Raw genomic sequence first — 57,671 nt, 5'->3', positions numbered from 1 at the left:
TCCAGTGTGGGGTTCCAGCAGTAGGTGTCGCCGTAAAATAGGATAAAGCGGCTGCCTTCTTCCCCAAAAGATTCCTGCAGCAGGTCGCGGGTGCGGTACACCAGGTTTTTCAGCGCGTTCATCGGGTCGGAGCTGCCGGAACTGCGGTCCCAGAGAACCTTCATCAGCTCTTCAACCGAAAGCGGACTGCGGCGGGTGTAAATGAGAATTTCCAGCAGCAGCCAGACCAGGGTCGGCCGGTGCTTTTGGCAGGAAATGGTTTTGCCGTCGACGGTCAACGAAAACTTTCCCAGCATCTTTGCCTCAGTAACAATTTTTTGTGTTTCCATTATTCTTTTCCGGCCTCCAGTAATTTATCTGCCTAAATAAGACTCCGTGTAACGAATCACATAATATAGTTATAACAAACCATAATATATTTGTATTTTACCATGCACTTGGCGCAAATGCAATCCTAAATTCCGCAGCGGCGCTCCTTTGGCCGATACACGGATTTTGCTATAATCGCGGAGAAGAAAGTCCACTTTTTGATGACTTCCATAAAAAGGATTATAAAGAAAGTTTAATCATTTTCATAATTTTATCGGTAAAGGGTATGTACACGGTGCATTTTGATGAAAATTCTTGTATGAAAATGAACGTCCCCTCAGCTGCAAGGTGTTGCCTCAACCGGCCGCCTGACAAAATCCAAGCTCGAAAAAAACGTGCGGCAGCCACCGGTAAAATTGCCGGCGAGCCGTTCATTCAGCCGATGACACTTCGACTGACAGAAAAAGGAGCGTAGTCTAAGAGGATTAACGAATTCTTGAGATGGGTTTTTATGAAAGCAGCGCTTATTGACCAAAATGGTCAACAAACGCTGCTTTCATGCGCATTTTGCAAAACAGATGTGATTCGTATCCACAAAAAATAGACTAATTGTGGGAATAAGTCCTTGAAAAATAGAAAATACGGTGTTATACTTATAAAATAGAATAAATAATACTAATCATATTTTATTTTAGATACTCAATTTTAATATAGTATTTTATAATTCCATTATGAATCCATCACTGTTTAGAAACATATAAAATTACAGTGATTATATAACTAAATGCAATATTTGATATTGCATAACACAGGAAGAGGTGCAAATTCGTTTGGAAAACCCGGATATTCTAAGAAATACATCCCTGCGTGTCTATTTTCAAGGGAAAGAGGAGACCTTTGAACTGCAGACATACGCAAATGACAAAAAAATGCAAGTCTTTATGCGGCAGATGCCGCTTGGCGAGTCGGTCATCTCCTTTATTTACGGCGATTTTGAAGATATTTATGAGGAACTGCGGCGCACGGAAACTATTTTTCTGGAAATCAATGCAGGGTTGCAGGTGCACGCTCACTGGGAGCAGCTGCGGCAGCTTTCGCTGACGCTGATGGAGCGGCATCCGTACTTCGGAATTGCCAGCCAGGTGCTTTCGCAGGCGGCGGGGCAGGCCATCGCCATTGATATGCGGCTGCTTTCGCGGCTGGTGGCGCTTTACAAGCAGATGCGGGACAGCCTGCTGCTGCTGGTCAAGGAGTGCATGAACGTGGACGAGCAAAAGGCGGGTTCGTTTGTGGATCGTTACGCCGATTTGCTGTTAACGCACCGGCTGGGCGACCGTTCCGCGCTGAAGTATTCCACTGTTGTTACGGAGTTTCTGCCCACAGTAGCGTTTCCGCTTTGGAAAACAGAAAACTGCGTGTACCCCGTCATTCCCACGCTGCAGGAGCTGCGTGCGCAAGAGGTGCCGCTGGAGATGGTCGATGCACTGTATCCGCATTCGCTGCAGGATTTGTACCATTTTCTGCTGGCAGGGTATCTGAAGGCCGGCGTCTGCTTTAAAGTGTGCAAAAACTGCGGCAGGTACTTCGCCGTGACCGGCAGTATGAATGCCGAATATTGCGACCGGAAAATCGACGGTTCGCAAAAAACCTGCCGCCAGATGGGTGCGGTGCGCGTGTATCAGCAGAAGCAGATGAAAGACCCGATTCTCCGCCTGTACAACCGCGCCTACAAAACTCACAACGCGCGTATCCGCTACGGCAGGATGACGCGTGAGGAATTTCTGGAGTGGTCCGCGCGTGCACGCGCACTGCGCGATAAGTGCCTGGAGGGCAAAATTTCCGTAAGTGACTTTGAAATCTGGCTGAAAGAGTAAGCGAATTTTTAAAGGCAAAGGCGCGTGCCGTTTCACGACGGTTCGCGCTTTTTTTGTGGTATGTGGGTAAGGGTTTACTTTTTGCGTGTTTTGTCGTAAACTGAATTTCACTGGCTATTTTTGCGGAAAGTTCGTGAAAAGCGGGAATTTGAAGAGGTTCGGAGGAAATATGAAACAGACTTGTTCGGCAAATGCGATGCTGAAGGGTTCCATCGCACAGCAGATGCTTCTCTTCTTTTTGCCGATTTGGTTCGGCACTTTTTTTCAGCAGCTGTACAACACAGCCGATGCGCTGATTGTCGGCAATTTTGTGGGCACCAAAGCTTTGGCTGCGGTTGGGGCGACAGGCTCCTTTGTGCAGCTGCTGGTCGGCTTTTTTGTCGGGCTCTGCAGCGGCGCCAGTGTGGTGATTTCGCAAAGCTACGGCGCTGACCAGCTGGAACTGGTGAGCCGGCAGGTGCACACGGCGCTGGCGCTTGCGCTGCTGGGCGGCGCAGTGCTGACGGTGCTGGGGCTGCTGACTGCCCGTGCGGCTGTGGTGGCGATGGGCACGCCGGCGGATATTCTGGATCAGGCGGTGCTGTATCTGCGCATTTACTTTCTGGGTATGATTCCGCAGATGATTTACAATATGGGCGCCAGTATCCTGCGCGCAGTGGGCGACTCCAAGCGCCCGCTGTATTTTTTAATGCTTGCATCCGTTCTGAACATCGTGCTGGATTTGATACTGGTGCCGATTTTCCATTTGGGCGTGGCTGGCACGGCCATCGCAACAGTGCTCAGCCAAACGGCAAGCGCCCTGCTGACACTGCGCTGTTTGGCGGGTGAAAACGTGCCGTGGACGCTGCGGCGCTCACGGATTACACTGGACAAAGAGATTCTGAAAAGCATCTGCCGGATTGGCTTGCCTGCCGCCTTGCAAAGCTCGCTTTACAGTGTGAGCAATATTTTGATTCAAAGCGGTATTAACGGCTTTGGCACGATTGCGGTGGCGGCGTGGAGTGTGTATGGTAAAATCGACTTTCTATTCTGGATGACCATCAGTTCTCTGGGAATTTCCGTAACCACGTTTGCTGGTCAGAACTTCGGTGCGGGTTTGTACCGGCGGGTAAAAAAAGGCACACTGGTGGCACTGGGGCTGGCCGTGGGGATTACGCTGGCAATCAGCGGGGTACTGTATCCGTCCAGCGCCCTACTGTTCCGGTTGTTTTCCCACGACACCGCTGTGGTGGAGCAGGGGGTGCAGATGATGCATTTTCTGGTTCCAGTTTACATGACGTATATCTGCATTGAAATTTTTTCCGGCACCCTGCGGGGCTGCGGGGACGTTGCCGTGCCGACGGCCATTACCTGCTTTGGCGTGTGCGGCCTGCGGATTGTGTGGCTGGTGGCGGCACTGCCGCTGTGGCATACGGTAGAGGCAGTGGAGTTCAGCTATCCCATCTCCTGGGTACTGTCCTCCTTGTTGTTCGTTTTGTACTATTGGAAAGGCGGCTGGCTCAAACGCCGGATTGCCGCGAGAGAAGCGGCGGCAGCTGCAAAAGAAGAACCGCAGACGTAAGGGATACGGCGGGCTCTGCTCGTTTTTTTGAAAAAGGCGCATGGCGCTTTTCGGATTCACAGTGGTCAGTTTACCTGTGAAAACGGAAGGCTGCCATGTCCCTTTTTGTTTGGCAGTCGTGAAATGTAAGATTATAATCGCTTAAAAATTAAAATAATGTGCAAACGAATTGTGCAATATTCATATTTTGCCTTAAATTATTCAAATATTGCCCAGATTTAGATTACATATTGAAAAAAATATGGATTCCTTTATACTGGGGTTGTTAAAACGCCTAATAAATATTTGATAAATCGTTCATTTTTATATTGAAATGATAGGCATTCCTGAAATTTTGCGTGTTTTCGGGAAATTTGCGAAAAAAATGTACAGCAAAAGCTGTTAAGAAAGCTTTTACGCGCTTTGCGCGTTTTGGGGCAATAATCTTGATGATTCAAGGGGAGCGATGATGTATTCATGAAGTGTAGGAAGAGAATGAAGGCCCTGCTTGCGTCGGTGCTGGCGTGTGCCATGGTTTTGCAGATGAGTCCCAGCCCGGTTTGGGCAGACACGGGCACCCAGACTGCCGCACAGCAAGTCAGCGAATCACAGAGCGGCAAAGATGAAATCGATACGTTTTCCATGCAAAGCAAGTACAAGTACGAAGATTACCTGCAGCAGTACAAAAACGCTGCCTCTCCGGCAGATACTTACGAGGTGGAGGCAAAGGACTACACACAGGTCAGCGGCATGGAGGTTAAGCGCTATGCGGACTATCAGGGTGTTTCGGGCACTTCGGTTCTGACCGGTGAGTCCGGCTGGATTGAGTGGACGGTGAATATCCGGCAGGCGGGGCTGTACAATCTGGCGTTGCAGTATTACCCGGTGGAGGGCAAAAGCGCCGATATTGGCCGCGCGGTGTACATAGACGGCAAGCTGCCCTACGCGGAAGCGGGCATTGTGGAGCTTTCGCGGCAGTGGGGGTTTGCATCCGGTAAGTTTGAGAAAGACAATCAGGGCAATGAACTGAAGCCTGACGAAGTGGAAAAACCGGAGTGGAGCAAGGAATTTCTTTACGACGCCAGCGGGTACTATACCGAGCCGCTGAAGTTCTATTTTTCAGCCGGAAAGCACACTGTCCGCCTGATTTCGCAGGAAGAACCCATGCTGTTGCGAGAGCTGCAGATTTGTCAGCAGCCAGAGGTGCCGACATATCAGCAGGTCAGTGCGCAGTACAAAGAGAAGGGGTACAAAGCTGCATCCGGGCAGAGCATTACGGTGCAGGCGGAAAGCGTTTACAAATCTTCCGACCCGACCTTTGCACCGCTTTCGGATCGTTCCAGTCCTTCTGTGCAGCCGCCCAGCACGGGCAGCATCCGCTTAAACTCCGTCGGCGGTGCCAACTGGTGCCAGGCGGGGCAGTGGATCGAGTGGAAAGTTTCCGTGCCGGAAACCGGGCTTTACAAAATCGGTATGCACGTGAAGCAGAACTGGATGCAGGGGCTGTATGTACCGCGCCAACTGCAGATTGACGGCGAAGTGCCGTTCCGGGAGATGGAAGAGATTGCCTTCCAGTATGACAATGACTGGTACGAAAAAACACTGGGGGATGCTTCCCCGTATCTGTTTTATCTGACCAAAGGGGAGCACATCCTGCGGCTGAAAGTGGTTTTAGGCGCGGCAGCCAGCATCCTGCGCAATGTGCAGACCAGCGTTACGAATTTGAATGACATTTATCAGCAGGTCATTATGCTGACCGGCGAGGATACCGACCAATGGCGCGACTATCAGGTGGCAAAAAACCTGCCGAACCTCTCCAAGCAAATCTGGCAGGAGTACGTTCGGCTGGTGGGCGTCGAAAAGAAAATTGAAAGTCTGACCGGTAAAAACAGCGACAAGGAAGCGTTGATTCAAACGGTGACGCAGCAGCTGAATGATTTTTACCGGGATGTTGAGGAGATTCCGGGCAAAAAGGACAGCTTCAAAACCAATATCGGTTCACTGGGAACCTGGCTGACGCAGGTGGCGAGTATGCCGCTGCAGGTGGATTTTCTCACCATTCAGCCACCGTCCGCAGAGGCGCCGGTGCTGCATAATACCTTTTGGGACCGAATGCTGCATCAGCTAAAGCTGCTTGGCAGTTCGTTTACCACGGACTACAACGCCGTGGGAAATGTGTCAAACGGCAGCAGCGCGAAGTCCATCACGGTTTGGATCGGCACCGGCCGCGACCAGGCAGACACCATCAAGTCGCTGATTGATTCATCCTTTACCAAGCAGTCCGGCATTAACGTCAACCTAATGCTCGTGCCGCAGGGCACGCTGCTGCAGGCTACGTTGGCAGGGCAGGGGCCGGATGTTGCCATGCAGGTCACATGCGATACGCCAATGAATTACGGGATTCGCGGCGCGGCAGCGGATCTGTCACAGTTTTCGGACTTTCAGGAGGTTGAGAAGCGCTTTCGAAGCAGTGCGATGCTGCCGTTTACGTTCCGCGGCAAAACCTATGCGCTGCCGGAAACCCAGACCTTCAATATGCTGTTTTACCGCAAGGATATTCTGAAAAAGCTCAATATGCACGTTCCGAAAACCTGGGACGATGTGAAAGCCGATATTTCTGTACTGAGCAAAAACCACATGGAGTTTGGTATGCTGCCGCTGAACACTGCCCAGCAGGGCGGGGCAGGGTCGTCCGCGGATATCTCTTACGGAATGTTCCTGTACCAGAATGGCGGCCAGTTTTACACAAAGGACGGCAAGTCCTCCGCACTCGACAGCAAAACAGCGGTCAACGCTTTTAAAGAATGGGTGAAGTATTACCAGGCTTACACGCTGACACGCGAATTCGATGTACAGAACCGCTTCCGTACCGGCGAAGCGCCGCTGGTTGTCAGCGATTACACCCTTTATAATACGCTGCAAGTTGCCGCGCCGGAAATCAAGGGGCTGTGGGGCTTTACCGAGGTGCCCGGTACGGTGCAGGCAGACGGCACGGTCAGTCATGCGGCGGCTTCTACCGGTACAGCCACCATCATCATGCAGAATGCCAAAGACAAACAGAGCGCGTGGGAGTTTTTGAAGTGGTGGACTTCCGCGGATGTGCAGACCGCTTACGGCCGTGGAATGGAAGCGCTGCAGGGCGCATCTGCCCGCTACCCGACCGCAAATATCGAAGCGCTGAAGCGCTTGCCGTGGCCTGCGGAGGATTACAACAGCATTGCCAAAGCGTTTGCACACGTGCAGGGGATTCCGCAGGTGCCAGGTTCCTACTACACCGCGCGCGACATTCAAAATGCGTTTTCTACCGTGGTCATTGACCAGACGGAGGATGCGCGCGAGGCGCTGATGGACAATGTGAAAGCCATCAATGACGAAATTGCAAGCAAGCGGGAAGAGTTCCGCTTGGATTCCTAGGAGGCGGAGAAATTGAAGATACATACAAAAGACGCCGGAAACGCCGTTGTTCCCAAAATTCAGCCGCAGCAAAAGCACGGCCTGTGGGAAAACATGAAGTGCAGCCGTGCCTGCTATGTCATGATGGCGCCTTACTTTATTCTGTTTTTTCTGTTTACGGTTCTGCCGGTGGCGGCGTCCATGGTTCTGAGCCTTTGCTATTTCAATGTGCTGCAACCGCCGTCGTTTGTGGGGTTGCGCAACTACACCCAGCTGTTTTTGGAGGATAACATCTTTACCATTGCCGTCAAGAACACGCTGCTGTTTGCCATTATCACCGGGCCGGTCAGCTATTTTGCCTGCTTTTTCTTCGCATGGATCATTAACGACTTCGGGCCGAAGCTGCGTTCATTTCTGACCGTTGTGTTTTATGCGCCCTCCCTGTGCGGCAACGCGTACTTCGTCTGGCTGCTGATTTTCAGCGGCGACCGTTACGGCTATGCCAACTCGCTGTTGCTGCACCTGGGGCTGATTACCAGTGAAATCAATTGGTTCAAGGATTCGCAGTACATCATGCCGCTGCTGATCATCATTCAGCTCTGGCTGAGCCTTGGCACCGGTTTTCTGGTTTTCATCGCCGGCCTGCAAACGGTGGATAAAACCCTGTACGAGGCGGGCGCCATCGACGGCATCCGCAACCGCTGGCAAGAGCTGTGGCACATTACGCTGCCTGCCATGAAGCCGCAGCTGCTGCTGGGCGCGGTACTGCAGATTACACAGTCCTTTGCGGTTTCCGATATTTCTATTAACCTCTGCGGCAACCCCAGTGTCAACTATGCGGGCGCAACCATGGTGACGCATTTGATTGACTACGGTTCCATCCGGTTTGAAATGGGGTACGCGTCTGCGATTGCCACGCTGCTGTTTTTGATTATGGTTCTATCCAACAAATTGGTGAACCGTCTGTTAAGGAGGGTGGCAGACTGAGATGAAAAGCAAACAAATCAACGGAAATCCAAAGCGCAGGCGGATTAAGGTGCACCGTGTCAACCGCTCTGCCGGCGGCAACTTTGCAATGTTCCTTTTTCTGGCGGTCATGGGGCTGTTTATGGCGTTTCCACTCATCATGATTGTCAACAATGCCTTTAAACCGCTGGATGAATACTTCAAAATGCCGCCAGATGTGTTTGTGCGGCATCCAACCATTGAAAACTTCGAAACGCTCGGTACGGAAATGTCTGACTCCTGGGTGCCATTTAGCCGGTACATCATCAACACATTGATAATTGTGGTGTGCGGTGTGGTGGGGCACGTACTGTTTTCTTCCCTGGCGGCTTATCCGCTGGCGAAGCACCGCTTTCCGGGTTCCAATGTGCTGTTTAAGATGGTAGTGCTCTCCCTGATGTTTTCTCCGGTGGTCACCTCCGTACCCAATTACATCATCATCTCCAAGTTGGGCATCAACAATACATATCTGGCGGTGATTCTTCCGGCGCTTTCTTCCGGACTGGGGCTGTTCATTATGAAGCAGTTTATGGAGCAGATTCCCGATTCCATTCTGGAGTCTGCCAGACTGGATGGCGCGTCGGAGTACATGATTTTCTGGAAAGTCGTCATGCCAAATGTCAAGCCGGCGTGGCTGACGCTGGGGCTCTTGCAGTTTCAGGGGCTGTGGGGCGTTTCCGGCGCCGGGTTCCTGCGCAGCGAGGAACTGAAACCTTTGAGCTACGCGCTCAACCAGATTGCCCAGGGCGGCATTGCCCGCCAGGGCACAGCGGGCGCCATTGGCCTGATTATGATTAGTATTCCGATTATCATTTTCCTGATTACGCAGAGCAATGTCATTGAAACGATGTCCACATCGGGAATGAAAGATTAGGGGCTGACAGAATGAAGAAAAAAAGAATTGCCGTTTTGGCGGCCGTCCTGCTGACAGTTTGTTCCTTGACCACAGCCGTGCACGCGGATGTGCCGTATGAAAGTTACAACTATGACTACTGGGGGCGGGTGGTTCCCTCGCCGGTTCCGTACCAGCCGGTCTGCGCTTACACTGGACAGGACTGCGGTACGGCCGCGTTCAGCACGCCCAGTGGGCTGGCGGTCGGGCCGGACGGCTGCCTTTATGTGGCAGACACCGGCAACAACCGCATTGTGGAACTGGACGCGAAAATGCACGAGAAGCGGGTGCTGACCCAGTTTGTCAACAACGGAAAAGCAGACAGTTTCAAAGGGCCCAAGGGCGTTACCATCGGCAAGGATGGGAAAATCCATATTGCAGACACCGGCAACCACCGCATTGTTTCGCTTAATGCGGATGGTACACTGTACCAGACCTTTGGGGTTGGCAAAAGTACGTTGGTGGGCAGCGACTTTGTCTTTTCCCCACTGAAAGTCGGGGTGGACAGCGCCAATCGGTATTATGTGATTGCCGAAAACGTGACGGACGGCATTATGGGCTTTGACCAGTCCGGTGCCTTTTACGGATACTACGGTTCCATGAAGGTGCAGGTGAGCTTCGCCGACAAGTTCTGGCGCACGATTTCCACGAAGGCACAGCGTTCCCAGATGCAGCTGTTCATCCCCACGGAGTTTACCAGTCTGGACATTGACGAGGACGGATTTGTGTATGCCACGGATGCCAACACCACAGAAACGAAGAATATCCGGAAAATTAACCCAAGCGGTGCGGATGTTCTGGTGAATTACAACACAACCAGACCTATTTCCGGCGACCTGACCTACCGCACACAGGGCTCTTACAGCGGGCCAAGCAAGTTTCAGGACATCACCGTGCGCGAAAACGGCGTGTACGCTGCCCTGGACAGTACCCGCGGGCGTATTTTCACCTATGACAGCGAGGGCAACCTGCTTTACATCTTCGGCAGCCTCGGTGACCAGCTTGGTTCCTTTAAAAAGCCTGTTGCTCTGGCAAACTGGAAAGAAAATCTGTATGTGCTGGACCAGACGCGCGGGCAGATTGTATTGTTCCAGCCGACCCAGTATGGGCAGCTGATTGACCGGGCGGTTGCGCTCAGCTACGACGGAGAGGAAACGCAGGCGGTGCAGGTTTGGAACAATGTGCTGAAGCTGGACGCTCACTATGAGCTGGCGTACACCGGCATCGGCAAGTCCCTGCTGGCGCAGAACAAAAACGCGGAGGCCATGACGTACCTAAAAAAGGGCATGGATAAGCGGGACTACTCCATTGCATTTCACCGCTACCGCAACGAATGGCTGCGCTCGCACAATACACAAATTATTCTGGTGCTGTGCCTGCTTGTGGCATTCTTTGTGGGCAGGAGTTTCTATAAAAAGGCAAAGCAGAAAGGAAAGGGGCGGGCATCATGGAAAAGCTGAAGGCGTATTTTGCCCTGCCGAAATACGTGCTGTTTCATCCGGTGGATGGTTTCTACAACATGAAGTACGAGAAGCAGGGGCACACAAGCATCATTTTTGTAAATCTAATTTTGTTCTGGATTTCCTATTCCTTTTTAAAGCAGTACACCGGATTCATTATCAATCCTAACGACCCGCTTTCGTACAACACCTTCGCGGATCTCGGCTATGTGTCGCTGGCGTTTCTGCTGTGGTGCGCGGGCAGCTGGTCTGTGACAAGCCTGATGGATGGCGACGGTACGTTTCGCGACATTGCTATGGCAGCCTCCCTTTCTTTGACGCCGATGATTCTGTTTTTTATTCCCGTGGCACTTTTGAGCAATGTGATGACCGCAGATGAGGCGGCATTTTACCATGTGCTAATCGGCATTGCGATTGTGTGGTTTCTGATGCTGATGTTTTCCAGCGTAATGACCATTCACAACTACTCGGTTGCCAAAACGTTCGGCATGCTGTTCCTGACGTTTCTCAGCATCTGCATCATCCTCTTTCTGACGGTCATGATTGCGTCGCTGATTCAGCAGTTCTGTGTGTTTGTCAAAAGCATTTACACCGAATTGCTGTACCGAATGTAACAGCGCACGGAAAAAGCCTTTGGCTCCGTGAGAATCTATGAAAGAGGTGATTGTATTGTGAAAAAGTGGAAGAAAAAAGCGCTGGTTTCTGCGGTCTGCGTCGTTGTGGCCGGCGCACTGGTCTGGAACCTTTTTTCCTATCAAAAATATGATTATTCTGCGCTGCTGCCGCGCACTGCCGCCGCTGCCGCAAAGGAATTTGAAGCACAAGGCACGGACCCGCGCGTGAAAGACATGGAGATTGCCGCGCAGAACGACACGCTGATGCTTTTCATCAATCCGAAAACAACCGAAGTGGCGGTGCTGGACAAACGCACCGGCAAGGTTTGGTACACCAACCCGCCGGGACTCGGCTCCGGCGGCAATGCACACGACACGCTGGCATCCCAGATTGACTTGGGCTATTTTGACAGCAACCGCAACACCGAGCAGTACTGTACATATACGGACAGCGTGCAGAAAAAGCAGTTTAAAATCCAGTCTGTGGACAACGGCATCAAGGTTACCTACACCATCGGTACGGTTTCCGTGCAGACCGACAGCATTCCGAAAGTTCTGACCAAAGAGCGCCTGGAGCAAATCCTTGCCAAGGTTAGCACAGAAGATTACAAAGAAGCCATGCAGGACAATTACGTGGAGGATGACAAAAAAGCAGGGCAGATGGATTTTCTGGAGTCGGCCAAAGAGTCGGACATCATCGTTGGGAAAATTCTGAAGGGCTTTCAGGAAGCAGGCTATACCAGCAAAGACCTGGCACAGGACAACCGGCGCGCAGGCGTCAAAACCTCCAGCGAAGCAAGTTACTTTGTGATTCCCCTGGTGTATCAGCTGCAGGGCGACCAACTCTCCGTATCTGTCCCGACAAAGGAAATTGTGGAGAAAGGCGCCAACAAGCTTTTGTACATTGAGCCGCTTGCGTATTTTGCTGCCGGCTCTACCAAAGATCAGGGGTACCTGTTTGTGCCCAGCGGCTGCGGCGGCATCATCAACTTTAACAATGGCGCGAACGGCGGCAAAAGCAGCAGCACCTATATGCAGCAGATTTACGGGGACGATCCTGCCGCGGGAAAGGACGTGCGCACGGAAGTTACCGAGGCGGCGCGGATGCCAGTGTTCGGCATCCGGAAGAACGGCGACGCGGTCTTTGCCTACCTGAACCAGGGTGCCGGCACTGCAAGCGTTGTTGCCGACGTGAGCGGGCAGGCGTGTCCGTACAACACGGTGCATCCACGCTTCACCCTGCGTACAACGGATAAAATCCAGACGACACAGGCAGACGGCACCAGCGGCGAGATGAACATTGTCGACAATGCGCTTTACCACGGGGACATTAACATCCGGTACTGCTTCCTCACGCGCAAGGACGCCGATTACTCTGGCATGGCGCGGTACTACCGGAACATCCTGACCCAAAGCGGAGTGCTCAAGCCCCTGAGCAAAACAGAGGACGTTCCGTTTTATTTGGACATTGTCGGCGCAGTGGAGAAAACGAAGTATGTGATGGGTGTTGCGTACCCCGGCATTGTGCCGATGACAACCTATGGAGAGGCGAAAACCATCTTTTCCGAGCTGCAGGAGCAGGGTGTCAAAAACATTCAGATGCGGTACCTCGGCTGGTTTAACCGCGGCATAAACAACGACGTTCCCAGTTCGGTTTCTCTGGTGCGGCAGCTAGGCAGCAAAGGCGCCCTGCAGGATTTGGATCGCACGCTTTCGAGCAAAAGCAGTCGACTTTACCTGGACGCCGCCTTTCAGCAGGTGAACGGAGACACCGGTCATTACCAGAAGGCAAAGCAGTCTGCACGGTACTTAGACCAGCGCTCTGTGGAAACCGCGCTTTACAACCGTGCCACACTTTCTATGCGCAATACGGATACCGAAGGCAGTTTCAACGTGGTTTCCCCGAATGCGCTGCCGGACATTGTGGACCGGTTCCTGCCAAAGTTCCAGAAAGTCGGTGTTTCGGGACTTTCCCTGCGCGACCTCGGCTCGCTGCTGGTGTCGGATAAGAAAAAGTCGTATCCTATCGACCGCAGTGCGGCGCAGGCAATTGATGAAGCGCAGCTGAAAAAGCTGCAGCAGAACCGCCCGCTGGAGATTGCCGATGCCAATACCTACGCCTGGGCGTACACGCAGAACCTGATCGATATTCCCGCGGACGGAAACGGGTTTGACTTGATTGACCAGACGGTTCCGTTTTATGAAATGCTGATTCACGGTTCTATAGATTATGCCGGAGAGGCGTCAAATCTGAATGAAACACAGGACGCGGATGCGCAGGTTCGGCAGATGATGGCATACGGCTTAATGCCGCACTATCTCTTCTCTTACCAAAACGGCTCGGTGCTGTCAGATACAGCGTATCAGACCTATTACTCGACGGATTACCGCACTTGGCTGGATGAAGCAACGGCAAACTACAAGAAAATGAACGCAGTGTACGCGAAACTGCGCACCGCGAAAATCAATGAATTCCGCATTTGCCAGACAGGCGTTACCGAAACGGTGTATGACAACGGCATTTCTGTTTACGTCAATAACACCGCAAGTCCGGTGACCATTGGCTCTGTGACCGTTGACGCCAACGGCTATGCGTTGGGAGGGGACCGCAGTTGAAAAAAAAGAAAAAACGGGGCAGAACCCTGGAGTCGCGCCAAAGGGCAGTCGGTTTGCTGTTCATTGCCCCCTGGGCGGTTGGTTTTATCGCGTTTTTCGCGTATGACCTGGTACAGACCATTCTGTTCAGTTTCAACAAACTGACCATTAAGGACGGCGGCGGTTACACGCTGCAGTATGTCGGTGGCAGTAACTTTAACTATGCCCTGCGCAGCAGCGCGGTTTTCGTGCAGCAGCTGCTTAGCTCCACCGGCACCATTGTGATTGACGTACCGCTGATTATTTTTTTCAGCCTGTTCATTGCTGTGCTGCTGAACCGGCAGTTTAAGGGCAGGGCACTGGTGCGCGCCATCTTTTTCATTCCCGTCATTATGGCGTGCCCTGCCATTACCGAGGCGCTGGCGGTCAATATGCAGAACATGATGGGCGGTGTTTCCACTGCAGCCGTAGCTGCAACCAACAGCCAGCAGACCACCGGTTTTAACATTACGTCCATCACCATGGCGCTGACGGACTTCGGAATGCCCAAGCAGATTATTGAGTATCTAATTGCGGCGGTCGGCAAGCTGTATGAGATTGTACGCAATTCCGGCGTGCAGATTATTGTATTCCTGGCTGCGCTGCAGGCTATTCCAAAGTCCATGTATGAAGTGGCGCAGATTGAGGGTGCCACCGGCTACGAAACCTTCTGGAAAATTACGTTTCCGATGGTCAGTCCGCTAATCCTTACAAACGTGGTGTATACCATTGTGGATTTGTACGCGCAGAGTGACATCATCACACTGGAGCAGACCACTGCGTTTTCCCAGATGAATTTCGGTTTGAGTGCCGCGATGTGCCTCATCAGTTCCGCAGTGATCTGTTCAATCATTGGCATCTGCGGGTTCTTAATTTCCAGAAAGGTTTTTTACCAGAGCTGACGCGCCAAGAACCGCGGGGCTTTACCAAAGTTTTTACAGGGGGGACGAAAAATTGAGTATTCCCGGTTGTATCGCCAAAATCAAAGAAAAACCGGCCGCGAAAGCGCGAGCGGAACAATCGCCGCAGGCGCTGGCAGAGAAAAGGCTGCGCACGAAGCGCGGGTTCCGTGCGGTGGCGCAGGTTCTGCAGAAAATCTTCGTTGCCATTATTTTTATTGGGTTAAGTTATGTTATCCTTAGCCCGCTGATCGGCATGATTTCACATTCGTTTATGAACATCAGCGATTACTACAATCCACTGGTGTACCTGTTCCCAACCAAGCCAACGCTGAATAATTTTACTGAGGTGTGGGAGCAGCTGGGCTGCCCGGGCTCGCTGCTGTACACGCTGCTGTACTCATTCCTGCTGATGCTGATGCAGACGTTCATTTGCGGGTTTGTCGGCTATGGTTTTGCAAGGTTTAAATTTCCCGGACATAACCTGCTGTTTGCGCTGGTGATTTTGACCTTTGTGGTACCAGTGCAGACGTTTATGGTGCCGCTGTACTCCCAGTTCCGTAACTTTGACTTTCTGGGACTGTTTCAGCAGTTTGCGGGCGGGCCGGTCAATCTGTTGGGAACACCGCTGCCAATTTTTTTGATGACGCTGACAGGCTCGGGGCTGCGCTCGGGGTTGTTCATCTACATTTTCCGGCAGTTCTTCAAGGGCCTGCCGCAGGAGATTGAGTGGGCGGCGTTCATTGACGGCGCAGGGCCGTTTTACACATACTTTGTGGTGATGCTGCCAAACGCCAGCGCCGCCATTACCACCGTGCTGCTGTTCTCTTTTGTCTGGCAGTACAACGACATTTTCTATGCTTCTCTGTTTATGGATAACTCCAGCTTGCTGGCAAATCAGATTTCCACACTGTCCGATAAAATCGGCACCCTGCTGAACCTCAAAGACCCGAATGAGGTGACGCTGTATGTGCACGCCGGCATTACACTGGTGATTGTTCCGCTGATTATCATTTATCTGTTTCTGCAGAAACGCTTTATGGAAAGCATTGACCGCAGCGGCATTGTCGGCTGACGGCTGTTTGCACAGTGCTAAAGGCAGAGCTGTTTTTTCGGTTTCTATTTCTGCCGGTGAAAGCCGGCAGTCATCAATATCATTATTTGTGACGAGGAGTGTGTCAGATGAAAAAGGTTAAACGTACCGTATGCCTGCTGCTGGCTGCCAGTATGGTTGGCTGGACGGCAGGGTGCAGCCAGGGTAGCAGCGGGGCAAAAACCGCGAACACCACAGCTTCGGCAGGCAGCAAGGCTTCCACGGCGTCTTCTGTTTCCGGCCCATGGGATAAATACAAACCGGTTGACTTAAAGGGACGCACCATCACCATTGCGTACAACTGGCAGCACGTGCCGGCAACCACAGCGGAAAAACTCGACCCTAAAAAGGCAACTAAGGGAGAAATGAAAGATCTCGAAAACATGAAGCGTATTGAAAAGAAATACAACTGCAAAATTAAGTACATCAATATTCCCTACGATCAGCTTTATAAAAAGCTGACAGCCAGCGTTATGGCAGGTGCGCCGTGTGCGGATCTCATCAACATTTCCGCATCCATGAGCATCAGCGCCGCGAAAGCCAATATGATTCAGCCGCTGGACGACATTGCGCCCAAAAACTGCGATATGTTCAATGAGCAAAAAATCCTGACGCCGGTTAAGTATTTCGGCAAAACCTACGATATGGCGACCTATGATATTGGAACATCCGGCGGGCTGATTGGCTTTAACCGGGACTTGATTCAAAAGCTGGGCATGGAGCAGCCCGATGAGCTGTATAAGGAAGGCAAGTGGGACTGGGACCATTTCCTGCAGATTGCAAAGGCAGCCACAAAGGATACAGACGGCGATGGTAAGACCGACCAGTGGGGTGTTGGCGGTATTCCGTATTCGCTCGGTTCCCTGTTTGTCGCTTCTAATGGTGGTTACCTGCTGGATGAAACCAACAAAAAGACCGGCATCAACGATTCGAAAACCGTGGAAGCCTTTAACTTCATGAACAAACTGTACAACGTTGATAAAGTGGCCTATCTGAAAGACCGTTCCTCTAAGGCGAACTGGTACAGCGACGGAACCGGCGATGACTTCAAAAAAGGAAATCTCGCCATGTTCTATGTGGAACTGTACATGATTCCGACAGACACGAAGCTCAGCTATAAGATTGGCTGTGTTCCCACGCCAAAGGGGCCGTCCAGCACATCGGATGCAAGATGGTTCAAGAGTCCCAGCGGCATGACCATTCCCAAAGGCGTCAAAGACCCCAAGGTCGTCTTCCAAATTTTCGAGGAACTTGCCGCACCGTACGGCTCTGATTATAAAACGCGCGACAAACAGGCAAAAGAATGGCTGGAAAAGGGCTTTCCAACTGAAGCGGATGTGGAAATGTACATGATGAACAGCAAAAAATGCGCTCAGATTGATAACGCCGGTGCCATTGAGGACTATTCCCTGAACAATGTGGTGAGCGGCTTTATTAAGCAGGGCAAAACGCCGGCGCAGGCGGCGCAGCAGTACAAACAGCAGTCACAGGCGCAGATTAAATCCAAACTGGGATGAGCAATTTCCTGTGGTCTGTGTAAGCTTTTTTTAAAGAAGCAGTCTGCCGGGTAACGAATCTGCATCAGTTACCGGACGGACTGCTTCTTTCTATATTTCATCCGAATTTTCAAGAAAGATACGATATCATGGTAATAAAAATCCCGATATTTATAACTTTGATAGAAAAAGAAAATGGGTATTTGAAAAGGAATAGAGAGGAGAAATCTAATGAGAATCGAGGGACTTCATGAAAAAGGGATTTTCGAGGAGCCGTTTCCGTTTCGCGTGATTGTGGATCGGAACCCACACTTTCACTATCCATCGCACTGGCACAATGCGTATGAAATTATCTATGTGGCAGAGCAATCGTTTATTGTGACCGTGAACGCTCAGCGCTATGTGCTTGATAAAGGCGACATTCTGTTTATTCCGGGCGGACATATTCATACCTGCGAGGGAGAAGTGCCGGACGGCGTGCGGGTTTTTATCAACTTTGAGCTGGAGGATTTTCATTGCTACCTGAGCATGGAGGACGCCAAGTCCTGCCTTTCTGCAGAGCAGCTGATTACGCCCGCCAATTTGGAGGTTTACCCGCGGATTGTTTCTGAAATTAAAAAAATTCTGCAGTTTAATGTGCAAAAAGAGTCCGTGGGCATTCTCTACTATATCGCAAGGATATTAGATATTCTGGTGCTGCTGTGCCACAATGCGTCCATGCGGCAAACTATGGCGGCTGCCGGTTTAAACAAGGGGAAAAAGAAGGTCGGTCTGCAGAAAATCAGCAAGTCACTGACGTTTATTCAGGAAAATTATATGCGGGATATTCACCTGCGGGATGTTGCAGGGGCAGCAGGGTTCAGCGAGTATTATTTTGCACGGTTGTTCAAGGAAACAACCGAAAAAAGTTTTCACTGGTATCTCAATGCGTATCGCGTTAAAAAAGCGGAGGCGCTGCTGATGGATTCCACTTACAGCATTGGCGATGTGGCGCAGGCAGTCGGCTTTAACAGTTTGATTACCTTTGACCGTGTGTTTCATCAGTTGAAAGGTTGCTCTCCGGAAGAATTTCGGAAGCTGCAGGTTCGGTTTTAAAGGCAGCAGCGCTTGGTTGACTTGTGCGTTCGGTTGTGCTATAATCACAAACAGGCGCAGCGGAAAGCAGATGATATTTGCGGGATTCTGCAAATTTTTCTGCAAAAAGGATTGAAAATTCTGCCGCTTTGTAGTATAATACTCCTGTTTGTTATCCGGGTGTGGCGCAGTTGGTAGCGCGCTTGACTGGGGGTCAAGAGGCCGTGAGTTCAAGTCTCGCCACTCGGACCAAGTAAAAACCGCATGGTTGAGCCATTCTTTAAGGCTTTCCCATGCGGTTTCTTTTATTCATTTTCGGCTTTGACTACCTTTTGACTACTTTTGCTTTTCTGACTACTGAAATAGGCTGTAATTTTGTCGGCGCTTTTCGCGACATTCTGCTGAGCGATGTGCGTATAAATTTCTGCGGTCATCCGAATGTCAGAGTGCCCCAGCAGATACTGCGCGGTTTTAAGGTCTACGCCGGCACGGTACAAGCTTGTGGCATAGGAGCGCCGCAGCATATGCGGATGGGCGCCTGACACAAGGCGCGTGGCTTGCTGCCAAAGTCGCTTGACAATCATGCCGCCATCTGCTGCCGGGACAACGTACAAACTGCTGCGCACAGCGGCGGCTATTTCCGCCAATTGCGGCGGGACGGGGATTGTGCGGTGAGAAGCCTTGCTTTTGAGCGATTGATCCGGGTCGGCCTGATGATTGCCGGGGAACGAAATTGCGCAGTTTACCGTCAGCTTTTCGCCGGACAAGTCGCCCCACTGCAGCCCCAGTATTTCTTTCCGCCGCAGTCCCGCGTATATGCCAAGTGCGCAAAAGGTCAGCGCCCGGCCGATCAGATGCGTTAGAAGCAAGTTCTGCTCATCTTCCGATTTGCTGCCATCGGAAAGCGTAATTTTACGCTGTTAGCGCCCATCTGTGCGCTTTGTGAGTTTTGCCATTGCGTCCTCCTAAAAAATATGCCCTGCCAAAATGCAGGGCAGTGATCAGCATTTTTGAATTGTCAGCTTGTAACCGATTGGCCTTAAAATTTTTTGCATAGTGGACAGTGTGGGCACGCTGGAGCCGTTTTCAATCCGTGCCACATTGGACTGCTTCAGACCAGCGAGTTCCGCGAGCTGGGTTTGTGACAGTCCGGATTCTTTGCGGATTTTTGCTAATTGCATACTGAGTTCATTCATGTCAGGCATACTGCAACCTCCCTTTGGATTCAGGGATGGTGCGGCCGAGCGCGGCAGCTGTTTCAAGCCATTCATCTATGACACGCTCCACAGCGGCCAGTGCTTCTGCGCGAGTTTTTCCGTCTGCCATGCAGCCAGGGAGTTCAGGGACTTCCGCGATGTAAGCATCGTCCGCTGCACTCCAATACATCACAACTTCATACTTATTCATCTTTACCGCCTCCAAGCTGATATTTTATAACGACTTCACGGATTTGCTTTGTTTTTATTAGGCTGAATGTTAATAATTTCATCCACATTGGCACGCCAATAAATGATGGTCACCTTTTACGCGGAACTGGAAGCCAAGAGAAGAAAGGAGCCGCTGCAGTTCGCTGAAAGTAATATTTGCATCTTGCGTTCCGCGCAAAACCTTAATCATTAGCTTTTCTTCTCTACTCATTGTAACCACGCCTTTCTTTGATATTTATGTTATACCAAAATTGATATTTTTAAAAAATATAATAAAGATTCCGGTCATAGTGACCGGGAAAGCAATGTTAATTAAGGGCAACACCGCACAATGGCATAAAAAATCCACGCCATCTGCCAAAGGCGGCAAACAGCGAGGAACTCTCCCAATTATATCTGCGAAGGCAAACGCAATCAGACTGACAGGCAGGGCCTGTCAGCCAGAATCAGATTCGCCAACGCAAACATCATATTCAGTTTGGCGGTCTGCTTTTGCAGACCTCGGTATCGCGTCTTTCGGTACCGTAACAGACCTTTCACAACGGCAAAAACATGTTCTACTTTGGCACGAACCGATGACTTTTCGTGCTCTCTGCGCTTGAGTTGGGCTTGCGACCTGTTGGAACCCTTTTTGATTTGCGATGGGCGACGATTGAACTTGTAACGGATACGCTTGCCAGCATTGTTCTTTATAATGGCATCCTCGCGCTTTTCCGCTCCCAAATATCCGCTGTCTCCGTATACAACGCTTTCCTCTCCGGTCAGCAGTTTGGAGGTCATGGCGACATCATGGACATTGGCGGCCGTTACCTCAACCGTGTGAACAAGCCCGCTATCCTTATCCACCCCAACATGTGCCTTGTAGCCAAAGTGCCACGCATTGCCCTTCTTCACCTGATGTGCATCCGGGTCTCGCTGCTTCTCCTGATTTTTCGTGGAGGACGGAGCGGCTATGATGGTGGAATCCACAATGGTACCCTTTTTCAGAAGCAGTCCCTTTTGTTGCAGCAAATTTGCCACCTGCGCAAACAACTGCTCCTGCAAACCGTTTTGTATGAGAATATTACGAAATCTTCCCAGCGTATCCCCGTCCGGCACCTGATTGCTTGATTCCACGCCGCAGAAATCCGAAAAGGCACGACTGTCGATCGTTTCAGCCACCGTTGCTTCGTCGGATAGATTATATAGGTTTTGCAGCAGATACAGCCGCAGCATCAGTTCCAAATCATAGGGCTTGTTTCCGTGCTCTCCTTTGTAGTAGCATGGCTTGATCATGGCCACCCATTTCCCCATTCGAGAAATTCTTTTTTCTTCGTACGCACCTGTGCCAGTTCATCGCACAGAGCTGACATACTCATCTGCTTATCCATATACCTATTTTATCATATCTCGCTTCTTACCGCAGCTTTTTTTCTGTGCGGTGTTGCCTAAGATAACGGCTTGCTGATTCTATAATTGAGTCTTTAAGCTTTGAAATGTCATAAACACTTTCAAGTGGATACTTGATTTCTTTTTTCTCCTCATCTGGAATAATAAGCGTTTTATGCGCGGAATTGAATGAAAAACGGCAAATCCATTTTGTAACTTTTCCCTGATATAGCACGGAAAAATAATTGATAGTATCCTTGCATGCAATATCAGTTTCCGGGATAATGTCATGTAGAATCATTCTGACAGCAAAATAAGCGTCCAACTCATCCTGTGTCGTAACGATTTTACTTGATGAGTTACTTTCTGCTTCAACATTTGTATCAGAATCCTGATTGATAAGTGTATCATTAGTAACTGTAACGGATGGTTGTGCATCGTCCGCATTGAGTGCAGACTTGATTTTATCATTCATCAATTCACTTATGTAGCCATTTAGTGATTTTTTAAGGATAGGGCGGAATTTTTCCATAACATTTTGTGTTTTAACGCCGGAGTAAACGGTATTAAGGAAAAACTTTAAAAAATCGTCTGAAGGATTCTGAAGCTCGTCTGAAAACACGGCACGGAATTGGTGGGAATATTTCAATTCAGATGCCGTGTTAAAAATATTATCGACACTGAATGAGGATTTTTGAAACTTTTTCAATTCTGGAATTTGTGTATCCTTTAAATTCAGCATATCAATTTCCAGAAATGGAGATTCATCCATTTTGTTTGGTTCTTCAAGGTCGGTATAAAAGCGATAAATCAGTCCATTTGTAAGGATAGCGAATTTGGCGGTTGAAGTTCCAAAATAGCGAAACAGTTGAGAATCATGCTTCTCTAAAGGTTCTCCAGCCCATTTGCACTCAATTAAAATAACCGGATTGCTGTCCGACATAATGGCGTAATCAACACGTTCACCTTCGGCGCTCATGCGCTGCGGATATTTCCCCGCTTTTTCGCATACATATCCAAGGAGACTGTGAGGAAACGGAAGTGTTCAGTTTGGCGCGAAAAAGTCAGAGCTTTTTAAAGGGAGCCGCGGTGCTGGTCGGCGCGGTGGCGGTCGTGAAAGTTTTGGGAGCACTGTTTAAAATCCCGCTGAGCTGGATTTTGACGCCGGTCGGCAGCGCGTACTTCGGCAGTGCGTATTCCCTGTACTTTCCCATTTACAGTTTGGCGGCGGCGGGCTTTCCTACGGCGGTGGCACGCATGGTGAGCGCTCGCTGCGCGCGGGGCAGCTTTCGGGATGTACGGGCTTTGCACCAAGTAACGGTGCGGCTGTTTACGGTGATTGGGTTCTGCGCCTTTGCACTCATGACGGCGCTGTCGTGGCCGTATGCCAATCTGGCGGTGCGCACTGGGCCGCAGACGGTTTTGCCGGCGGTTTGGGCGCTGGCACCCTGCGCGCTGTTCTGCAGCCTGCTGTCCGCTTACCGCGGCCTTTATGAAGGGATGCGCAACATGACGCCCACTGCCGTGTCACAGGTGGTTGAGGCGGCAGGCAGATTAATTTTCGGGCTGGGGTTGTGTGCGCTGACGGCAGCGGCCGCCGCACGGGAGTATGCGCTGCACGGCACCGTCTGGGGAACACCGCAGCCTTCGGAAGCTTATGCGCGTCTGGCAGCGCTGCCGGCGTGTGCGGCGGGCGCGGTGTTCGGCGTGACCATCGGCAGTATGCTGGCATTTCTGTATCTGATAGTGTATTACCACAAAAACGGAGACGGTATTACCGAAGCGGAGCTGCGCCGCGCGCCGCCGCCGGCTGCCGCAGGAACCTTGCGGCGGGAACTGGTGCGCACAGCGGTGCCGATTGCGCTGGGGTCGCTGGCGGTCAATCTTTCCACACTGGTGGATGCCGCCCTGCTGAACCGGCGGCTGAGCGACTTAATGCTGCAGATGCCCAATGTGCTGCTGCAGACCTATGCGGGGCTTCTGCCGCAGGAAGTGATTCGGATGCAGAGCGTGCCGTCTTTCCTGTATGGCTGTTATACAAATGCCAATACTATGTTTATGTTGGTTCCTACGGTGACGCAGGCGTTTGCCATGAGCGCGCTGCCCAGCGTGACGGCTGCGTGGGCGGCAGGCTCGCGCTCACGGCTGGAAACGTGCGTGCTTTCGGTGCTGCGCCTTTCCGCTATGATTACCATGCCGATGGGCTTGGGGCTTTCCGCGCTGGCAGAGCCGGTCTGTCGGCTGCTGTTCGGTGCGCAGAACGCACCGGAGATTACCGGGCAGATTCTGGCGGTGCTCGGCATTGCTGCGGTTTTTTCCGCTTTGTGCACACCCGTGCAGAGTATGCTGCAGGCAGTGGGGCGGGTGGATCTGCCGGTCAAGTTCCTGTTCGGCGGGTTGGCGGTGAAAAGCGTCCTGAACTATGTGCTGGTCGGCGACCCGCGCTTTCAGGTGATGGGCGCGGCGGTTTCCACGCTGGTCTGCTACGGCGCGATTTTGGTGTGTTCGCTGGCGGCGCTGCATCGGGAAACGAAGCTGAAGCTGCACCTTGCCTCGCTGCTGGGGCGCCCGCTGCTGGCAGGCTCCCTAAGCGCGGTCACGGCAAAGCTTTGCTGGCGTGTACTCGCGCCGCAGGCGGGCAGCGCGGGGGCAACCTGCCTGGCAGTCTGCGCAGCAGTGGTGGTTTATGGCATCTGCGCAGCCCTTTTGGGCGTTATTACCAAAGAGGACAGGAAATCTTTATTCGGTGGAAAATCCGCTAAAAGCCTTGAAAAATCAAGACGCATCGTGTAGAATAGATAAGGCTTTAACATGATTTGGCACTGGGGGCGGCACAGAAGTGGACTTTCAGCCGAAAAGCAAGTATGATTTGCAGGATTTGCGGCAGATTATTAAAATTCTTCGTTCGCCGGAGGGCTGCCCATGGGACCGGAAGCAGAATCATCACTCGATCCGCAATAACTTTATTGAAGAAACCTACGAAGCTGTGGAAGCCATCGACAGCGAAAACAGGGAGCTTTTGTGTGAAGAACTGGGGGATGTTTTGTTTCAAGTGCTGTTTCACTGCCAGCTGGAAGAGGAATGCGGCGGTTTTTCCTTTGCGGACATTGTGGACGGTGCCGCAAAGAAAATGATTGAGCGGCATCCCCATGTGTTTGGCGGCGAGCAGGTCGAAAATGTAGAAGAAGTTTTGCAGAACTGGGATAAGATCAAAGCGGACACCAAGCATCGGAGCAGCGGCACCAAAGTGCTGCAGAGCGTTTCACCGGCACTGCCCGCGCTGATGCGCGCAGCCAAGGTGCAGCAGAAGGCACAGCAGGCGGGGTACCCGCCGGAGCAGAATCCTCAGCCGGCGGACCCACGCGAGGCGGGGGAGCTGCTGCTGCAGGCGGTGCGCGCCGTGCGTGCGGCAGGGCTGGAGCCGGAGCAAGTGCTGGGTGAAGCGACGGAGTCTTATATTCGCGGTTTTGCAGCGTGGGAGGCTGCCGGCGGCGGTTGTGCAGCGGGCTGTGCAGAAAACGAAAAGGACTCAAAAAACGGAGGTATTTAAAAATGAATAAGACCGAACTCATCAATACAGTTGCCGAAAAGGCTGCTGTGTCCAAGAAAGATGCTGAAAATGTCGTCAGTGCTGTGCTTGACACCATTGTCGAAGCGGTTTCCGGCGAGGAAAAGGTTCAGCTGGTCGGCTTTGGCACGTTTGAGTGCCGCAGCCGCAGCGCCCGCCAGGGCCGCGACCCTCGCACGAACAGCACGATTGAGATTCCGGCGTCCAAAGTTCCGGCTTTTAAAGCTGGCAAAGCGTTTAAGGATGCTGTGAACAAGTAATTTTTCGAGTGGATACGGCAGCTACCGGAAACCGGAAGCTGCCTTTTTCTATGAAAGCACAATCTGTTTCAGGCGCAGAGATAAAAACACAGTTCCGGTTGGTAGTCCGGACGCAGCGGCGCTGTCAGTAACCTGCCTCCTTGGTTGTCCGTTCTCTGCGGTTCAAAGTTTTAAGGAGGAACCAAAATGAACAGGACCGTGTCCAAGCTGACCGTGTACTTTGAGGAGCCTTTTTGGGTAGCTGTGTGGGAGCGCAGCGGCGCCGGCGTTTATGAAGCAGGCCGCTTTGTGTTCGGCGCGCAGCCGAAAGACAACGAAGTCTATGCATGGGTTTTAAACCAAAGCGGCAGTCTGCGCTTTGGTCAAAGCAGCGCGGAAGGCGTTGTGGAAAAGCGCAGCAGTCCCAAACGCGAGCAGCGCGCCGCACGCCGCCTGCTGCAGCAGAACGGCGTTGGAACCAAGGCGCAGCAGGCGCTGAAACTGCAGCAGGAGCAGGGCAGGCAGGCGCGCAGAATTCGCACCCGCACGCAGAAAGAAGCGGATAGGGAGCGTTTGTTTGCCCTGCGGGAACAGAAACGCCGTGAAAAGCACCGCGGACACTAAATTTTGGAATTTGACGGCAGAAAGGAATACGCTATGAGACTGGATAAATATTTGAAGGTATCGCGCGTGATTAAGCGCCGCACCGTAGCAAACGAAGCGTGTGATGCCGGGCGTGTGCTGGTGAACGGCAGGCCGGCCCGCGCGTCTTATGATGTCAAGGTCGGCGACAAGTTGGAAATCGCGCTGGGTGCCCACACCGTTAAGGCGGAAGTGCTCAGTGTCAGTGAGTACGCGACGAAGGACAGCGCCGCCTCTATGTACCGTCTTCTGGAAGAATAGCTTTCCCGCGCGCTGCATATATCTTCCTGTATGGACAGGAGGTGTATGCGCGATGTATGAGGAAAAAACAATGAGCGCGTCCAACAGTAAGGCGCCGCATACGGTCACGCTGGACAACCGGCGCGAACTGCGCGCGGCAGGGGTTTCCAAGGTGGACAGTTTTGACGAACAGACGGTTGTGGCTTACACATCCCTGGGGCAGATGGTGGTGCGCGGGGAGGGGCTGCACATTGAAAAACTGAGCGTGGAAACAGGCGAACTGACGCTGACCGGTACAATCTCTTCCATCAGCTATGTGGGGGAGGAAAAGCGCGGCGGTGTTTTGTCGCGCCTGTTCCGCTGATGGACGCTTCCAATGCCCAAAATCTGTTTGCCTTTCTGCTTTTCACCGCTTTGGGGGCGGCGCTGTCGGTTGTTTGGTGCGTGCTGCGGGCGGTACGCGCGCAGCTGCGGGAAAAGGGCGCGTTTAGTATTGTGCTGGAGGCGCTTTTCGGGGTGCTGTGCGCGGTCTGTATCAAGCTGCTGGCGCTGGGCGTCTATTGGGGAGAAGTGCGCGGATTTTTGCTTTTGGGGGCTGGGCTGGGCTTTTGGGCAGTGTATGAAACAGCCGGACGGCTGCTGACATTCTGTATTTGTGCTCTGCTGCGCGCCTGCGTGCGGTTTTTGCTGCGACCGCTGGGGCGGTTGGTGTGCGGAATCGGTCGATTTTTCAGTAAAGCGCTGGCAGTTCCGGTTCGCTTTGTGAAAAAAGTGCTGCAAAGCGTGAAAAACTCCTTGAAATCTGCCCGGCGGTTCGTGTATAATAAAAAAAATGCCAAAAGCACCGCAAAAGGCAGAAATCATGCAGGCCGCGGGAGGGTGAAAGCAGATGCGGGCAGCCAGCAGACCCAAAAAACAGAAAAGTACGCGAAACCTTTTGCTGGGTCTGGCCATCCTCGTGTTTGGTCTGTATATGCTCGCACTGGTGGTCAATCAGCAGTCGCAGATTCGCAGTCAAAAGGCAAAGCTGCAAAGCATCCGAAGTGACATTCAGGTGCAGGAAATTAAAAACAGCGACGTTCGCCATGAGCTGCAAAGCGAAAACCAGAGCAGCGAGTACATTGCCCGCGTGGCGCGCGAAAGCCTGAATATGGCAAAAACAGGAGAGAGAATCTTTATCTGCCCAGGCGGAGACTGACCGCGGGGCGGGGTCAAACTTTAAGGAGGAACAAAGAGTTTTATGCAGCTTGAGGTAGGTACAGTCCTGGAAGGAAAGGTCACCGGCATTACCAAGTTCGGTGCGTTTGTTGAACTTCCCACTGGGCAGACAGGTATGGTTCACATTTCTGAAATCGCGCCTACATTCGTCAAGGAAATCCACGATTTTGTTACAGAAGGACAGACGGTAAAGGTCAAGGTGCTCAACATTGGCGAAAACAACAAAATCAGCCTTTCCATGAAGCAGGCGGAGCCTCATCAGGACGGCGCACCCCGTGCTCGTCAGGGCGGGCGGCCGCCGCGCGCTCCACGCCCCCCACGCCGCCGCCCGGAGCCCCAGCAGCACCGCCCCGGCAGCTATGAGTGGCAGCCCCGCCGCAACGATGCTGCGGATTTTGAAGACATGATGTCCCACTTTAAGCAGACGAGCGACGAAAAAATGTCTGACCTGAAAAAAACCGTAGAGGGCAAGCACGGCGGCTATTCCCGCCGTTCCAACAGCTTTAACAAGTGATTGACCGGCCGCACTGGGCAGCGGGCATCTTCCGCCTGCGCCGTGCGGCCTTTTTCCTGCGGACAGTCCGAACAACAGAGAATACGGGAGAGTCGAAAATGTTATTGATTCACGCAGAAATTCATACCATGGCGGGCGCGGTTCTTGCAGACGGCTGGCTGCAGACCCGCGCGGGAAAAATCGCAGCGCTGGGAGAAATGCCCGCGCCGCAGACGAACGAGGAAATTTACGACTGCCGCGGAGCGGCTATGTATCCTGGCTTTGTGGATGCCCATACCCATTTGGGCATGATGGAGGACGGTCTGACGTTTGAGGGCGACGATGTGAACGAAGACACCGACCCTACCACACCACAGCTGCGCGCCATCGACGGCCTGAACCCGCTGGACCGCGACTTTCGCGAAGCGTTTGAAGCCGGCGTCACGACCGTGGTGACCGGCCCCGGCAGCGCCAACCCTATCGGCGGGCAGATGGCAGCGGTGAAAACCTGCTGCCCCAGCGGTTGTGTGGACGACATGATTTTAAAAGCACCGGTCGCCATCAAAATGGCGATGGGGGAGAACCCAAAAAATGTGTATCGGGAAAAGGAGCGCGGCCCGGTCACCCGTATGGCGACCGCAGCCTTCATTCGTGAGGAGCTTTTTAAAGCCAGACGCTATCTGGAGGAACTGGAGAAAAGCGAAGCAGACGAAGACACCGATCCGCCGGAGTTTGACATGAAGGCGGAGGCACTGCTGCCCGCCCTGCGCCGCGAGGTGGAGGTGCATTTTCACGCACACCGTGCGGACGATATTTTTACGGCGATTCGCCTCGGCAAAGAATTTCATTTGGACTTCGTCATTGTGCATGGTACAGAGGGACATTTAATTGCCGAACGGCTTGCCAAAGAAAATGTGCGCGTTCTTTCCGGCCCGATTCTGTCGGAGCGCTCTAAGCCGGAGCTGCGCAACCTGACGCCGGCTTGCCCTGGTATTCTGAGCAAGGCCGGGGTGCAAACCGCCATTGTTACGGACCATTCGGTGGTGCCCATTCAGTACCTGCCGCTCTGCGCGGGACTTGCTGTACGGGAGGGCATGAGCCGCGAGGACGCCCTGCGCGCCATCACGATTGAGCCCGCGCGTATCTGCCATTTGGAAAACCGTGTCGGTTCTCTGGAGGCAGGCAAGGACGCGGATCTGGTGCTCTTTACAGAAGACCCGCTTTCCAGCCTGACCAAGCCGCGCTTGGTGGTGGCAGACGGAAAGATTGTGTTTGGCCGCAGCTAAAGGGGGAAATCGGGAATGAAGGAATTGGACGCACAGCAGATTACGGAAACCGTGGCGCGGCTTTGTGTGGAGGCGAATCGGCAGCTTCCGCAGGACTTGGAAGCCTGCATCCGCTGCAAAACGGGGGAAGAAACCAACCCGTTGGGCAAAGGAATCCTGCAGGACATCTGCGCAAACATGGGTGCCGCCAGAGAACTGCAGATTCCGGTGTGCCAGGATACCGGAATGGCGGTCATTTTTGCCGAAGTGGGGCAGGAAGTGCATATTTCCGGCAGCTTTGAAGAGGCGGTCAACCGCGGCGTGGCGAAAGGCTACACCGAGGGACTGCTTCGCTGTTCGGTGGCGGCAGACCCGCTTCGCCGCGGCAACACCGGCGACAACACACCGGCGGTTTTGCACACACGACTGGTGCCAGGGGATACGCTGCGTCTGACGGTGGCGCCCAAAGGATTTGGCAGCGAGAACATGAGCCGCCTTTCCATGCTGACACCGGCGGCGTCCGAGCAAGACCTCATCGACTTTGTGGCCGATACCATGCGGCAGGCGGGCAGCAACCCATGTCCGCCGGTTGTGCTGGGCGTCGGAATCGGCGGTGACTTTGAACTGTGTGCTCTGCTTGCGAAAAAAGCGCTTTGCCGTCCGGTTTCGCAGCCAAATGCTGACCCGTACTACGCGGAACTGGAGCGGAAAATGCGCGATGCGGTCAATGCGCTGGATATCGGCCCGCAGGGCTTTGGCGGGGATGTCACCTGCCTTTCATTGGCGATTGAGCAGTATCCCACGCATATTGCAGGGCTGCCGGTGGCGGTAAACGTCGGCTGCCATGTGACACGCCACGCCTCTGCAGTGCTTTAAGAGCGCAGAAAGGGTCGGAAACTTGCCGATTTCCGCAAATTTCGACACTGCTTTTATAAATTTCAGAATAAATTCATGCTTTGACCTTTTCTTTTTTTAGCCAATGTGCTATAGTATCCGTAGAAGAACAGCATGCCTGTTCTTTACGATGCCACGAAGGAGATGTCTGCGTATGAAGGTAACAATTACAGGTAGAAAAGTCAATCTGCGTGAAAACTTTAAGGAACTCGCACGCAAAAAGCTTTCCCGCTTTGACAGAATCTTTAACGAAAACGCCTCTGCCAAAGTGGTCGTCACCGTGGAGCGCAACCGCCAAACCGTGGAAATCACCATTGTCAGTGACGGCATGATTTTCCGCGGCGAGGCTGCCGACCCGGAGATGAACAACGCGCTGGATCAGGTGATCAGCGTACTTGGGCGGCAGATTCGCAAGAACAAGGCAAAGCTGGACAAACAGATTCATTCCACCGCGCTGGATCAGTATGTGCAGCAGTATGTGAATGCCACGGAAGAGCCGGAGGAAGAATATAAAGTTGTGCGTACCAAGCATTTCATAGTCAAACCAATGAGTGTGAATGAAGCAATTCTGCAGATGAATTTGCTGGAGCATCAGTTCTTTATGTTCCGCAATGAGGAAACGGAAGAAATCAATGTCGTTTACCGCCGCCGGCAGGGCAACTACGGGCTGCTGGAGCCGGAGGAAAACGACTGAAAAACAAAAAACGTTTGACTTGCAGAGGCCGGGCCGTACCGGCCTCTCTTGCTGTGTACAGGAGGAACTATGGAAGATTTCAAACTGGCGGCTCCCTGCCTAATGGGAGTCGAGGGACTGGTCGCACAGGAGTTGCGGGAGATGGATGCTCGCGGCGTGGAGGCACAGAACGGTCGTGTGCTGTTTGACGGAACGCCGCAGATGCTCGCACGCGCCAATTTATGCTCCCGCTTTGCGGAGCGGATTCAGGTGTTGGTGGGCACCTTCCCCGCGCACACGTTTGACCAGCTTTTTGAACAGGTAAAGGCACTGCCGTGGGAGCGCTGGATTGGAAAAAACGATGCGTTTCCGGTGAAGGGGCGTTCTCTTTCCTCGCAGCTGCACAGCATTCCGGACTGCCAGAAAATTATTAAAAAAGCCATTGTGGAGCGGCTGCGGCAAAAGTACCGTCTGAGCTGGTTCGCGGAAAGCGGAAATTTGTACCAGGTGCAGTTTCTGATTTTGAAAGACCAGGTCAGCGTGATGCTGGACACCTCCGGCGCGGGTCTGCACAAGCGCGGCTACCGCCAGAACGCGGCGGAAGCACCCATTAAGGAAACCCTGGCGGCGGCGCTGGCAGCACTTTCCCGCGTGCGTACGGATGCCAATCTGTACGACCCATGCTGCGGCTCCGGCACGATTCTGATTGAGTCGGCGATGTATGCCATGCACATGGCGCCAGGGTTGCAGCGCCGCTTTTCCGCGCAGTTTTGGCCGCAGGTGCCGGAAGATCTCTGGAAGCGTGAAAAGGACCGCGCGCTGAGTCTGGTGCTGCGGGACGCTGCTTTTCAAGGGCGCGGCAGCGACATCGACGGCGCGGCGGTGGATTTGACCTTGGACAACGCCCGCAAGGCCGGTGTGATTTCTCACATCAAGGCAGTGAAGGCGGACCTTGCGGATTTTGCGCCGGATACCGAGCACGGCTGTGTCATCTGCAACCCGCCTTACGGAGAGCGGCTGCTGGACCTCAAGCAGGCGGAGGAGCTGTACCGTACGATGGGCAGGGTGTTTCCGGCGCGGCGCGGCTGGAACTACACGGTCATCAGCCCAGACGAAACGTTTGAGGAGTGCTTTGGCCGCCGTGCCGACAAGCGCCGCAAACTTTATAACGGTATGATTAAGTGCCAGACTTATATGTTTTACCGCGCGGCACCTGCCGCGCACCCAAACAGCAGCGCAGATGCATGAAAAAAGAACCGAAATAGCACTCCAGAATTTGGAGTGCTATTTTCATTCTTTTGAGGAATTATAGCGTGCCTAAATGTAAATAATTTATGAAATCAGCAGATTTTCAAAAAAACCTCTTGATTTTTCAGAAAAAGCAGGTAAAATAAGATTAGCACTCAAGAACAAAGAGTGCTAAAACAAATAGCGAATTATTCAACATATCTAAAGGAGGACGTATTTCAATGACAATCAAACCTTTGTCCGACAGAATCCTGATTAAAATGGAAGCACCCGAAGAAACCACACAGAGCGGTATTCTGCTGACCGGAAATGCGAAAGAGAAGCCGCAGGTTGCGGCTGTCGTTGCAGTTGGCCCCGGCGGTTTGGTGGACGGCAAAGAAGTCAAGATGACCGTGAAAGTCGGTGACCGTGTGCTGACCAGCAAATATTCCGGCACCGAAGTAAAGATGGACGGCGAAGAGTACACCATTGTTCGTCAGTCCGATGTCCTTGCAGTCGTTGAGTAATCAAATAATCGGCAGCGCATCTGCGCATTGAAATAACTGGAGGTATTCATCATGGCGAAACAGATCATTTATGGGGAAGACGCACGCAAGGCACTCATGAAGGGCGTCGACCAGCTTTCTGATACCGTAAAAATCACGCTTGGGCCCAAGGGCCGCAACGTGGTTCTGGATAAAAAGTACGGCGCTCCGCTCATCACCAACGATGGTGTTACCATTGCCAAGGAAATTGAGTTGGAAGATCCTTTCGAGAACATGGGTGCGCAGCTCGTCAAGGAAGTTGCCACCAAGACCAATGATGTTGCGGGCGACGGTACTACCACCGCAACCGTGCTGGCACAGGCGCTTATCCGTGAGGGCATGAAGAATGTCACTGCGGGTGCAAACCCGATGGCGGTGCGCCACGGGATGCAGGAGGCTGTTGATACGGCAGTCGAGGCCATTAAAAACAACAGCAAGACCGTCAGTGGCAAAGAGGATATTGCACGTGTTGCAACCGTTTCTTCCTCCAATGCGTTTGTGGGCGACCTGATTGCGGATGCAATGGAAAAGGTTACAAATGACGGCGTTATCACGATTGAAGAGTCTAAGACAGCAGAGACTTACAGCGAAGTTGTGGAAGGCATGATGTTTGACCGCGGCTATGTTTCCCCTTACTTGGTCACGGATACAGACAAGATGATCTGCGAGCTGGACGGTCCGTACATCATCATTACCGATAAGAAGATTTCCGCATTCCAGGAAATTTTGCCGCTGCTCGAGAAAATCGTCAATACCGGCAAGAAGTTCCTGATTATTGCGGACGATATTGAGGGTGATGCGCTGACCAACCTGCTGCTTAACAAGCTGCGCGGTACCCTGAACTTCGGCGCGGTCAAGGCACCGGGCTTCGGCGACCGCCGCAAGGAAATGCTGCAGGATATCGCAACTCTGACCGGCGGCAAGGTCATCACTGCTGACCTCGGTCTGGAGTTCAAGGACGTTGAACTGGATATGCTCGGCCGTGCGCGTCAGGTGAAGATTGACAAGGAAAACACCATCATTGTGGACGGCAACGGCGACAAGGAAGAAATCAAGGCCCGCACTGCACAGATCCGTGCGCAGATTGAGGAAACCACCTCTGACTTTGACCGTGAAAAGCTGCAGGAACGCCTGGCAAAACTCGCCGGCGGCGTAGCAGTCATCAAAGTCGGCGCTGCAACCGAAATCGAAATGAAAGAGAAGAAGATGCGCATTGAAGATGCACTCAACTCCACCAAAGCAGCGGTGGAAGAGGGCATTGTTGCCGGCGGCGGCACCGCATTGGTTAATACGATCTCTGCAGTGGAAAAGCTGCTGGAAAATAAAGAGGGCGATGAAAAAACCGGCATTGCCATCGTTCTGAAGGCACTCGAAGAGCCGATCCGCCAGATTGCTGCCAACGCAGGCGTAGAGGGTTCCGTGATTCTGGAACATATTAAGAATGCCGGCAAGGCAAACTACGGCTATAACGCTGCAACCGGTGAGTATGGCGATATGATTGATTTCGGCGTTGTAGACCCGACCAAGGTTACACGTTCTGCCCTGCAAAACGCTGCTTCTGTTGCGGAAACCGTTTTGACCACAGAGTCTTTGGTTGCCGATAAGCCGGAGCCGCAGGCGCCGGCCGCACCAGCTGCTGACCCGGGCATGGGCGGTATGTACTGATTCGGAAAAATCGGTCTGAAAATTAAAAAAGGAACTGTTGCACACATCCGAAAGGTGCTGTGCCGCAGTTCCTTTTTTGTATTTACCAACCTGCTGAAAAAGTTAGAAAAAACGTATACTTTTGATAAAGAAACCGTTTCTTGTTGAACATACTAAGAGAAAATGAAGCAGCAGTAAAAAAGTTTACATAATTTATAAAAAACCATTGCATTCAAAACAGATATCGCTTATAATAAATGCATTAGTGGTGAAAGGTGGTGGGAAGTGGCACACCATTATGCGTGTGTGGCACGCTTCCCACAAAGTCGAAAATTATGTTGATTGGCGAATACCAACATAATATTGACGCCAAAGGGCGTGTGATTGTGCCTTCCAAATTCCGTGAGGATTTGGGAGAGCATTTCTATATCGCAAAAGGTCTGGATCACTGCTTGTTCGTTTTTTCTCCGAAAGAATGGGACAGGCTGCAGGAAAAGGTGCGTGCCATGCCCATCAGCAAAGCGCGCGGTCTGCAGCGTTTCTTCTTTTCCGGCGCGGCAGAGGTGCTTCCGGACAAGCAGGGGCGCATTCTCATTCCACAGATTCTGCGCGACCATGCTAATCTGGCTAAGGACGTTACTTTCATCGGCGCTTCGAGCCGCGCGGAAATCTGGAACACCGCGGCGTGGAATGCGTTCAATGAAAACCTGACCGAAGACAGTATCGCGGAGGCCATGGACGAACTGGAACTGTAAACTATGGAGGTCTGCATGGAATTTCAGCATATTCCCGTCTTATTCCATGAAACGATTGAAAGTCTGGCGATTGTGCCGGATGGTCGATATATTGACGGTACAGCGGGCGGCGGCGGTCACAGCCAGGCAATTTTAGACGGGCTGACCGGCAGTGGGCGGCTGCTTTCCATTGACCAAGATCCCGATGCAGTTGCCGTGTGCCGGGCACGGTTTGCGGGCAATCCGCACAGCTTGGTTCGGCGTGGAAACTTTTCCAACCTGCTAGAGCTGGCGCGCAGCGAGGATTTGCTGCCGGTAAACGGTGTTTTGCTGGACATCGGTGTTTCCTCCCACCAACTGGACGACCCGGAGCGCGGCTTTTCGTTTCATCAGGACGCACCGCTGGATATGCGTATGAGTCAGGAAGGCTCCAGTGCAAAAGATTTAGTTAACACCCTTTCCTGGCAGGAACTTGCAGACATTCTGCGCAAATACGGGGAGGAGCGCTTCGCCGCACGGATTGCACAGGGCATTGTCCGGGCACGCGCGGAAGCGCCGGTGGAAACTACCGGACAGCTGGCGGAAATTGTCAAAGCCAATGTGCCCGCCGCCGTGCGCCGCAAGCCGGGGCACCCGGCACGGCAGACCTTTCAGGCACTGCGCATCGCGGTGAACGGCGAATTGGACGCTTTGCAGGCGGGGTTGGCGGCGGCATTTGACGCACTTGCGCCGGGTGGTCGGTTGTGTGTGATTACTTTTCACTCTTTGGAGGACCGTATTGTGAAGCACCAGATGGCACAGTGGTGTCAGGGCTGCACCTGCCCACCGGACTTTCCAGTGTGCGTCTGCGGCAAAAAGCCTCGCGCTTCTCTGCTGTACCACAAGGGCTTGGCGCCCAGTGCGGAAGAACTGGAGCGCAATCCGCGCAGCAGGAGTGCCCGGCTGCGAGTGTGTACAAAGTTGTAACGACTCTTACAAAAGGGTTACAATGTTAACATTTGGTTCATAATTTGAGTACGTTAACTGTGGTAATATAAAAGAAATTGATGAATGGGAGATGGTGACCGCAATGCATAGTGGCGAAGCGTATGACTTTTCGATGTTTGAAGAGCGCGCAAACAGGCAGCTGCGGGAGGAACCCGCTGCGGCAGCTAAAAACAATATGCTGACCATGCCGGAAGATTCCAGTCAAAAGCAAGCGAAAGTGCGTTTGCACAAACATCCGGTGCGGGCAGCTGCCTGCTGCGCTGGGCTTGCAATGATGCTTGTGGTGCTGTCTACCTTCGTTTACGGGCAGGTGCAGCTTTCCGAGCTGGCGGTGGAAATCAGCAATGCCAACAGTACGCTGAGTGAGCAGCAGAGCCTGTACACCCAGCTGCGTATGCAGAACGATGCGCGGCAGTCGCTGACCACGATTGAGACAGAGGCAAAGCAAAAGCTGGGGATGCGGAAAATCGACTCCAGCCAGATGGAAACAGTTGAAATGAACAGTTCTGACAAAGCGCAGGTTCTGCAGAAAACCAGCGGCGGTTTTCTGACACAGCTTTGGAATCGGATTTGTGATTTACTGTCATAAGCATTCTCTTCTTGGCATAGAAGTAAGAGAATACAGGAGCTGAAATCGGCAGCTCCGCTGCGGAAATGGGGGAGAGTTAAGAAGCTTTTTTCTTAACTCTTTTTTTCGTAAAAACCGCGGCATACCGTTCGATTTTTAACAAAAAGCAGGAGGGAAGCCGATGGCAAAAGGCACAACATCTAAAATGTGGCGGCGCACTACCATCATTTTGATATTGCTGATTGTGGCTGGATTCGGAACTGTTGTGTTCAGCCTGATTAAACTGCAGCTGATTAACGGCGAAAGCTTGAAGTCGCAGGCCGTGGAAAACCAGCTGAAAGACACAACAATTGTTGCACAGCGCGGCACCATTTACGACAGCAACATGAAAGTGCTTGCGCAGAGCGCAACGGTTTGGAAGGTGGTCCTGGCACCGGCACAGCTGTACAGCGACAGCACCGCGCAGATGACAGCTGAGCAGAAAGCGGAGCACCAGAAGGTAATCGAAAGCCAGAAAAACGCGATTGCCGAGTGCCTGCACCAGGCAGTCGGTTTGGACCAGAAAACGGTGTTGAACATCCTGAACACCAAGAAAAATTCCTACTGGGAAGTCGCTGCCACCAAAGTGGAAACAGATGCAAAGAATAAGATTCTCGATTATGAGGAGAAGTACTATCAATCGACCGGGAAAAAATACAGTATTTCCGGCGTGATCAGCTTGGTCGAGGATTACAAGCGCTACTATCCTTACGGTGACTTTGCCAGCCAGGTGTTGGGCTTTACGAACAACGACGGAACCGGTGTGGAAGGTCTGGAGGCGGAGTACAACAGCCGGCTTGCTGGGGTAAACGGCCGGATTATTGCCGCCAAAAGCGCAACGCAGACGGATATGCCGTTCCAATATCAGCAGAAGATTAAGGCGCAGGACGGCTCTTCTTTAGTGCTGACGATCGACGAAGTGGTGCAGCATACGCTGGAAAAATATCTGGAAGAGGGCGCGGAGCTCAATAAAGTCGGCAACCGCGCGTGCGGCATTCTGATGAATGTCAAAACCGGAGAAATTCTGGGCATGGCAACCCGCGGCGGGTTTGACAGTTCAGATATTCTGGCAGAAAGCGTGGCGCAGACCGGCGACTTTGACCCGAACAATCCGCGCGTACTGACTGATGCGGAAAAAGCGAGCATTGCCAAGCTGCCGAAAGACCAGCAGAGCGCTGCAACGCTCGCCGCTTTACAGCAAAAGTGGAGAAACAAATGCGTCAGTGACACATATATGCCAGGCTCCGTCTTTAAGATGGTGACGGCCTCCATGGGGCTGGAAGAAGGCATTGTTACAGAGAGCACGCCCTTTTACGACCCCGGCTATATCGACGTGGAAGGCACCCGAATCCACTGCTGGAAGAGCGGCGGCCACGGGGCAGAAACGTTCGAACAGGCAGTTATGAATTCCTGCAACCCGCAGTTTGCCTATTTGGGATTGAAACTGGGCAATCGCACCTTTTTCAAATACTTTGAGGCGTTTGGTTTTACCAAAGCGACCGGCATTGACCTGCCGGGTGAGCCGACAAACTACAGCTACTACAAAGCAGAGGACCTCAATAAGGTTTCTCTGGCGGTTGAGGCGTTTGGTCAGAACTTTAAAATCACACCGGTACAGATGATTACCGCCTGTGCGGCGGTTGCCAACGGCGGTTATCTGGTGCAGCCGCACATTGTCAAGCAGATCATTGATTCTGAGGGCAATATTGTGCAGACCACATCAACCACCACCAAGCGGCAGGTGATTTCCACCGATACCAGCAAGCGTGTTGCTGCAATGCTGGAGAAAGACGCTGTTGCGGGTACGGCGGTTAACGGTTACGTTCCCGGATACCGTGTTGCCGGCAAAACCGGTACCAGTGAAAAAATTGATAAGGATAATAAATACAAAGCAAAAGTCAAAAACGGCGAAGAAAAGAAGTACTATATTGCTTCTTATTGCGGTTTTGCGCCAGCTGACGACCCGCAGTACGCGCTGCTGGTGTTCTGTGATGAGCCGAACGGTGCAAGCTACTACGGCAACGCTGTTTCCGGCCCGATTTTCAATAAAGTTATGCGTGAGGTTCTGCCGTACCTCGGCGTAGAGCCGAAGTATACAACAGAGGAGCAGCAGCAACTGGATGTTAAAACACCGGATGTGACGGGCAAGAGCCTGCAGCAGGCAAAATCTGCGGTTTCTTCCGCAACCGGTGAGCTGAAAATTCGGATTTACGGCGACGGTGATACGGTGGTTTCTCAGCTGCCGGCGGCCGGTTCCAATATTCCGCGTCAAGGCACCGTTGCAGTGTTTACAAACAGCGACAGCCAGAGCGAAACCGTGGAGGTTCCGAATTTCGTTGGGGACGGCACTAACTCCATCAGCATGGTGGAAAGCCTTGCGGCAGACGCCGGCCTGAACATTTCCATTTCCGGTGTTTCTACCGGCAACAGTACAACAACCGCAGTTGCAACTACGCAGAGCGTCGATGCCGGGCAGAAAGTAACGCCCGGTACGGTGATTGACGTGACCTTTGCGGAGCAGGGCGACTCGGGTTGATGAAATTCGCGCGCGCACTGCAGTACACTATAACAGAAGGGCGCCTTCTGCTGGGCAGTGCGCGCGTTTTTTGACAGGGAGGCGGCTGTATGACCGGTTCAAGTATTGTTGTGGAAAACCAGAAGATTGCAGAGCTGCTCAACCGGCTTTTGCAGGACTGCGGCAGGGACACCCTGCGGGCAGTCCCGCCCGGGCAGGAATCTGCTCAGGGGCTGCTGCTTGCAGACTGCGCGGAAGTTTTGCGCCTGGCGCGGGATTTTCCGGCCTGTCTGGCGGCGTACCCGCTGCGCCAAGATGCGCGGCTTGCGGGGAAAAAGCTGACTACGTATTCGCTGCAGAACGATGCTGCGGATTACACCGCCCGCGGGCTGCATACCACTGCAGAGGGATACACTGCGTTTGAAATTGTCGGGGTCGGCTGCATTGGGCGGGTGCGGTTGCGCCGACCGCCGCGCGGCGAGGAAGAAACGATTCTTGCCGCCGCCTCCGCGGCGGTGGTGTGCGGCGCGCCCTTTGCACAGGTACTGGCATCGCTGCAGCGCATCTTCTAACGCGGTTTTGCCGCAAGGGTTGCGTACAGTTTGCTGCTGCTGGAATTTGTGCTATAATACGAAAGTCAAACGCGCCTGCCGCAGCGGCGGGCGGTGTGCTGCAAAAAAACGGCTGCGGCTGCCGGAAAGCCGCATACGCCGGTTCTTTTGGCGGGGGCATTGTGCCTCAAAATCGGAGGGTGAAAGAGAGTCATGGACGTGATAGCAATTATTCTGGCGGCTGCCGTCGCCTTTGCGGTGACAGCATTGCTGGGCAAATGGATGGTGCCGTTTCTGCACAAAATCAACTTTGGGCAGACCATTCGTGAGGTCGGGCCGAAGTGGCATCAAAAGAAAAACGGAACCCCGACCATGGGCGGCTTTCAATTTATCATCGGCATTTTGCTGGCACTGGCCGCGGCGCTTCCGCTGACGCTGACCGGAAGCAAAACGCTGAGCGACGACATGGCGGGCACGCGGGTCATCGGCGGCTACTTGCTGGCGCTGGCGTTCGGCGGCATCGGCTTTCTGGACGATTACATCAAGGTGGTCAAAAAGCGCAACCTGGGGTTGACTGTGCTGCAGAAGCTGGCTCTGCAGTGTGTGGCGGCAGGCGGATATCTTTTTGCGCTGAAACTGGGCGGTATGTCGTCTGTCACCATGATTCCGTTTGCGGGGCCGGTGGATTTTGGCATTTGGTTCTGGATTGTCGCATTCCTCGGAATTATCGGCATTGTCAATGCGGTCAACTTCACAGATGGCATTGACGGCCTAAATGGCTCGGTGACGTTTTTTGTGTCGGTATTTTTCATGATCATTGCCGGTATGCTCAAATGTGCCGGCATGGGCGTTTTGGCGGCTGCCTGCGCAGGCGGCTGCTTGGGGTTTCTGGTTTGGAATTTTTACCCCGCAAAAGTGTTTATGGGCGACACAGGCTCCCTGTTTCTGGGCGGCATGGTCTGCGCCATGGGATTTGGACTGAACCTGCCGATTCTTATTCTGCTGGTGGGTCTGATTTATATCATAGAGATTTTGTCTGTGGTTTTGCAGGTCACCTATTTCAAAGCGACGCATGGCAAGCGCCTGTTTAAAATGACGCCGATTCATCACAGCTTTGAAATGCGGGGCTGGAGCGAAGTGAAAATCTGCGCAGTGTTCAGTACGGTGACGGCAGTGGCCGGTGTGCTTTCGGTTTTTCTGGCCATGACGGCTTACGGTATTCTATAAGGTCCTGCAAAGGTATGGTTGGAAGTTCTGAAAGGGCCGGAAAGGGGAAACAGTATGGCAAGTAACAGCAGGGGAGCGGCAAGGCCGCAGCACAGACCGCAGTCCGCGCCGAAACGGCCTGCAGTGCAGCAACCGGCGGTGCGTTCCGCTTTGGGTGTGCACGGCAAGTGGAAAAGCAAGCTCAAGCTGCTTTCCGTCCGTTCGGGCATGGACTTGACGTTCTTTTTTCTGGTGCTGCTGTTGGTGGTCATCGGTCTGGTCATGGTGTTTTCGGCGAGCTACGCCAACTCCAGCTACCGGTTTGGCACGCCATATCTGTTTGTGAAAAACCAGGCAGAGTACGCGGTGCTGGGGCTGATTCTCATGATAGGCATTTCGTATTTTGATTATCACCATCTGCACAAGCTGGCGCTGCCGATTTATGTCGTTACGGTCATTCTGCTAGGAATCACCGTGGTGTTCCGCGGTTCCGCGCTGGTGACGCCGACCAACGGCGCTTACCGGTGGATTACCATCGGCAGCTTCCAGTTTCAGCCGTCTGAAATTGCGAAATTTGCACTGATTCTGGTGTTTGCGCATCTGCTTGCTGCTAATGCGGATACCAAGCTGAACGATGCGAAAAGCCGGCGATTCCGCTTGCTGACCTACGTGGGTGCCATCGGCATTATCTGCGGATTGGTCATTGCGGAAAAGCATTTGTCTGCAACGATTATCCTGGTTCTGCTGGCGGCCATCATGCTGTTTGTCGGCGGGCTGCCCACACGGTGGTTCGTCATTGGCGGCGGTGCGGTGGTGGCAATTCTGGTGGCGGTGTCGAGTCTTCCGTTTTATCAGCACGTTTCCACGCGCATGACCATCTGGAAAAACCCGTGGGACCCTTCCCTTTCGTCGGATGAGGCATGGCAGACACAGCAGTCGCTCTACGCGATTGGTTCCGGACGCCTGCTGGGACTGGGGCTTGGCAAAAGCCGACAGAAGTATATGTATCTGCCGGAGCCGCAGAATGACTTTATTTTTTCCATTGTGTGTGAAGAACTGGGCTTTATCGGCGCGCTGTTGATTATCATTCTGTTCGGCGTGCTGATTTGGCGCGGCGTGATGATCTCCCTTCGCGCCAAGGATAAATTCGGAATGCTGCTGGGCATTGGCCTGATCATGCAGGTAGGCATACAGGTGGTGCTGAACATTGCGGTTGTGACAAACACCATTCCGAACACCGGCGTCAGCCTGCCATTTTTCAGCTATGGCGGTACCTCGTTGGTGATGCTGCTGGCAGAAATGGGGCTGATCCTTTCCATATCGCGAACGTCCAGCATTGAGAAAACATAGCGGACAAAAGCAGCAAAGGCGCGCAAGGTGCTTTTGCTTTTTGTTCTGTCTGCTGACTTTCAGAAACAAAGGGGCAATCATTGTATGAAGATTCTATTTTCCGGCGGCGGAACCGCGGGGCATATCAATCCGGCGCTTGCGGTTGCGGGCTATGTGCGTGAGCAGCAGCCGGATGTGCAGATTCTGTATGTCGGGGCAAAAGGCGGAATGGAAGAACGCCTGGTTGCGCAGGCAGGCTTTGACTTTCGCGGCATTACGATTTCCGGCTTTCAGCGCAAGCCAAGCCTGCAGAATCTTAAAAAGAACCTGCAGACGGTGGCACATCTGTTTACCGCTACGGCGGAATCGAAAAAAATTCTGCGGGAGTTTCAGCCGGATATCTGCATGGGTACAGGCGGGTATGTTGCCGGCCCGGTTATTCGGGAGGCGCTCAAACTGCATATTCCGGCGGTCATCCATGAGCAGAATGCCTTTCCGGGTGTCACCAACAAGGCACTGAGCAGGAACGCGGATCGCGTGATGCTGGCGAGCGCCGACGCGGAAAAATATATGGCAAAAAATGCGCGCTGCGTTCTGACAGGAAATCCGGTGCGCATGGCGGTGATTCGCGCTGACCGGCAGGCTGCCCGCCGCAGGCTGGGACTTGACAGCCGCCCGCTGGTTCTTTCCTTCGGCGGCAGTCTGGGTGCACAAAAAATCAACGAAGCAATTTTGGACCTTCTGCAGGAAACCGCAAAGACCGACCGTTTTCAGCACATCCATGCGTACGGAAAGTACGGCGGCTGGTTTCCGGAAAAGCTGAAAGCGCGCGGCGTTGACCCGGCCGACCACCCGAATTTCGATATCCGCCCGTACATTGACGATATGCCGGACTGCCTTGCGGCGGCGGATCTGGTCATCTGCCGCGCGGGCGCCATTACGCTCAGCGAACTGCAGGCCAAAGGCCGCGCGGCGCTGATTATTCCCAGCCCAAACGTAGCGGAAAACCACCAGTATTTCAATGCAATGAGCATGGTTAACCGCAAGGCAGCGGATATTCTGGAGGAAAAGGATTTGTCCGGCAGCCGACTGACCGAGAAAGTGGAAGCGCTGTTTCAAAATCCGGATACCATTCCCGCTTTGGCAGAGAACGCACGAAAAATGGCGATTCTGGACACAAATGAGCGGATTTTCGGTATTTTGAAAGAAGTGTTGGGGGAACGCCGCGCGCATTGAGCCGGTTGTGCGCACTGTCGGAAATAATTTTCGATTAAGGATTCACAGAATTCCCGCCAACCTGCATAGTATGGCACAGACTATGTGGGGGTGTTAAAATGTCAAGATTACGCATCAGCGGCCCTTGCAGGCTGCGCGGCGAATTGCAGGTGCACGGCGCGAAAAACAGCGCGCTGCCCCTGCTGGCGGCTTCGCTGCTGTGCTCTTCGCCCTGTGTGCTGCAAAACTGTCCGCATTTGTCAGATGTGGACACGGCGGTTTCCATTTTGCGGGAGCTGGGCTGCCGCGCATCCTTTGAGGACGGTGTGGTTACTGTGGACCCGCGCCCCGCATCGGCCTGTGATATACCGGATGTGCTCATGCGCGAAATGCGGTCGTCGATTATTTTTCTCGGTGCCATCATTGGGCGCACCGGAGAGGCGTCGCTCAGTTTTCCGGGTGGGTGCGAGCTTGGCCCGCGTCCGATTGACCTGCACCTGCAGGCGCTGCGCCGGCTGGGTGTTCAGATTCAAGAGGACCACGGCAGGCTTGTCTGCACCGCACCGAATGGTCTGCAGGGTGCGGAAATTACATTGGCATTTCCCAGTGTCGGTGCAACGGAAAACATACTCATTGCCGCTTCCGTTGCCAAGGGCACCACGTTGCTGGAAAATGCCGCCCGTGAACCGGAGATTGAAGATTTGGCAGGTTTCTTAAATGCCTGTGGGGCTAAGATTATCGGTGCGGGCAGCGGCACGGTGCGCATTGATGGTGTCGAAAAGCTCAGCGGCTGCACCTACCGTGTGATTCCCGACCGAATTGCAGCGGCGACCTACTTGGCGGCGGCAGCCGCCACCGGCAGCAGGCTGACACTGCGAGGATTGGTTCCGCGGCACCTGCTGCCGGTGCTGCCGGTTTTTGAGGAGGCCGGTTGCCGGATTTACGCGAAAGGCGCAGACCTGACGATTGTGCCGCCAAAGAGGCTTAGCCGGGTGCACAGCGTGCGCACCATGCCGTATCCCGGTTTTCCGACGGACGCGCAGGCACCGATTATGGCAATGACAACCGTGGCGCGGGGCACCAGTATTTTTGTAGAAAATATCTTTGAGGAACGGTATAAGCATGTCGGGGAGCTGTTGCGCATGGGCGCAAACATCCGTGTTGATGGGCGTGTGGCGGTGGTCGAAGGGGTGCCCGGGCTTTCCGGCGCGCCGGTGGAGGCAGCGGATCTGCGCGGCGGTGCGGCGCTGGTGATTGCCGGTCTGACAGCGCAGGGGCAGACCTTAGTCAGCGGTGTGCACCACATCGACCGCGGCTACGAGCGGATTGAGCAGTCGCTGCGCGCGCTGGGCGCAGATGTGGAAAGGATTCCTGATACGGAGGATTAAACAAAACATGAGACGGAATGAAGAAAAGCAAGGACGGCAGGCACCCCGGCGAACTTCTGCAGGTCAGCGCCAGCGTGCCTACACCCGGCAGCGCCGCCGAAAGCGGATGCAGCTGCTGTTTTATGCGGCAGTGTTCCTAGTGGTGGTGGCAACGGCAGTGGTGCTCTGCCTGACGGTGCTGTTTAAAATTCAGGCAGTGGAGGTGGAGGGAAAAAGCCGGTATCCACAGGAGCAGATCACCGCGGCTTGCGGCATTTCTACGGGGGAAAATCTGTTTCTTGCGGATGTCGGCGATGCTGCCGACAAAGTGAAGCAAGCCTGCCCTTACCTTGGGAAAGTGACGGTTAGCCGGCGCTTGCCTGCTAAAATCGTGATTCAGGTGCAGGAGTCCGCGGTAGCTGGTGCGGCAGTGTGGAACGGAAAGTATGTGTACCTGGATGCCTCCGGAAAGGTGTTGGAGATTACCGCTGCCGCGCCCGCCGACAGCCCGATTGTCAAGGGGTTGGACATTCAAAACGCCGCTGTCGGTCATTCGGTTACTTATAAAAATAAGCAGAAGAGCAGCTTGTTCGGGCAAATTGCGCAGGCAGTGCAGGACACCGGATTTACCGGTGTCCGCGGAATTGATGTGTCTAGCGAGTACCAGTTGCGCGTGACCTGCAAAACCAAGGCCGGAAAAACGCTGACCATTGTTTTGGGAAACGCGACCTATCTGGAAAAGAAATTCCGGTTTGCGAAAGCAACGATTGAGCAGCATCTTTCCGATGAGCAGGGAACGTTTGACGTGTCGACCGTCAGTAAGGAAAAGTCCATTACCTGGTTTACGCCGGCTTCTTCTGCAGCATCCGCAGCAGCAAGCTCCACCGCCTCCTCCAAACAGTCGGAGGGCAGTTCCAGTATTTCACAGGCGGAAAACCAAACGGAAGACACTGCAGAGGAGGACACCGGAGAGGATACGGACCAGGGCGGCCAGACAGAGGATGGGGGAGAATAATCCCTTTGCAGGGCGTTTTCCAGTTCTTCCGGCTGTGTGGATGTGAGAAAAGAACAGGAAAGCAAAAAAAAGATTGAAATCACACGCGAAACGTGTTAAATTAATGATAGGATTCTATAGAATAAATCCAATCATTGCGAGAACTCGTGCGGCCTTCGCTGCAGGATGTATAAATAAGGAGGAAACGGCAAATGCCTTTCGAAATTGACAACGACTTCGAGAACATTGTTCAAATAAAAGTAATCGGCGTTGGCGGCGGCGGCGGCAATGCGATCGACCGCATGGTTACAATGGGGGTGCAGGGGGTTGAGTTTATCAGTGTCAACACGGATAAACAGGCGCTGTACCGCTCGAAAGCAACCCAGAAAATTCAGATCGGCGAAAAGGTGACACACGGCAAGGGCGCCGGCAGCAAACCGGAAATGGGCGGCAAGGCAGCCGATGAAAGCCGCGAGGCCATCACCGAAGCTGTGCGCGGCAGCGACATGGTCTTTATCACCGCCGGCATGGGCGGCGGCACCGGCACCGGCGCCGCCCCGGTGGTTGCGGAGATTGCCCGCGACCTCGGCATCCTGACAGTCGGCATTGTGACAAAACCGTTTGGCTTTGAGGGACGCCGCCGCATGGAGCAGGCGGAGAGCGGCATTGCACAGCTGCGGGAGCACGTTGACTCGCTGGTTGTGATTCCAAATGAGCGCCTGAAGCTGGTTTCCGAGCAGCGCATTACGCTGCTGAACGCTTTCTCTGTTGCAGATGATGTGCTGCGGCAGGGCGTGCAGAGCATTTCCGACTTAATTAAGCTGCCGGGCTTGGTCAATCTGGACTTTGCGGATGTGACCGCAGTTATGAAAGATGCTGGTTACGCGCACATGGGCGTGGGTCGCGCTTCTGGCAAAGATAAAGCGGAGGCCGCCGCGAACATGGCGATTTCCAGCCCCCTGTTAGAAACCAGCATCAGCGGTGCGAAGGGTGTCATTATCAATATCACTTCCTCGCCGGATATCGGTTTGGATGAAATTGAAACAGCATCCACCATGATCAGCGAGCAGGCAAGCGAAGATGCTAATATCATCTGGGGCGCCGCGTTTGATGAGAACATGGACGATGAGATGAGTGTAACTGTGATTGCAACCGGCTTTGCAACGCATGATGGTTCTAAGCCGGGCACAGCCGATGCTGCAGGCAATCTGGACAGCGGTAATGTGCTGAGTGGTACATTTGGCAGTAAGCCGGCAGCGGGTAGCACCCGTAAGAGTGCTGCGGCAAGTCCGGCACCCGCTGCACCGGTCAATGAGCCGGAAGCACCGGCTGCTGCCGCTGCGGACGACGATGATGACGATACATTTGTGGATATTATGTCCATATTTAACCGCAATAAATAGATACAGCTGTAAAGGGCTGAAACCTGCGTGAGAACGCTTCGGGTTTCAGCCCTTTTTTGCTGTAAAGCCCACCGCTTTCGGTGTGGAAATACGACTGTGGCGTGATGGCGGATTTTCACCGGCAAAGAAAGATTTTAGCCGAAAAATCGTTCAAATTCAGCTGTTTTTGCTTAAAATAGGCGAATACAGGCAAACATCGAAAAAGATTGCGCAAAATATACGGTTTTCGCTTGAAATCGTATTTTGCAGTTGTTATAATAGGATACGGCAGAAAGCCGAAATTGTTTTGCAGGAGGTGGCATTGTGAATCCGGACCCTTATAGTGACAAACCGCGGCCCCGTGGGGCAGGCAAAAATGGAATAGGAGATGATACCAATGCTGTCTTATTACAAAACAGTCGGCGGAGTCATGCGGGAACTGGCAGCCAGCGAGCCGGGCTGTTGGATTAACTGCATTGCGCCAAATGACAGTGAAATTTCCGGACTGATTGAAGACTTCGGCGTAGAACCGGACTTCCTTCGTGCTGCATTGGATGAAGAGGAAAGTCCGCGTATTGACCAGGAAGACAACAGCACCTTGGTCATTGTGGATATTCCTGTTGTGGAAAAGCAGGAAAGCGGCCGTTTGTTTTACTCCACTCGCCCAATCGGCATTATTTTCACAGAAACCAATGTGATTACAGTCAGTTTACAGGAAAATCCGGTTCTCGATGAATTTGCGGACGGTGCGGTACGCAGTGTACAGACAAACCTGAAAACGCGGTTTGTGCTGCAGCTGATGCTGCGCATCGCTTCGCGGTACCTGATGTATTTAAAGCAGATTGACCGCATGAGTGACGCGGTGGAGCAGGAACTGCGAAAATCTATGAAGAACAACGAGCTGATTCAGCTGCTGGATATTGAGAAATCGCTGGTGTACTTTTCGTCTTCTCTCAAACAGAATGAGATTACACTGGAGAAAATCATGCGTGGCCGTGCCATCAAGCTTTATGATGAAGACCAAGACCTGCTGGAAGATGTGCTGATTGAGGTCAAGCAGGCCATTGATATGTCCAACATTTACTTGAACATTCTGTCCGGCACGATGGATGCTTTTGCATCTGTCATCAGCAATAATCTGAACATTGTGATGAAAGTGCTGGCGTCCATTACGCTGATTATTTCTATACCAACGGTGATTTCGGGTTTTTACGGCATGAACGTTACAAAGATGCCGATGCCTTCTTTCTGGTTTCCGCTGGCACTCTCCGGAATCTGCATGGTCGTGGCGGCTTTTATCCTGAAAAAGAAAAAGATGATGTAAAGTTCGGTGGGGGTGTTTTTTTGAATCGCAGACAGGTGGATGCGCAAAGCATGACAGAGCAGGCGCCGCTGCTGCACGCAGGCGAGCAGATTTTGCTTAGCGGCGTGATTTACACGGCGCGCGACCAGGCACACAAGCGTCTGCGGGCACTGATGCAGGCGGGCAAGCCGCTGCCGTTTCCGCTGGAGGGTGCGAGCATTTATTACGCCGGGCCGACCCCAACGCCGCCGAATCTGCCGATTGGCGCGTGTGGGCCGACCACTTCCGGCAGAATGGACCCTTATGCACCGGATTTGTTGGACGCAGGTTTGAAATGCATGGTCGGCAAAGGAAAGCGCAGCCAGGCAGTGGTGGATGCCATTTGCCGCAACCAAGCCGTTTATCTGTGCGCCATTGGCGGCGCGGGCGCTCTGGCTGCGCAGTGTGTGCAAAGCATGGAAGTACTGGCGTTTGCAGACTTGGGGTGTGAGTCCGTGAAACGCCTGACCGTGCGGGATTTCCCGCTGATTGTCGCCATTGACTGCCACGGCGGAAACCTCTTTTCCACGCACTAAAAAAGTCATCCGGCGCGGGCTTGTCTGCGCTTGCTATTTTTATAGAACCGTGCTATACTGCACTTGTAGCCCTTTGAAATCCTCTCCGGTGGGAGAGGACTTTTTTATAGGTCGCGGAATTTGCAGAACGGAGTCACGGGAGGCAGCTATGACAGAGTTTTTAATCCGCCGGTTTGTGCGGGATTATGCGCATACAGAAAATGAAAAAGTGCGTGCGGCTTACGGTCGCTTTTCCGGCGCCGTTGGGCTGCTGACCAATTTGGTGCTGGCAGCGATTAAGTTTGCTGCCGGCTCGCTTTCCGGCAGTTTGGCTATCACAGCGGATGCAGTGAATAATCTGTCTGATTCCGCTTCCAGCATTGTAACGCTGGTGGGCTTTAAGCTTTCAGAAAAGCCTGCGGATGAAGAGCATCCGTTTGGGCATGAACGGTTTGAATATCTGAGCGGGCTGGTGGTTTCCTTTGTCATTTTGGTGGTCGGGCTGCAGCTGGCGCAGGACGCGGTCAGCAAGATTCTGCAGCCGGTAGTTCCGGTATTCAGCGCACTTTCCGTGGGGATTTTGGCACTTTCGATTCTGGCAAAGCTTTGGCAATCCCTGTTTTACCGAAACATCGGCAGGCGGATTCAGTCCGGCACGCTGTTTGCTGCGGCAGCGGACAGTCGCAATGATGTGATCGCCACGGGTGTAATCCTGCTCGGTATCCTGATTACCAAGTTTACCGGTGTCAATCTGGATGGCTTTATGGGTTTGGCGGTTGCCATCCTTGTTTTGCTAACAGGGATTAAGCTGGTCAAAGAAACAAGTGATCCCCTGCTGGGGGAGGCTCCCAGCAAGGAACTGGTCGATAAAATCTACAATGCGGTGAAAGCCTATGACGGAATTTTAGGGGCGCATGACCTGACGGTGCATAACTACGGGCCGGATCGTTGGTTCGCTTCGGTTCACTGTGAAGTGGATGCCAGAAAGGATGTGCTGGTAAGCCACGACTTGATTGACAACATTGAGCGCACAGTCGGCCCTCAGCTTGGTATTCAGCTGGTGATTCATATGGACCCGGTCATTACCGATGACCCGCGCACCAACCACCTGAAGCTGCAGGTGCAGAAGATGGTGCAGGCGGTGGAGCCGAAGGCAACCATTCATGACTTTCGGGTGGTTTGGGGGCCGACACACAGCAACCTGATTTTTGACGTGTGTGCGCCGTTTTCCTGCAGCCTGTCCGATGAGGAGATCGCCGAGCGGATTCATCAGGGGGTGAAGGCGCTCAGTGAAAATTACTATCCGGTTGTGACAGTGGACCGCGACTTTGTACGGGAAGAAGCCGACACCGGCGAAAAGGAGTAACTGCCTGCCGGTGCGTTTCTGCTTCTATTCACAATTTGTTTATTGCATTTTCTGCACGAATGCGCTACAATAAATTTAGCACTTGAATTGAACGAGTGCTAAATTTCAAAATTAGAGGCGGTTGTTGCAATGAAACAGTTTCAGGCAGAGTCAAAACGTCTTTTGGACTTAATGATCAATTCCATCTACACGCATAAGGAAATTTTTATGCGTGAGCTGATCAGTAACGCGAGCGATGCAATCGATAAGCTGTATTATCGCTCCCTGCAGGAAAACGACACGGGGCTGTCCCGCGATGATTTCGCAATTCAAATTACATTGGACAAAGAAGCGCGCAAGATCATCATTGAAGATAACGGCTGCGGCATGACCAAGGACGAACTGGAAAAGAACCTCGGTACCATCGCGAAGTCCGGCTCTCTTAACTTCAAGCAGGAAAATGAGCAGAAAAAAGATATTGACATCATCGGGCAGTTCGGCGTCGGCTTTTATGCGGCGTTTATGGTGGCAAAGCACGTCAGTGTGGAAAGCAAAGCTTACGGCAGCGATGAAGCGTGGTGCTGGCAGAGCAGCGGCGCTGAGGGTTACACGGTGGAAGCCTGCGAAAAAGGCAGCCACGGCACCAAGATTACGCTGGACATCAAGGACAATACCGACGATGATAACTACGACTCCTATCTGGATCAGTATGCCATTCAGCGTCTGGTAAAAAAGTACAGCGACTACATTCGCTACCCCATTCGTATGGAAATGCAAAAGAGCCGCCAGAAGCCGAAACCGGAAAATGCGCCGGACGACTATAAGCCGGAGTATGAGGAGTACACAGAAACAGAAACGCTGAACTCCATGGTTCCCCTGTGGCGCAAGAATAAAAACGAAATCAAAGAGGACGAGTATAACGATTTCTACAAGAGCAAATTCGGCGACTATGAGAATCCGCTCAAGGTTATTCACAGTTCCACCGAGGGGGTTTCCACTTACAACGCGCTGCTGTTTATTCCTGCACACGCAAGTTACGATTATTATACAAAGGACTTTGAAAAAGGCTTGCAGCTTTACAGCAACGGCGTGCTGATTATGGAAAAGTGTGCCGATCTTTTGCCGGACTATTTCAGCTTTGTGCGCGGCTTAGTCGACAGCCAGGATTTAAGCCTCAATATTTCCCGCGAAATGCTGCAGCATGACCGCCAGCTGCATATCATTGCCGGCCGTCTGGAAAAGAAAATTAAGGCGGAGCTGGAGTCCATGCTCAAAAACGACCGCGAAAACTACGAAAAGTTCTTTAATGCGTTTGGCTTACAGCTGAAATACGGCATTTACAGCGAATTCGGCCAGCATAAAGATCTGCTGCAGGATTTGCTGCTGTTCCACTCCAGCAAGGAAAAGAAGCTGGTTACTCTCAAAGAGTACACGGACGGCATGAAGGAAGACCAGAAGTTTATCTATTACGCCGCAGGCGAGTCGGTTTCCAAAATTGATATGCTGCCGCAGACTGAGGCGCTCAAAGACAAAGGTTACGAAATCCTGTATCTGACGGATAATGTGGATGAATTTGCGCTGCGCGTGATGCGGGAGTACGACAGCAAAGAGTTCAAGTCCGTTTCTGACGACGACCTTGGTTTGGAAACCGAGGAGGAGAAGGAAGCCGCTAAAAAGAAAGTGGAAGAAAACAAGGATCTGCTGAACTTTATGAAGGATGCTCTGAATGGGCAGGTCAAGCAGGTGATTCTTTCCACCAAGCTGAAAAGCCACCCGGTCTGCCTTTCCACGGACGGCGCACTTTCCATTGAAATGGAAAAGGTGCTCAATGCCATGCCGAACGGCGGCGAGGAGCAGGTCAAAGCACAGCGCGTGCTTGAAATCAACGCAAACCATCCGATTTTTGAGAAGCTGACAGCATTGTACAAGCTGGATCAGGACAAACTCAAGCAGTACGCGAATCTGCTGTATACGCAGGCGCTGCTGATTGAGGGTGTTTCAATTGACGATCCGGTTGCATTCAGCAATCAGATGTGTGACTTGATGACAGACAAATAAAAAAGAAGTCCGGAAAAGGAGCAGATTCCTTTTCCGGACTTTTTAAACGAAAGAGGAAATTGTTGACAAACGCGAAAAAGAGACTATAATAAAATTAAAAATTCAAGTAGCAGCGACTATCACGCAAAATATTTTTATTTACCATATCCTACTGTAAATAAAGATATGAGCAATGCGAGCTCAGCGTATACTTATTTAAACAATTTAGGCTATGATGCTCTAGGCGAGATAGAAAAACCGGCCAGCTATATATATAATTCAATTAATATAATCCATGGTCATGGAATGGCCGGAGCTGTTCGCTGTGAATTAACAAATGGTGCATATACATGGCTGTATTCCTATCCACGTTCAGTTTTAGCTAGTCAAGATGCTTCATTTGGAAACTATAATTCTACTTCTTTATCACGCAGTAAGCTCCTGTTATATATTGCTTGTGAGAGTGCTGTATCTTTGAATGGATACAGCATGGCTTCGGCCGGATATGCTAAGGGAGCTAAGTGCAGTATAGGATTTAATAATTCTGTAGTTGGAGGAGATGATTGGATGCGTCTGTTTTTTCAAGGAATATCCCAAAATAAAACGATTCAACAAAGCCGTGATTATGCAGATGCAATGTATAAACAAGATTATCCAATATATGATGAAAGTGAGAGCCCTGCTGGGCATAGCTTAAAGTGGGGAAATGCGAACGTTAGATTGAGAGTATAGTAAGGAGGAATTTGAATAAAAAAATGGAAGATGGGCTGTCTGGCAGCCGCAGTTGCCGTTGCGGTTGGCTGTGGGGCGGCAGTCGCTGCGCAGACGCCGGCACAGGCGGTCAAGATTCAGATGAACGGCAAGCCGGTGGCGGTCGAGAATGTTTCAAAGGCGGGACTCACGCAGAGTGCGAATATCCGGCAGGCGGCTGCAGACAACGCCGGTAACCGTTATGCGGTGGACGCGCAGAATCGCTTGGTGCTGTATCAGAATGCCGACAACAGCAATGCACTGCCGTTTCGCCTGCAGTCGGTAAAGACAGACAAAGCAGTGGAAACCTCCGTGAAAGAACTGTTTTCCAGTACCAATATTCCGCATCTGCAGGACTTTCAGGTTGACAACAGCGCAAATTACGCCGAGCCAACGATGAAAGAACTGACGCGCAAAGTCGGAACAGGCGAGGAAGACAGCATCACCGTGAAGTTTGACACTTCCGGAAATGTGCAGTACGCTTCCATCACCTACTTTACGGAAAACGATGAGCGCATTGCAGACGCAAAGAAAGCGGAGCTTGACCAAAAGGCGCAGGCGTATATCGACAGTCAGCTGGCGCAGCAAAAGCAAGCCAAACCCAACGAGGAAGTCACCGCCACAGTTGCCGCAAAAAAGTACACCCTGCGCGGCAATACCATCACCGGCGGCTACTCGATTGTGTTTCAAAGCGCCGCCAAAGGACAGCCGGATGCAGCAGTGAAGTGGGGCGATGCGCAGTCCTTTACCGTTTCCAAATAAGTGTGTGGTTCACAAAATCTGTTGTTAAAAATGAAGGGCTCCTCTGTAAACGGTGACAGTTTCGCTTGCAGAGGAACCTTTTGTGTACAAGGAAATCCTTTACAGAAGCATAAAAATATGATACAACAGTAAGAGAGAAAACGGAATGGGGGAGGAAATGTCTATGAAGAGCGTGAAGCGCTTTCTGTGTGCGCTGCTGGGGCTGAGTATGGCAGTGGGCGTGCACGCGGTGCCGGCTGCCGCCGCACAGCCCCAGCTGTATGCGGACACCACCTACGATATGCAGCGCGCAGTGGGGGAAAAGTACTGCTTCTATGTGCGCACTTACAGTTCCAATCCGCTGACCTACACGGTGGGCAACGGCAAGGTACTGCAGACGAAAAAAGAATTCAGTTCCGTCACGAAAAAGAAAGATACGCTTGGCGGCGCAGAAACGCATGAGTTCTGGTTTTCCTTTACCTGTATCGGTGAGGGTGAAACCGGTGTGTACGTGACACAGAGCGGAAACACTACCTGCCTGTTCAAGGTCAAAGTCAGCAATCAGACCATCAGCATGAAGCAGGCAGTGGGCACCGGCGCAGCGAAATACCAAAAGCTGCGGATTCAGTATCAGAATCATTATAAGATGATAACTGACCACAGCGAGATTGCAGCATTGCTCAAGGCGATTGCACCGGTGCGGCTGGAAAAACTGCCGGACAGTACGCCGCATACCGGCGGCTGGACGTATGCGATTGATTTTTACCCTACGGACGGCAGCGGTGCGTATCATTATATTGATGGCGGCGGTTCGTTCAGCAAGCAGGACGGCTGTACCCTGAAAGCGCCAGTGGGGCGCTACCGAATTGCAGACAAAACCTCTTTTGCCGCATGGTATCGGGTCATGGATGATTTCTACAAAAACGCAGGCGGAACCGTCGTTGAAATCAAGTAAAGCGGTATAATTTACTTTTTCTCTGTCTTTTAGCAATGTAATGTGCTATACTGTGAAAAAGATGTTTCAATGATGGAGGGATACTCATGAATCAGGTGATTTCTGCAAAAAACGCGCCCGCGGCGTTGGGACCGTACTCACACGCGGTTCAGGCTGGCGGTACGCTGTACCTTTCCGGTCAGCTTGGTCTTGATCCGGTCAGCGGCGCCCTGCCGCAGGGGGTAGAGGCACAGGCCAGACAGTCGCTGGAAAACATCGGTGCGGTGCTTTCCGCTGCCGGCATGACCTATGCGGATGTCGTAAAGACCACCGTGTTTTTGGCGGATATGCAGGACTTCGCGGCAATCAATGCGATTTATGCGGAGTACTTCAAGGATGTTTGCCCGGCACGTTCCTGCGTGCAGGCGGCGGCACTGCCGAAAGGCGCTTTATTTGAGATGGAAGCTATCGCGGTGAAATAAACAGTCTGAAAAAAAGCTGTGACCGTCTGCTTTGCGGCAGATGTCACAGCTTTTAATTTTGCAGCAAAATCAGCGGTTGAATCGGAACCACCGGAAGTCAAATCGGCTGCCGGGCATGAAAATAAAGTTCACTTTTCCCTGCCCTTTGAAACCGTGGATGGGGAAGGTGCGCTCCTCATACTCGTCACTGTAGGAAAATTCGGCGATCTCTTTGACTTCGGTACCGTCTTCGCCGTAAAACCGCACGTGGATGATATTTTGCGCGATGGGCGAGTGACCGCAGATGGTGACAGAAGCGCACCCGTCCTCCCCAAAGTCCATGTGCTCAAACTCCAGCGTTACATTGTTGCCGATTTCTGTGACCGCGTCATCGCCCAGCTGAAACTGGTCACCGGTGATGCGGTTGTTTTCTAGGGCATCCACTTTGCCAAAGGCTTTTTCCAGCTTGGTAAAGTAGAAGCCCTGCAGGGACATTTTAATAGTGGGTTCCACAACAATGGAAATCGTCTGCACACCCTTGATGCGCCGCGACAGAGAGAAAACATTTTCCTGGTAGTGGTTGTACCAACTCTTTGCCTGATACTGTGCGCGCAGCAGACGCTCGCCGCCTGCGTCTGGGCTGCCCAGCCACACTTCCACAGGCAGGCTGTCTTCAAAGGAGAAGATGGGAATGTGGATTTCATCTGAGCCGTATTCGCCGAAGTCGATATTTTCAAAGACAACACTGGTGCGCTGGTTGGAAGTGATGTAAACGCCGCCTTGAAAGCTTAGCTTCGCCTCGCTGGAGCAGGCGGCATTGTTGATGCCGCTGACCAGTTTGTAAGCATCAAAGGTGGCTTGCCCCAAACCGGAAACGTCAAACTCCAATTCAGAAATGATTTCAGGATGGTCTTTGTCATTGCAGCAGGCAGCGCACAAACGAAACGCGCCGTCCCCGGCGGCGGTCAGCACAGCGGTGGTTCCCCTTGCTTCAATTTTGACGCTGTTGCTGTCCACACCGTCCAGTGTGCGGGCACGGAATGAAATTTCACGGTACGTGGCGTTTTCGGGCAAAATTTTTGCGGTGACAGTGGTCTGCGGATGCGCTGCGTCCAGATGGCTGACACCGAGGTTTAGGAGTTCAATCTTGCGCACCGGAATGTCTTCCTTTATCGGAGAAGGCGTGTTTTCCAGCAGACAGGAAATGCCGGACGGCACTGGCGCCGGAACCGCCGGCACGGTGAGCATGGCGGGCTCCAGTGAAGGGGAGGCGGCGGTGATGCGGATTTCGCCCGGCTCCATTTTCGCGGCAATGATTGCCAGAAGGCGGCCGCTAAACAGCCGGCGGCTGGTGCCCTTGTAGGACTCATAATCGGTGCTGTCGCCGTTGTCCAGACCAATCAGACGCCCCGCGCCGCTGACAGTCACATGGATGCGGCTGCGGCTGTTTGCAACGAACGTTCCGTTTTCGTCCAATGTGTTGATTTCCACAAACAACAGGTCGGTGCCGTCTGCCGCAAGCTGCGGTTTGTTTGCCTGCAGCGCCACGCGCACCGGATCGCCGAAGGAGGACTGCACATCCTCTGCAATGGGATTGCCGTCCTTATCGTAGGCGATGGCTTTCAGCGTGCCCTTGTGGTAAGGCAGGCGCCAGTTTCCTTCCAACTCCGTGCCGTGCGTGTGGTCAATGTTCTGCGCACCCTGTGACACACCGTTCCAGAATAGTTCTACCCTTGGCGCATTGGAGTAAATGCGCACATCAATCATCTGCCCCTCGTTAAAGTCCCAGTAGGGCAGCAGGTGCACCATCGGGTGTGTTTTGCAGTCAGTCCATTCCGCTTGGTAGTGATAGTAGGTGTCTTTGGGAAAACCGGCGGTGTCAATCTGCCCAAAGAACGAGTTTTTGCTGAAGTACGGCGTCGGTTCGCCGATGTAATCCCAGCCGGACCAGATATACTGCCCAAAGCAGAAGGCACAATCACGGTGTACGGCAATGGTGTGGTCGGTGTTCTTAGCGCCCCAGTTGGTGGTACAGTTTCCCAGCGTGGAGCACTGCATATCGTCATAGGTCAGCAGCCGCTTGCTCAGCGGAAAGTGGTAAATGCCGCGGCTCTGTACCGTGGAGGAAGTTTCACTGCCGAAAATGCACCAGTCCGGATGTTCCTGATGGTGCTTCTGATACAGGCTGTCCAGATAATTGTAGCCGGCAAGGTCAACAGCGTCGGCGCAGTTCTGCGCACCCTCCCACTCCATGAGGTTGGAGGCAATGGCGATGGCTGCATTTTTGCGGTAATCGAGTTTGCGTACCGCGTCACGGAGCATCACGGTGATTTCCAGCCCGCGCGGGTGGTGCGTGTCGCCGATTTCGTTGCCGATGTTCCAGATGAAAACGCAAGGATGGCTGCGGTCCTGCCGCACCCAACTGGTGATGTCTTTCTGCCACCACGCGGCGAAGTCGTTGCCGTAGTCATACTGCGTTTTACAGGATTCCCACATATCGAAGCTTTCGGAGTAAAGCAGCAGACCCATTTCGTCACACAAATCCAGCATATCTTCGGAGGGCATATTGTGCGCGCTGCGAATGGAATTGACGCCCATCTCCTTGAGGGTCTGCAACTGCCGGCGCAGGGCGGTTTTATTCATGGCGGCGCCCAACGCGCCGAGGGTCTGGTGCTCGCAGGAGCCGTTGATTTTCAGACTGCGGCCGTTCAGAAACAGCCCTTTGTCCGGGTCAAAGCGGGTGGTGCGGAAGCCGAAGTTCTGCTCTTCTGTGTCTGCCGGTGCGCCGTCCAGCAGCAGTTCGGTGCGCAGGCGGTACAGGTTTGGTGTCTCCACGTCCCAGAGCAGGGGCGAAGAAAATGCCATCTGCTGTTTGTCTGTGTTTAGTCCCGGTGCGGCGGAAAAAGCGGAGATCTGTGTGCAAACTTCCTTTC

At 52.7% G+C, this 57,671-nt stretch carries 53 protein-coding genes, 1 tRNA gene and 1 pseudogene (2 of these 55 only partly in view); 47 read left to right on the top strand and 8 right to left on the bottom strand.

The window, feature by feature from the left end; all coding sequences use genetic code 11:
- Window positions 1–329, bottom strand: partial view of an AfsR/SARP family transcriptional regulator gene (locus PXC00_RS10030; RefSeq protein ID WP_275846418.1) — the start only. It extends 934 nt beyond the left edge of the window; 329 of the gene's 1,263 nt are visible here — the first part of the coding sequence; the start codon lies at window positions 327–329; the stop codon falls past the left edge of the window.
- An 810-nt stretch (window positions 330–1,139) separates the two neighbouring features.
- On the opposite strand from PXC00_RS10030, the gene PXC00_RS10025 reads away from it, so the two are divergent.
- From PXC00_RS10025 to PXC00_RS09965, 13 genes are all read left to right on the top strand, one after another.
- Window positions 1,140–2,183, top strand: a complete 1,044-nt coding sequence (locus PXC00_RS10025) for a DUF6076 domain-containing protein (RefSeq protein WP_316934944.1) — start codon at window positions 1,140–1,142, stop codon at window positions 2,181–2,183.
- Window positions 2,184–2,352: 169 nt separating this feature from the next.
- Window positions 2,353–3,744 (top strand): MATE family efflux transporter, encoded by a 1,392-nt coding sequence (locus PXC00_RS10020; RefSeq protein WP_275846422.1) that lies wholly within the window; start codon window positions 2,353–2,355, stop codon window positions 3,742–3,744.
- Window positions 3,745–4,200: 456 nt separating this feature from the next.
- A complete protein-coding gene (locus PXC00_RS10015) occupies window positions 4,201–7,137 on the top strand; it encodes an extracellular solute-binding protein (protein ID WP_316934943.1) in 2,937 nt (978 codons plus the stop codon).
- Window positions 7,138–7,149: 12 nt separating this feature from the next.
- Window positions 7,150–8,103, top strand: a complete 954-nt coding sequence (locus PXC00_RS10010; RefSeq protein WP_316934942.1) for a carbohydrate ABC transporter permease — start codon at window positions 7,150–7,152, stop codon at window positions 8,101–8,103.
- Between the two features lies 1 nt (window position 8,104).
- Window positions 8,105–8,995, top strand: a complete 891-nt coding sequence (locus PXC00_RS10005) for a carbohydrate ABC transporter permease (RefSeq protein ID WP_275846426.1) — start codon at window positions 8,105–8,107, stop codon at window positions 8,993–8,995.
- A gap of 11 nt (window positions 8,996–9,006) precedes the next feature.
- The gene (locus PXC00_RS10000; RefSeq protein ID WP_275846428.1) at window positions 9,007–10,473 is read left to right on the top strand and encodes an NHL repeat-containing protein; all 1,467 of its coding nucleotides are present in this window, start codon (window positions 9,007–9,009) and stop codon (window positions 10,471–10,473) included.
- The gene (locus tag PXC00_RS09995; RefSeq protein WP_275846430.1) at window positions 10,461–11,087 is read left to right on the top strand and encodes a YIP1 family protein; all 627 of its coding nucleotides are present in this window, start codon (window positions 10,461–10,463) and stop codon (window positions 11,085–11,087) included. The genes PXC00_RS10000 and PXC00_RS09995 overlap by 13 nt, the downstream gene beginning before the upstream one ends.
- 57 nt (window positions 11,088–11,144) lie before the next feature.
- On the top strand, window positions 11,145–13,703 hold the full coding sequence (locus tag PXC00_RS09990) for a DUF5696 domain-containing protein (protein ID WP_275846432.1): 2,559 nt from the start codon (window positions 11,145–11,147) through the stop codon (window positions 13,701–13,703).
- Complete coding sequence (locus PXC00_RS09985) at window positions 13,700–14,623, top strand: carbohydrate ABC transporter permease (RefSeq protein WP_275846434.1); 924 nt, start codon at window positions 13,700–13,702, stop codon at window positions 14,621–14,623. The genes PXC00_RS09990 and PXC00_RS09985 overlap by 4 nt, the downstream gene beginning before the upstream one ends.
- 52 nt (window positions 14,624–14,675) lie before the next feature.
- Window positions 14,676–15,695 (top strand): carbohydrate ABC transporter permease, encoded by a 1,020-nt coding sequence (locus tag PXC00_RS09980; protein ID WP_275846436.1) that lies wholly within the window; start codon window positions 14,676–14,678, stop codon window positions 15,693–15,695.
- Between the two features lie 107 nt (window positions 15,696–15,802).
- Window positions 15,803–17,230 carry an extracellular solute-binding protein gene (locus PXC00_RS09975; RefSeq protein WP_275846439.1) on the top strand — a complete coding sequence of 476 codons (1,428 nt, stop codon included), beginning with the start codon at window positions 15,803–15,805 and terminating at the stop codon, window positions 17,228–17,230.
- 210 nt (window positions 17,231–17,440) lie between these two features.
- Window positions 17,441–18,304 carry an AraC family transcriptional regulator gene (locus tag PXC00_RS09970; RefSeq protein WP_275846441.1) on the top strand — a complete coding sequence of 288 codons (864 nt, stop codon included), beginning with the start codon at window positions 17,441–17,443 and terminating at the stop codon, window positions 18,302–18,304.
- 155 nt (window positions 18,305–18,459) lie between these two features.
- Window positions 18,460–18,535, top strand: a tRNA-Pro gene (locus PXC00_RS09965).
- A 53-nt stretch (window positions 18,536–18,588) separates the two neighbouring features.
- Here PXC00_RS09965 and PXC00_RS09960 read toward each other — a convergent pair.
- The 6 genes and pseudogenes from PXC00_RS09960 to PXC00_RS09935 form a co-directional block, all read right to left on the bottom strand.
- Window positions 18,589–19,152, bottom strand: coding sequence for a tyrosine-type recombinase/integrase (locus PXC00_RS09960; protein ID WP_275846443.1), 564 nt, complete (start codon window positions 19,150–19,152; stop codon window positions 18,589–18,591).
- Between the two features lie 132 nt (window positions 19,153–19,284).
- Entirely contained in the window at window positions 19,285–19,488 is a 204-nt protein-coding gene (locus PXC00_RS09955; RefSeq protein WP_275846445.1) for a helix-turn-helix domain-containing protein, read from the bottom strand.
- Window positions 19,481–19,690 carry a type II toxin-antitoxin system HicB family antitoxin gene (locus PXC00_RS09950; protein ID WP_275846447.1) on the bottom strand — a complete coding sequence of 70 codons (210 nt, stop codon included), beginning with the start codon at window positions 19,688–19,690 and terminating at the stop codon, window positions 19,481–19,483. The genes PXC00_RS09955 and PXC00_RS09950 overlap by 8 nt, the downstream gene beginning before the upstream one ends.
- 78 nt (window positions 19,691–19,768) lie before the next feature.
- Window positions 19,769–19,921, bottom strand: coding sequence for a hypothetical protein (locus tag PXC00_RS09945; RefSeq protein ID WP_275846449.1), 153 nt, complete (start codon window positions 19,919–19,921; stop codon window positions 19,769–19,771).
- 203 nt (window positions 19,922–20,124) lie between these two features.
- A pseudogene (locus tag PXC00_RS09940) lies at window positions 20,125–21,068 on the bottom strand (IS5 family transposase).
- A gap of 38 nt (window positions 21,069–21,106) precedes the next feature.
- Window positions 21,107–22,057 (bottom strand): type I restriction endonuclease, encoded by a 951-nt coding sequence (locus PXC00_RS09935; RefSeq protein WP_275846306.1) that lies wholly within the window; start codon window positions 22,055–22,057, stop codon window positions 21,107–21,109.
- A 71-nt stretch (window positions 22,058–22,128) separates the two neighbouring features.
- Here PXC00_RS09935 and PXC00_RS09930 point away from each other — a divergent pair, with 71 nt between their 5' ends.
- The 34 genes from PXC00_RS09930 (at window position 22,129) to PXC00_RS09765 (ending at window position 54,759) form a co-directional block, all read left to right on the top strand.
- Window positions 22,129–23,871 (top strand): putative polysaccharide biosynthesis protein, encoded by a 1,743-nt coding sequence (locus PXC00_RS09930; protein ID WP_275846304.1) that lies wholly within the window; start codon window positions 22,129–22,131, stop codon window positions 23,869–23,871.
- Window positions 23,872–23,917: 46 nt separating this feature from the next.
- The gene (gene mazG, locus PXC00_RS09925) at window positions 23,918–24,628 is read left to right on the top strand and encodes a nucleoside triphosphate pyrophosphohydrolase (protein WP_275846302.1); all 711 of its coding nucleotides are present in this window, start codon (window positions 23,918–23,920) and stop codon (window positions 24,626–24,628) included.
- A 2-nt stretch (window positions 24,629–24,630) separates the two neighbouring features.
- Window positions 24,631–24,906, top strand: coding sequence for an HU family DNA-binding protein (locus tag PXC00_RS09920; protein ID WP_275846300.1), 276 nt, complete (start codon window positions 24,631–24,633; stop codon window positions 24,904–24,906).
- Between the two features lie 186 nt (window positions 24,907–25,092).
- The gene (locus PXC00_RS09915; protein WP_275846298.1) at window positions 25,093–25,509 is read left to right on the top strand and encodes a YjdF family protein; all 417 of its coding nucleotides are present in this window, start codon (window positions 25,093–25,095) and stop codon (window positions 25,507–25,509) included.
- Between the two features lie 33 nt (window positions 25,510–25,542).
- Window positions 25,543–25,788 (top strand): RNA-binding S4 domain-containing protein, encoded by a 246-nt coding sequence (locus PXC00_RS09910; RefSeq protein WP_275846296.1) that lies wholly within the window; start codon window positions 25,543–25,545, stop codon window positions 25,786–25,788.
- A gap of 52 nt (window positions 25,789–25,840) precedes the next feature.
- Entirely contained in the window at window positions 25,841–26,131 is a 291-nt protein-coding gene (gene yabP, locus PXC00_RS09905; protein ID WP_275846294.1) for a sporulation protein YabP, read from the top strand.
- Entirely contained in the window at window positions 26,131–26,814 is a 684-nt protein-coding gene (gene yabQ, locus PXC00_RS09900; protein ID WP_275846292.1) for a spore cortex biosynthesis protein YabQ, read from the top strand. Before yabP ends, yabQ begins: the two co-directional genes overlap by 1 nt.
- Window positions 26,741–26,965, top strand: a complete 225-nt coding sequence (locus tag PXC00_RS09895) for an FtsB family cell division protein (protein WP_275846290.1) — start codon at window positions 26,741–26,743, stop codon at window positions 26,963–26,965. The genes yabQ and PXC00_RS09895 overlap by 74 nt, the downstream gene beginning before the upstream one ends.
- A gap of 42 nt (window positions 26,966–27,007) precedes the next feature.
- The gene (locus tag PXC00_RS09890; protein ID WP_275846288.1) at window positions 27,008–27,499 is read left to right on the top strand and encodes a S1 RNA-binding domain-containing protein; all 492 of its coding nucleotides are present in this window, start codon (window positions 27,008–27,010) and stop codon (window positions 27,497–27,499) included.
- Window positions 27,500–27,597: 98 nt separating this feature from the next.
- Window positions 27,598–28,764, top strand: a complete 1,167-nt coding sequence (locus PXC00_RS09885) for an amidohydrolase (protein ID WP_275846286.1) — start codon at window positions 27,598–27,600, stop codon at window positions 28,762–28,764.
- 15 nt (window positions 28,765–28,779) lie between these two features.
- Window positions 28,780–29,619: a fumarate hydratase gene (locus PXC00_RS09880; protein WP_275846284.1), complete on the top strand. Its 840-nt coding sequence runs from the start codon at window positions 28,780–28,782 to the stop codon at window positions 29,617–29,619.
- Window positions 29,620–29,791: 172 nt separating this feature from the next.
- Entirely contained in the window at window positions 29,792–30,331 is a 540-nt protein-coding gene (gene hpf, locus PXC00_RS09875) for a ribosome hibernation-promoting factor, HPF/YfiA family (protein ID WP_275846282.1), read from the top strand.
- Window positions 30,332–30,400: 69 nt separating this feature from the next.
- Window positions 30,401–31,558, top strand: coding sequence for a THUMP domain-containing class I SAM-dependent RNA methyltransferase (locus tag PXC00_RS09870; protein WP_275846280.1), 1,158 nt, complete (start codon window positions 30,401–30,403; stop codon window positions 31,556–31,558).
- A gap of 221 nt (window positions 31,559–31,779) precedes the next feature.
- A complete protein-coding gene (locus PXC00_RS09865; RefSeq protein WP_275846278.1) occupies window positions 31,780–32,064 on the top strand; it encodes a co-chaperone GroES in 285 nt (94 codons plus the stop codon).
- A 51-nt stretch (window positions 32,065–32,115) separates the two neighbouring features.
- Entirely contained in the window at window positions 32,116–33,747 is a 1,632-nt protein-coding gene (groL, locus tag PXC00_RS09860) for a chaperonin GroEL (protein WP_275846276.1), read from the top strand.
- A 314-nt stretch (window positions 33,748–34,061) separates the two neighbouring features.
- Window positions 34,062–34,481, top strand: coding sequence for a division/cell wall cluster transcriptional repressor MraZ (mraZ, locus tag PXC00_RS09855; protein ID WP_275846273.1), 420 nt, complete (start codon window positions 34,062–34,064; stop codon window positions 34,479–34,481).
- A gap of 15 nt (window positions 34,482–34,496) precedes the next feature.
- A complete protein-coding gene (gene rsmH / locus PXC00_RS09850) occupies window positions 34,497–35,426 on the top strand; it encodes a 16S rRNA (cytosine(1402)-N(4))-methyltransferase RsmH (RefSeq protein WP_275846271.1) in 930 nt (309 codons plus the stop codon).
- A 103-nt stretch (window positions 35,427–35,529) separates the two neighbouring features.
- Entirely contained in the window at window positions 35,530–36,036 is a 507-nt protein-coding gene (locus tag PXC00_RS09845) for a hypothetical protein (RefSeq protein WP_275846269.1), read from the top strand.
- Between the two features lie 160 nt (window positions 36,037–36,196).
- Complete coding sequence (locus PXC00_RS09840) at window positions 36,197–38,590, top strand: penicillin-binding transpeptidase domain-containing protein (protein ID WP_275846267.1); 2,394 nt, start codon at window positions 36,197–36,199, stop codon at window positions 38,588–38,590.
- 89 nt (window positions 38,591–38,679) lie between these two features.
- Window positions 38,680–39,141: a hypothetical protein gene (locus tag PXC00_RS09835; protein ID WP_275846265.1), complete on the top strand. Its 462-nt coding sequence runs from the start codon at window positions 38,680–38,682 to the stop codon at window positions 39,139–39,141.
- 192 nt (window positions 39,142–39,333) lie between these two features.
- Window positions 39,334–40,347, top strand: coding sequence for a phospho-N-acetylmuramoyl-pentapeptide-transferase (gene mraY / locus PXC00_RS09830; RefSeq protein ID WP_275846263.1), 1,014 nt, complete (start codon window positions 39,334–39,336; stop codon window positions 40,345–40,347).
- Window positions 40,348–40,401: 54 nt separating this feature from the next.
- Window positions 40,402–41,676: an FtsW/RodA/SpoVE family cell cycle protein gene (locus PXC00_RS09825; RefSeq protein ID WP_316934941.1), complete on the top strand. Its 1,275-nt coding sequence runs from the start codon at window positions 40,402–40,404 to the stop codon at window positions 41,674–41,676.
- An 84-nt stretch (window positions 41,677–41,760) separates the two neighbouring features.
- Window positions 41,761–42,891: an undecaprenyldiphospho-muramoylpentapeptide beta-N-acetylglucosaminyltransferase gene (gene murG, locus PXC00_RS09820; protein WP_275846259.1), complete on the top strand. Its 1,131-nt coding sequence runs from the start codon at window positions 41,761–41,763 to the stop codon at window positions 42,889–42,891.
- 98 nt (window positions 42,892–42,989) lie between these two features.
- Window positions 42,990–44,258 (top strand): UDP-N-acetylglucosamine 1-carboxyvinyltransferase, encoded by a 1,269-nt coding sequence (gene murA, locus PXC00_RS09815; RefSeq protein WP_275846257.1) that lies wholly within the window; start codon window positions 42,990–42,992, stop codon window positions 44,256–44,258.
- Between the two features lie 7 nt (window positions 44,259–44,265).
- Window positions 44,266–45,252: a cell division protein FtsQ/DivIB gene (locus PXC00_RS09810; RefSeq protein ID WP_275846255.1), complete on the top strand. Its 987-nt coding sequence runs from the start codon at window positions 44,266–44,268 to the stop codon at window positions 45,250–45,252.
- 191 nt (window positions 45,253–45,443) lie between these two features.
- On the top strand, window positions 45,444–46,634 hold the full coding sequence (ftsZ, locus tag PXC00_RS09805; RefSeq protein ID WP_275846253.1) for a cell division protein FtsZ: 1,191 nt from the start codon (window positions 45,444–45,446) through the stop codon (window positions 46,632–46,634).
- A gap of 376 nt (window positions 46,635–47,010) precedes the next feature.
- Complete coding sequence (locus PXC00_RS09800; RefSeq protein ID WP_275846250.1) at window positions 47,011–47,937, top strand: magnesium transporter CorA family protein; 927 nt, start codon at window positions 47,011–47,013, stop codon at window positions 47,935–47,937.
- Between the two features lie 20 nt (window positions 47,938–47,957).
- Window positions 47,958–48,491, top strand: coding sequence for a FumA C-terminus/TtdB family hydratase beta subunit (locus PXC00_RS09795; RefSeq protein WP_275846248.1), 534 nt, complete (start codon window positions 47,958–47,960; stop codon window positions 48,489–48,491).
- Between the two features lie 148 nt (window positions 48,492–48,639).
- Entirely contained in the window at window positions 48,640–49,836 is a 1,197-nt protein-coding gene (locus PXC00_RS09790) for a cation diffusion facilitator family transporter (protein WP_275846246.1), read from the top strand.
- A gap of 129 nt (window positions 49,837–49,965) precedes the next feature.
- Window positions 49,966–51,873: a molecular chaperone HtpG gene (gene htpG, locus PXC00_RS09785; protein ID WP_275846244.1), complete on the top strand. Its 1,908-nt coding sequence runs from the start codon at window positions 49,966–49,968 to the stop codon at window positions 51,871–51,873.
- A 165-nt stretch (window positions 51,874–52,038) separates the two neighbouring features.
- A complete protein-coding gene (locus PXC00_RS09780; protein ID WP_275846242.1) occupies window positions 52,039–52,584 on the top strand; it encodes a hypothetical protein in 546 nt (181 codons plus the stop codon).
- A 30-nt stretch (window positions 52,585–52,614) separates the two neighbouring features.
- A complete protein-coding gene (locus tag PXC00_RS09775; protein WP_275846239.1) occupies window positions 52,615–53,364 on the top strand; it encodes a hypothetical protein in 750 nt (249 codons plus the stop codon).
- Between the two features lie 163 nt (window positions 53,365–53,527).
- Window positions 53,528–54,298: a hypothetical protein gene (locus PXC00_RS09770; protein WP_275846237.1), complete on the top strand. Its 771-nt coding sequence runs from the start codon at window positions 53,528–53,530 to the stop codon at window positions 54,296–54,298.
- A gap of 86 nt (window positions 54,299–54,384) precedes the next feature.
- A complete protein-coding gene (locus tag PXC00_RS09765; RefSeq protein WP_275846235.1) occupies window positions 54,385–54,759 on the top strand; it encodes a RidA family protein in 375 nt (124 codons plus the stop codon).
- Between the two features lie 69 nt (window positions 54,760–54,828).
- Here the strand turns inward: PXC00_RS09765 and PXC00_RS09760 are convergent, their stop codons facing one another.
- Window positions 54,829–57,671, bottom strand: partial view of a DUF4982 domain-containing protein gene (locus tag PXC00_RS09760; protein ID WP_275846232.1) — the 3' portion only. Its footprint extends 574 nt past the window's final position; 2,843 of the gene's 3,417 nt are visible here — the last part of the coding sequence; its start codon lies beyond the right edge, outside the window — the gene reads right to left on this strand; its stop codon occupies window positions 54,829–54,831.

The organism is Caproicibacterium argilliputei, assembly GCF_029211325.2.
Taxonomy (GTDB): domain Bacteria; phylum Bacillota; class Clostridia; order Oscillospirales; family Acutalibacteraceae; genus Caproicibacterium; species Caproicibacterium argilliputei.
The sequence above is the reverse complement of the archived record's forward strand: the minus strand, read 5'-3'. Positions and strand labels throughout refer to the sequence as shown.

Bases quoted from the DNA above. Each gene is read 5' to 3' on its own strand.
- PXC00_RS10020 (WP_275846422.1), top strand. From the start codon at position 2,353: ATGAAACAGACTTGTTCGGCAAATGCGATGCTGAAGGGTTCCATCGCA.
- PXC00_RS10015 (WP_316934943.1), top strand. From the start codon at position 4,201: ATGAAGTGTAGGAAGAGAATGAAGGCCCTGCTTGCGTCGGTGCTGGCG.
- PXC00_RS10005 (WP_275846426.1), top strand. From the start codon at position 8,105: ATGAAAAGCAAACAAATCAACGGAAATCCAAAGCGCAGGCGGATTAAG.
- PXC00_RS10000 (WP_275846428.1), top strand. From the start codon at position 9,007: ATGAAGAAAAAAAGAATTGCCGTTTTGGCGGCCGTCCTGCTGACAGTT.
- PXC00_RS09995 (WP_275846430.1), top strand. From the start codon at position 10,461: ATGGAAAAGCTGAAGGCGTATTTTGCCCTGCCGAAATACGTGCTGTTT.
- PXC00_RS09975 (WP_275846439.1), top strand. From the start codon at position 15,803: ATGAAAAAGGTTAAACGTACCGTATGCCTGCTGCTGGCTGCCAGTATG.
- PXC00_RS09970 (WP_275846441.1), top strand. From the start codon at position 17,441: ATGAGAATCGAGGGACTTCATGAAAAAGGGATTTTCGAGGAGCCGTTT.
- PXC00_RS09955 (WP_275846445.1), bottom strand. From the start codon at position 19,488: ATGCCTGACATGAATGAACTCAGTATGCAATTAGCAAAAATCCGCAAA.
- PXC00_RS09950 (WP_275846447.1), bottom strand. From the start codon at position 19,690: ATGAATAAGTATGAAGTTGTGATGTATTGGAGTGCAGCGGACGATGCT.
- PXC00_RS09945 (WP_275846449.1), bottom strand. From the start codon at position 19,921: ATGAGTAGAGAAGAAAAGCTAATGATTAAGGTTTTGCGCGGAACGCAA.
- PXC00_RS09935 (WP_275846306.1), bottom strand. From the start codon at position 22,057: ATGAGCGCCGAAGGTGAACGTGTTGATTACGCCATTATGTCGGACAGC.
- PXC00_RS09920 (WP_275846300.1), top strand. From the start codon at position 24,631: ATGAATAAGACCGAACTCATCAATACAGTTGCCGAAAAGGCTGCTGTG.
- PXC00_RS09915 (WP_275846298.1), top strand. From the start codon at position 25,093: ATGAACAGGACCGTGTCCAAGCTGACCGTGTACTTTGAGGAGCCTTTT.
- PXC00_RS09910 (WP_275846296.1), top strand. From the start codon at position 25,543: ATGAGACTGGATAAATATTTGAAGGTATCGCGCGTGATTAAGCGCCGC.
- yabP (WP_275846294.1), top strand. From the start codon at position 25,841: ATGTATGAGGAAAAAACAATGAGCGCGTCCAACAGTAAGGCGCCGCAT.
- yabQ (WP_275846292.1), top strand. From the start codon at position 26,131: ATGGACGCTTCCAATGCCCAAAATCTGTTTGCCTTTCTGCTTTTCACC.
- PXC00_RS09895 (WP_275846290.1), top strand. From the start codon at position 26,741: ATGCTCGCACTGGTGGTCAATCAGCAGTCGCAGATTCGCAGTCAAAAG.
- PXC00_RS09890 (WP_275846288.1), top strand. From the start codon at position 27,008: ATGCAGCTTGAGGTAGGTACAGTCCTGGAAGGAAAGGTCACCGGCATT.
- PXC00_RS09885 (WP_275846286.1), top strand. From the start codon at position 27,598: ATGTTATTGATTCACGCAGAAATTCATACCATGGCGGGCGCGGTTCTT.
- PXC00_RS09880 (WP_275846284.1), top strand. From the start codon at position 28,780: ATGAAGGAATTGGACGCACAGCAGATTACGGAAACCGTGGCGCGGCTT.
- hpf (WP_275846282.1), top strand. From the start codon at position 29,792: ATGAAGGTAACAATTACAGGTAGAAAAGTCAATCTGCGTGAAAACTTT.
- PXC00_RS09870 (WP_275846280.1), top strand. From the start codon at position 30,401: ATGGAAGATTTCAAACTGGCGGCTCCCTGCCTAATGGGAGTCGAGGGA.
- PXC00_RS09865 (WP_275846278.1), top strand. From the start codon at position 31,780: ATGACAATCAAACCTTTGTCCGACAGAATCCTGATTAAAATGGAAGCA.
- groL (WP_275846276.1), top strand. From the start codon at position 32,116: ATGGCGAAACAGATCATTTATGGGGAAGACGCACGCAAGGCACTCATG.
- mraZ (WP_275846273.1), top strand. From the start codon at position 34,062: ATGTTGATTGGCGAATACCAACATAATATTGACGCCAAAGGGCGTGTG.
- rsmH (WP_275846271.1), top strand. From the start codon at position 34,497: ATGGAATTTCAGCATATTCCCGTCTTATTCCATGAAACGATTGAAAGT.
- PXC00_RS09845 (WP_275846269.1), top strand. From the start codon at position 35,530: ATGCATAGTGGCGAAGCGTATGACTTTTCGATGTTTGAAGAGCGCGCA.
- PXC00_RS09840 (WP_275846267.1), top strand. From the start codon at position 36,197: ATGGCAAAAGGCACAACATCTAAAATGTGGCGGCGCACTACCATCATT.
- PXC00_RS09835 (WP_275846265.1), top strand. From the start codon at position 38,680: ATGACCGGTTCAAGTATTGTTGTGGAAAACCAGAAGATTGCAGAGCTG.
- mraY (WP_275846263.1), top strand. From the start codon at position 39,334: ATGGACGTGATAGCAATTATTCTGGCGGCTGCCGTCGCCTTTGCGGTG.
- PXC00_RS09825 (WP_316934941.1), top strand. From the start codon at position 40,402: ATGGCAAGTAACAGCAGGGGAGCGGCAAGGCCGCAGCACAGACCGCAG.
- murG (WP_275846259.1), top strand. From the start codon at position 41,761: ATGAAGATTCTATTTTCCGGCGGCGGAACCGCGGGGCATATCAATCCG.
- murA (WP_275846257.1), top strand. From the start codon at position 42,990: ATGTCAAGATTACGCATCAGCGGCCCTTGCAGGCTGCGCGGCGAATTG.
- PXC00_RS09810 (WP_275846255.1), top strand. From the start codon at position 44,266: ATGAGACGGAATGAAGAAAAGCAAGGACGGCAGGCACCCCGGCGAACT.
- ftsZ (WP_275846253.1), top strand. From the start codon at position 45,444: ATGCCTTTCGAAATTGACAACGACTTCGAGAACATTGTTCAAATAAAA.
- PXC00_RS09800 (WP_275846250.1), top strand. From the start codon at position 47,011: ATGCTGTCTTATTACAAAACAGTCGGCGGAGTCATGCGGGAACTGGCA.
- PXC00_RS09790 (WP_275846246.1), top strand. From the start codon at position 48,640: ATGACAGAGTTTTTAATCCGCCGGTTTGTGCGGGATTATGCGCATACA.
- htpG (WP_275846244.1), top strand. From the start codon at position 49,966: ATGAAACAGTTTCAGGCAGAGTCAAAACGTCTTTTGGACTTAATGATC.
- PXC00_RS09780 (WP_275846242.1), top strand. From the start codon at position 52,039: ATGAGCAATGCGAGCTCAGCGTATACTTATTTAAACAATTTAGGCTAT.
- PXC00_RS09775 (WP_275846239.1), top strand. From the start codon at position 52,615: ATGGGCTGTCTGGCAGCCGCAGTTGCCGTTGCGGTTGGCTGTGGGGCG.
- PXC00_RS09770 (WP_275846237.1), top strand. From the start codon at position 53,528: ATGAAGAGCGTGAAGCGCTTTCTGTGTGCGCTGCTGGGGCTGAGTATG.
- PXC00_RS09765 (WP_275846235.1), top strand. From the start codon at position 54,385: ATGAATCAGGTGATTTCTGCAAAAAACGCGCCCGCGGCGTTGGGACCG.